The organism is Priestia sp. YIM B13551 (genome assembly GCF_042787905.1).
Taxonomy (GTDB): domain Bacteria; phylum Bacillota; class Bacilli; order Bacillales; family Bacillaceae_H; genus Priestia.
Genome location: NZ_JBHZOX010000001.1, coordinates 288,357 through 344,573 on the forward strand (window position 1 = coordinate 288,357; position 56,217 = coordinate 344,573).

65 protein-coding genes and 2 riboswitches (2 of these 67 running past the window's edge) are annotated in these 56,217 nt (G+C 38.0%); of the genes, 43 read left to right on the plus strand and 22 right to left on the minus strand.

Annotation, left to right across the window (positions count from 1 at the left end; genetic code table 11):
* Together ACFX4N_RS01485 and ACFX4N_RS01490 are read right to left on the minus strand one after the other, a co-directional pair.
* On the minus strand, positions 1-983 hold the 5' portion of the coding sequence (locus ACFX4N_RS01485; protein WP_029322105.1) for a SulP family inorganic anion transporter. 637 nt of this gene lie to the left of the window's left edge; 983 of the gene's 1,620 nt are visible here — the first part of the coding sequence; the start codon lies at positions 981-983; its stop codon lies beyond the left edge, outside the window.
* 16 nt (positions 984-999) lie between these two features.
* Positions 1,000-1,587 (minus strand): beta-class carbonic anhydrase, encoded by a 588-nt coding sequence (locus ACFX4N_RS01490; RefSeq protein WP_029322103.1) that lies wholly within the window; start codon positions 1,585-1,587, stop codon positions 1,000-1,002.
* 248 nt (positions 1,588-1,835) lie between these two features.
* Between ACFX4N_RS01490 and ACFX4N_RS01495 the strand changes: the two genes are divergently transcribed.
* The 4 genes from ACFX4N_RS01495 (at position 1,836) to ACFX4N_RS01510 (ending at position 4,692) form a co-directional block, all read left to right on the plus strand.
* On the plus strand, positions 1,836-2,498 hold the full coding sequence (locus ACFX4N_RS01495; RefSeq protein WP_029322101.1) for a hypothetical protein: 663 nt from the start codon (positions 1,836-1,838) through the stop codon (positions 2,496-2,498).
* A 69-nt stretch (positions 2,499-2,567) separates the two neighbouring features.
* Positions 2,568-3,098, plus strand: coding sequence for a MerR family transcriptional regulator (locus ACFX4N_RS01500; RefSeq protein WP_371410280.1), 531 nt, complete (start codon positions 2,568-2,570; stop codon positions 3,096-3,098).
* The gene (locus ACFX4N_RS01505; RefSeq protein WP_013057291.1) at positions 3,068-4,240 is read left to right on the plus strand and encodes an MFS transporter; all 1,173 of its coding nucleotides are present in this window, start codon (positions 3,068-3,070) and stop codon (positions 4,238-4,240) included. The genes ACFX4N_RS01500 and ACFX4N_RS01505 overlap by 31 nt, the downstream gene beginning before the upstream one ends.
* 152 nt (positions 4,241-4,392) lie before the next feature.
* Positions 4,393-4,692, plus strand: coding sequence for a TIGR04104 family putative zinc finger protein (locus ACFX4N_RS01510; protein WP_028413131.1), 300 nt, complete (start codon positions 4,393-4,395; stop codon positions 4,690-4,692).
* 33 nt (positions 4,693-4,725) lie between these two features.
* Here ACFX4N_RS01510 and ACFX4N_RS01515 read toward each other — a convergent pair whose 3' ends face one another.
* Complete coding sequence (locus ACFX4N_RS01515; RefSeq protein ID WP_029322080.1) at positions 4,726-5,925, minus strand: multidrug efflux MFS transporter; 1,200 nt, start codon at positions 5,923-5,925, stop codon at positions 4,726-4,728.
* A gap of 474 nt (positions 5,926-6,399) precedes the next feature.
* Between ACFX4N_RS01515 and ACFX4N_RS01520 the strand changes: the two genes are divergently transcribed.
* The 5 genes from ACFX4N_RS01520 to ACFX4N_RS01540 all read left to right on the plus strand — a co-directional run bounded on the left by ACFX4N_RS01520 (position 6,400) and on the right by ACFX4N_RS01540 (position 10,533).
* Positions 6,400-7,851, plus strand: a complete 1,452-nt coding sequence (locus ACFX4N_RS01520; RefSeq protein ID WP_377261250.1) for an alanine/glycine:cation symporter family protein — start codon at positions 6,400-6,402, stop codon at positions 7,849-7,851.
* Positions 7,852-8,035: 184 nt separating this feature from the next.
* Positions 8,036-8,398: a YidH family protein gene (locus ACFX4N_RS01525; RefSeq protein WP_013057288.1), complete on the plus strand. Its 363-nt coding sequence runs from the start codon at positions 8,036-8,038 to the stop codon at positions 8,396-8,398.
* Between the two features lie 282 nt (positions 8,399-8,680).
* Entirely contained in the window at positions 8,681-9,511 is an 831-nt protein-coding gene (locus ACFX4N_RS01530; RefSeq protein ID WP_013057287.1) for a YihY/virulence factor BrkB family protein, read from the plus strand.
* A gap of 138 nt (positions 9,512-9,649) precedes the next feature.
* Positions 9,650-9,979, plus strand: coding sequence for an Asp23/Gls24 family envelope stress response protein (locus tag ACFX4N_RS01535; protein ID WP_235567307.1), 330 nt, complete (start codon positions 9,650-9,652; stop codon positions 9,977-9,979).
* An 83-nt stretch (positions 9,980-10,062) separates the two neighbouring features.
* The gene (locus tag ACFX4N_RS01540) at positions 10,063-10,533 is read left to right on the plus strand and encodes a 2-thiouracil desulfurase family protein (protein ID WP_029322068.1); all 471 of its coding nucleotides are present in this window, start codon (positions 10,063-10,065) and stop codon (positions 10,531-10,533) included.
* 44 nt (positions 10,534-10,577) lie between these two features.
* On the opposite strand, the gene ACFX4N_RS01545 is transcribed toward ACFX4N_RS01540, so the two are convergent.
* Both ACFX4N_RS01545 and ACFX4N_RS01550 read right to left on the minus strand, forming a co-directional pair.
* Entirely contained in the window at positions 10,578-11,747 is a 1,170-nt protein-coding gene (locus ACFX4N_RS01545) for an MFS transporter (protein WP_057273274.1), read from the minus strand.
* Positions 11,748-11,851: 104 nt separating this feature from the next.
* Positions 11,852-12,610, minus strand: coding sequence for a TrmB family transcriptional regulator (locus ACFX4N_RS01550; RefSeq protein WP_013057281.1), 759 nt, complete (start codon positions 12,608-12,610; stop codon positions 11,852-11,854).
* A gap of 223 nt (positions 12,611-12,833) precedes the next feature.
* On the opposite strand from ACFX4N_RS01550, the gene ACFX4N_RS01555 reads away from it, so the two are divergent.
* Positions 12,834-13,061 (plus strand): hypothetical protein, encoded by a 228-nt coding sequence (locus ACFX4N_RS01555; protein ID WP_016764339.1) that lies wholly within the window; start codon positions 12,834-12,836, stop codon positions 13,059-13,061.
* A gap of 32 nt (positions 13,062-13,093) precedes the next feature.
* On the opposite strand, the gene pssA is transcribed toward ACFX4N_RS01555, so the two are convergent.
* A complete protein-coding gene (gene pssA / locus ACFX4N_RS01560; RefSeq protein ID WP_170959531.1) occupies positions 13,094-13,585 on the minus strand; it encodes a CDP-diacylglycerol--serine O-phosphatidyltransferase in 492 nt (163 codons plus the stop codon).
* A gap of 170 nt (positions 13,586-13,755) precedes the next feature.
* Between pssA and ACFX4N_RS01565 the strand changes: the two genes are divergently transcribed.
* The 3 genes from ACFX4N_RS01565 (at position 13,756) to ACFX4N_RS01575 (ending at position 15,260) form a co-directional block, all read left to right on the plus strand.
* Positions 13,756-14,163: a MarR family winged helix-turn-helix transcriptional regulator gene (locus ACFX4N_RS01565; RefSeq protein ID WP_013057279.1), complete on the plus strand. Its 408-nt coding sequence runs from the start codon at positions 13,756-13,758 to the stop codon at positions 14,161-14,163.
* Positions 14,156-14,497, plus strand: coding sequence for a DUF3147 family protein (locus ACFX4N_RS01570; protein ID WP_041816570.1), 342 nt, complete (start codon positions 14,156-14,158; stop codon positions 14,495-14,497). Before ACFX4N_RS01565 ends, ACFX4N_RS01570 begins: the two co-directional genes overlap by 8 nt.
* Before the next feature lie 67 nt (positions 14,498-14,564).
* Positions 14,565-15,260 carry a class I SAM-dependent methyltransferase gene (locus tag ACFX4N_RS01575; protein ID WP_377260718.1) on the plus strand — a complete coding sequence of 232 codons (696 nt, stop codon included), beginning with the start codon at positions 14,565-14,567 and terminating at the stop codon, positions 15,258-15,260.
* A gap of 25 nt (positions 15,261-15,285) precedes the next feature.
* Here the strand turns inward: ACFX4N_RS01575 and ACFX4N_RS01580 are convergent, their stop codons facing one another.
* The 5 genes from ACFX4N_RS01580 to ACFX4N_RS01600 form a co-directional block, all read right to left on the minus strand.
* Entirely contained in the window at positions 15,286-15,759 is a 474-nt protein-coding gene (locus ACFX4N_RS01580) for a DUF4188 domain-containing protein (protein WP_013057276.1), read from the minus strand.
* Positions 15,756-16,310 (minus strand): PadR family transcriptional regulator, encoded by a 555-nt coding sequence (locus ACFX4N_RS01585; protein ID WP_013057275.1) that lies wholly within the window; start codon positions 16,308-16,310, stop codon positions 15,756-15,758. Before ACFX4N_RS01585 ends, ACFX4N_RS01580 begins: the two co-directional genes overlap by 4 nt.
* 78 nt (positions 16,311-16,388) lie before the next feature.
* Positions 16,389-16,520: a hypothetical protein gene (locus tag ACFX4N_RS01590; RefSeq protein ID WP_013057274.1), complete on the minus strand. Its 132-nt coding sequence runs from the start codon at positions 16,518-16,520 to the stop codon at positions 16,389-16,391.
* A 92-nt stretch (positions 16,521-16,612) separates the two neighbouring features.
* The gene (locus tag ACFX4N_RS01595) at positions 16,613-17,518 is read right to left on the minus strand and encodes a dynamitin family protein (RefSeq protein WP_377260721.1); all 906 of its coding nucleotides are present in this window, start codon (positions 17,516-17,518) and stop codon (positions 16,613-16,615) included.
* Positions 17,519-17,665: 147 nt separating this feature from the next.
* Positions 17,666-18,139, minus strand: coding sequence for an Hsp20/alpha crystallin family protein (locus tag ACFX4N_RS01600; protein WP_013057272.1), 474 nt, complete (start codon positions 18,137-18,139; stop codon positions 17,666-17,668).
* A gap of 70 nt (positions 18,140-18,209) precedes the next feature.
* Between ACFX4N_RS01600 and ACFX4N_RS01605 the strand changes: the two genes are divergently transcribed.
* Positions 18,210-18,449, plus strand: coding sequence for a hypothetical protein (locus ACFX4N_RS01605; RefSeq protein WP_014459872.1), 240 nt, complete (start codon positions 18,210-18,212; stop codon positions 18,447-18,449).
* A gap of 131 nt (positions 18,450-18,580) precedes the next feature.
* Here ACFX4N_RS01605 and ACFX4N_RS01610 read toward each other — a convergent pair whose 3' ends face one another.
* Positions 18,581-18,814 carry a hypothetical protein gene (locus tag ACFX4N_RS01610; RefSeq protein ID WP_013057270.1) on the minus strand — a complete coding sequence of 78 codons (234 nt, stop codon included), beginning with the start codon at positions 18,812-18,814 and terminating at the stop codon, positions 18,581-18,583.
* A 12-nt stretch (positions 18,815-18,826) separates the two neighbouring features.
* On the minus strand, positions 18,827-19,057 hold the full coding sequence (locus ACFX4N_RS01615) for a hypothetical protein (protein ID WP_377260724.1): 231 nt from the start codon (positions 19,055-19,057) through the stop codon (positions 18,827-18,829).
* A 184-nt stretch (positions 19,058-19,241) separates the two neighbouring features.
* On the opposite strand from ACFX4N_RS01615, the gene ACFX4N_RS01620 reads away from it, so the two are divergent.
* The 9 genes from ACFX4N_RS01620 (at position 19,242) to ACFX4N_RS01660 (ending at position 29,373) form a co-directional block, all read left to right on the plus strand.
* Positions 19,242-20,246, plus strand: a complete 1,005-nt coding sequence (locus ACFX4N_RS01620) for an XdhC family protein (RefSeq protein ID WP_013057268.1) — start codon at positions 19,242-19,244, stop codon at positions 20,244-20,246.
* 2 nt (positions 20,247-20,248) lie between these two features.
* Positions 20,249-20,893 carry an NTP transferase domain-containing protein gene (locus ACFX4N_RS01625; protein ID WP_013057267.1) on the plus strand — a complete coding sequence of 215 codons (645 nt, stop codon included), beginning with the start codon at positions 20,249-20,251 and terminating at the stop codon, positions 20,891-20,893.
* Positions 20,894-20,911: 18 nt separating this feature from the next.
* Positions 20,912-23,242, plus strand: coding sequence for a xanthine dehydrogenase family protein molybdopterin-binding subunit (locus ACFX4N_RS01630; protein WP_377260727.1), 2,331 nt, complete (start codon positions 20,912-20,914; stop codon positions 23,240-23,242).
* A complete protein-coding gene (locus ACFX4N_RS01635) occupies positions 23,229-24,062 on the plus strand; it encodes an FAD binding domain-containing protein (RefSeq protein WP_301264367.1) in 834 nt (277 codons plus the stop codon). Before ACFX4N_RS01630 ends, ACFX4N_RS01635 begins: the two co-directional genes overlap by 14 nt.
* Position 24,063: 1 nt before the next feature.
* Positions 24,064-24,543 carry a (2Fe-2S)-binding protein gene (locus ACFX4N_RS01640; RefSeq protein WP_013057264.1) on the plus strand — a complete coding sequence of 160 codons (480 nt, stop codon included), beginning with the start codon at positions 24,064-24,066 and terminating at the stop codon, positions 24,541-24,543.
* A 71-nt stretch (positions 24,544-24,614) separates the two neighbouring features.
* Complete coding sequence (locus ACFX4N_RS01645; protein ID WP_029322049.1) at positions 24,615-25,067, plus strand: hypothetical protein; 453 nt, start codon at positions 24,615-24,617, stop codon at positions 25,065-25,067.
* 420 nt (positions 25,068-25,487) lie between these two features.
* Positions 25,488-27,122: an MrcB family domain-containing protein gene (locus tag ACFX4N_RS01650; RefSeq protein WP_053487313.1), complete on the plus strand. Its 1,635-nt coding sequence runs from the start codon at positions 25,488-25,490 to the stop codon at positions 27,120-27,122.
* The gene (locus tag ACFX4N_RS01655) at positions 27,076-28,788 is read left to right on the plus strand and encodes a DUF2357 domain-containing protein (protein ID WP_013057260.1); all 1,713 of its coding nucleotides are present in this window, start codon (positions 27,076-27,078) and stop codon (positions 28,786-28,788) included. The genes ACFX4N_RS01650 and ACFX4N_RS01655 overlap by 47 nt, the downstream gene beginning before the upstream one ends.
* A 186-nt stretch (positions 28,789-28,974) precedes the next feature.
* A complete protein-coding gene (locus tag ACFX4N_RS01660) occupies positions 28,975-29,373 on the plus strand; it encodes a hypothetical protein (RefSeq protein ID WP_013057259.1) in 399 nt (132 codons plus the stop codon).
* Between the two features lie 21 nt (positions 29,374-29,394).
* On the opposite strand, the gene ku is transcribed toward ACFX4N_RS01660, so the two are convergent.
* From ku to sspO, 4 genes are all read right to left on the minus strand, one after another.
* Positions 29,395-30,228 (minus strand): non-homologous end joining protein Ku, encoded by an 834-nt coding sequence (ku, locus tag ACFX4N_RS01665; RefSeq protein WP_013057258.1) that lies wholly within the window; start codon positions 30,226-30,228, stop codon positions 29,395-29,397.
* Between the two features lie 150 nt (positions 30,229-30,378).
* On the minus strand, positions 30,379-30,819 hold the full coding sequence (locus ACFX4N_RS01670) for an Hsp20/alpha crystallin family protein (RefSeq protein ID WP_013057257.1): 441 nt from the start codon (positions 30,817-30,819) through the stop codon (positions 30,379-30,381).
* Positions 30,820-30,971: 152 nt separating this feature from the next.
* Complete coding sequence (locus ACFX4N_RS01675) at positions 30,972-31,112, minus strand: small acid-soluble spore protein P (RefSeq protein WP_013057256.1); 141 nt, start codon at positions 31,110-31,112, stop codon at positions 30,972-30,974.
* 212 nt (positions 31,113-31,324) lie between these two features.
* Positions 31,325-31,474: a small acid-soluble spore protein O gene (sspO, locus tag ACFX4N_RS01680; RefSeq protein WP_013057255.1), complete on the minus strand. Its 150-nt coding sequence runs from the start codon at positions 31,472-31,474 to the stop codon at positions 31,325-31,327.
* 221 nt (positions 31,475-31,695) lie between these two features.
* On the opposite strand from sspO, the gene acnA reads away from it, so the two are divergent.
* The 4 genes from acnA (at position 31,696) to ACFX4N_RS01700 (ending at position 35,755) form a co-directional block, all read left to right on the plus strand.
* Positions 31,696-34,416, plus strand: coding sequence for an aconitate hydratase AcnA (acnA, locus tag ACFX4N_RS01685; RefSeq protein ID WP_029322039.1), 2,721 nt, complete (start codon positions 31,696-31,698; stop codon positions 34,414-34,416).
* 195 nt (positions 34,417-34,611) lie between these two features.
* On the plus strand, positions 34,612-35,211 hold the full coding sequence (locus ACFX4N_RS01690; RefSeq protein WP_013057253.1) for a TlpA disulfide reductase family protein: 600 nt from the start codon (positions 34,612-34,614) through the stop codon (positions 35,209-35,211).
* A 212-nt stretch (positions 35,212-35,423) separates the two neighbouring features.
* The gene (locus tag ACFX4N_RS01695) at positions 35,424-35,567 is read left to right on the plus strand and encodes an FbpB family small basic protein (protein WP_013057252.1); all 144 of its coding nucleotides are present in this window, start codon (positions 35,424-35,426) and stop codon (positions 35,565-35,567) included.
* Between the two features lie 44 nt (positions 35,568-35,611).
* Positions 35,612-35,755 carry an acid-soluble spore protein N gene (locus tag ACFX4N_RS01700; RefSeq protein WP_013057251.1) on the plus strand — a complete coding sequence of 48 codons (144 nt, stop codon included), beginning with the start codon at positions 35,612-35,614 and terminating at the stop codon, positions 35,753-35,755.
* Between the two features lie 31 nt (positions 35,756-35,786).
* Here the strand turns inward: ACFX4N_RS01700 and ACFX4N_RS01705 are convergent, their stop codons facing one another.
* Positions 35,787-36,398, minus strand: coding sequence for a hypothetical protein (locus ACFX4N_RS01705; RefSeq protein ID WP_013057250.1), 612 nt, complete (start codon positions 36,396-36,398; stop codon positions 35,787-35,789).
* Between the two features lie 172 nt (positions 36,399-36,570).
* On the opposite strand from ACFX4N_RS01705, the gene tlp reads away from it, so the two are divergent.
* The 3 genes from tlp to ACFX4N_RS01720 all read left to right on the plus strand — a co-directional run bounded on the left by tlp (position 36,571) and on the right by ACFX4N_RS01720 (position 38,866).
* Positions 36,571-36,813 (plus strand): small acid-soluble spore protein Tlp, encoded by a 243-nt coding sequence (tlp, locus tag ACFX4N_RS01710; protein ID WP_013057249.1) that lies wholly within the window; start codon positions 36,571-36,573, stop codon positions 36,811-36,813.
* A 112-nt stretch (positions 36,814-36,925) separates the two neighbouring features.
* Positions 36,926-38,353 (plus strand): phospholipase D family protein, encoded by a 1,428-nt coding sequence (locus tag ACFX4N_RS01715; protein ID WP_097812502.1) that lies wholly within the window; start codon positions 36,926-36,928, stop codon positions 38,351-38,353.
* A 78-nt stretch (positions 38,354-38,431) separates the two neighbouring features.
* Positions 38,432-38,866, plus strand: a complete 435-nt coding sequence (locus ACFX4N_RS01720; protein ID WP_013057246.1) for an acyl-CoA thioesterase — start codon at positions 38,432-38,434, stop codon at positions 38,864-38,866.
* A 28-nt stretch (positions 38,867-38,894) separates the two neighbouring features.
* Here ACFX4N_RS01720 and ACFX4N_RS01725 read toward each other — a convergent pair whose 3' ends face one another.
* Positions 38,895-39,185 (minus strand): HesB/YadR/YfhF family protein, encoded by a 291-nt coding sequence (locus ACFX4N_RS01725; RefSeq protein WP_013057245.1) that lies wholly within the window; start codon positions 39,183-39,185, stop codon positions 38,895-38,897.
* Positions 39,186-39,564: 379 nt separating this feature from the next.
* Positions 39,565-40,158 carry a glycerol-3-phosphate 1-O-acyltransferase PlsY gene (gene plsY / locus ACFX4N_RS01730; protein WP_013057243.1) on the minus strand — a complete coding sequence of 198 codons (594 nt, stop codon included), beginning with the start codon at positions 40,156-40,158 and terminating at the stop codon, positions 39,565-39,567.
* 205 nt (positions 40,159-40,363) lie between these two features.
* Between plsY and ACFX4N_RS01735 the strand changes: the two genes are divergently transcribed.
* The 4 genes from ACFX4N_RS01735 (at position 40,364) to ACFX4N_RS01750 (ending at position 46,541) form a co-directional block, all read left to right on the plus strand.
* Positions 40,364-40,777, plus strand: a complete 414-nt coding sequence (locus tag ACFX4N_RS01735; RefSeq protein ID WP_013057242.1) for a CoA-binding protein — start codon at positions 40,364-40,366, stop codon at positions 40,775-40,777.
* Between the two features lie 333 nt (positions 40,778-41,110).
* A complete protein-coding gene (gene parE, locus ACFX4N_RS01740; protein ID WP_013057241.1) occupies positions 41,111-43,087 on the plus strand; it encodes a DNA topoisomerase IV subunit B in 1,977 nt (658 codons plus the stop codon).
* Entirely contained in the window at positions 43,084-45,510 is a 2,427-nt protein-coding gene (gene parC / locus ACFX4N_RS01745) for a DNA topoisomerase IV subunit A (RefSeq protein ID WP_013057240.1), read from the plus strand. The genes parE and parC overlap by 4 nt, the downstream gene beginning before the upstream one ends.
* A 209-nt stretch (positions 45,511-45,719) precedes the next feature.
* Positions 45,720-46,541, plus strand: a complete 822-nt coding sequence (locus ACFX4N_RS01750) for an alpha/beta fold hydrolase (RefSeq protein ID WP_013057239.1) — start codon at positions 45,720-45,722, stop codon at positions 46,539-46,541.
* Here ACFX4N_RS01750 and ACFX4N_RS01755 read toward each other — a convergent pair.
* The gene (locus ACFX4N_RS01755) at positions 46,527-47,168 is read right to left on the minus strand and encodes a LysE family transporter (protein WP_029322025.1); all 642 of its coding nucleotides are present in this window, start codon (positions 47,166-47,168) and stop codon (positions 46,527-46,529) included. The two genes, ACFX4N_RS01750 and ACFX4N_RS01755, sit on opposite strands and share 15 nt — an antisense overlap.
* A 152-nt stretch (positions 47,169-47,320) precedes the next feature.
* Between ACFX4N_RS01755 and ACFX4N_RS01760 the strand changes: the two genes are divergently transcribed.
* From ACFX4N_RS01760 to ACFX4N_RS01780, 5 genes are all read left to right on the plus strand, one after another.
* Positions 47,321-48,088 (plus strand): YqcI/YcgG family protein, encoded by a 768-nt coding sequence (locus tag ACFX4N_RS01760; RefSeq protein WP_013057237.1) that lies wholly within the window; start codon positions 47,321-47,323, stop codon positions 48,086-48,088.
* Entirely contained in the window at positions 48,063-48,371 is a 309-nt protein-coding gene (locus tag ACFX4N_RS01765) for a cupin domain-containing protein (protein ID WP_013057236.1), read from the plus strand. Before ACFX4N_RS01760 ends, ACFX4N_RS01765 begins: the two co-directional genes overlap by 26 nt.
* 21 nt (positions 48,372-48,392) lie before the next feature.
* The gene (locus tag ACFX4N_RS01770; protein ID WP_013057235.1) at positions 48,393-48,980 is read left to right on the plus strand and encodes a cysteine hydrolase family protein; all 588 of its coding nucleotides are present in this window, start codon (positions 48,393-48,395) and stop codon (positions 48,978-48,980) included.
* A 90-nt stretch (positions 48,981-49,070) separates the two neighbouring features.
* Positions 49,071-49,562 (plus strand): GNAT family N-acetyltransferase, encoded by a 492-nt coding sequence (locus ACFX4N_RS01775; protein WP_029322018.1) that lies wholly within the window; start codon positions 49,071-49,073, stop codon positions 49,560-49,562.
* A 103-nt stretch (positions 49,563-49,665) separates the two neighbouring features.
* The gene (locus ACFX4N_RS01780) at positions 49,666-50,034 is read left to right on the plus strand and encodes a hypothetical protein (RefSeq protein WP_057273260.1); all 369 of its coding nucleotides are present in this window, start codon (positions 49,666-49,668) and stop codon (positions 50,032-50,034) included.
* Positions 50,035-50,069: 35 nt separating this feature from the next.
* Here the strand turns inward: ACFX4N_RS01780 and ACFX4N_RS01785 are convergent, their stop codons facing one another.
* Complete coding sequence (locus ACFX4N_RS01785; protein WP_013057233.1) at positions 50,070-51,509, minus strand: amino acid permease; 1,440 nt, start codon at positions 51,507-51,509, stop codon at positions 50,070-50,072.
* A gap of 102 nt (positions 51,510-51,611) precedes the next feature.
* Positions 51,612-51,796, minus strand: a riboswitch (Lysine riboswitch).
* A 174-nt stretch (positions 51,797-51,970) separates the two neighbouring features.
* A riboswitch (TPP riboswitch) is annotated at positions 51,971-52,071 on the plus strand.
* A 32-nt stretch (positions 52,072-52,103) separates the two neighbouring features.
* On the opposite strand from ACFX4N_RS01785, the gene thiT reads away from it, so the two are divergent.
* From thiT to eutC, 4 genes are all read left to right on the plus strand, one after another.
* Positions 52,104-52,709, plus strand: a complete 606-nt coding sequence (gene thiT / locus ACFX4N_RS01790) for an energy-coupled thiamine transporter ThiT (protein ID WP_057274123.1) — start codon at positions 52,104-52,106, stop codon at positions 52,707-52,709.
* Positions 52,710-52,865: 156 nt separating this feature from the next.
* On the plus strand, positions 52,866-54,284 hold the full coding sequence (locus tag ACFX4N_RS01795; RefSeq protein ID WP_192100393.1) for an ethanolamine ammonia-lyase reactivating factor EutA: 1,419 nt from the start codon (positions 52,866-52,868) through the stop codon (positions 54,282-54,284).
* Between the two features lie 26 nt (positions 54,285-54,310).
* Positions 54,311-55,681, plus strand: a complete 1,371-nt coding sequence (locus ACFX4N_RS01800; RefSeq protein WP_029322014.1) for an ethanolamine ammonia-lyase subunit EutB — start codon at positions 54,311-54,313, stop codon at positions 55,679-55,681.
* A 14-nt stretch (positions 55,682-55,695) separates the two neighbouring features.
* On the plus strand, positions 55,696-56,217 hold the 5' portion of the coding sequence (eutC, locus tag ACFX4N_RS01805; protein ID WP_057273258.1) for an ethanolamine ammonia-lyase subunit EutC. The gene runs 192 nt beyond the window's last position; the window shows 522 of its 714 coding nt (coding positions 1-522); the start codon lies at positions 55,696-55,698; its stop codon lies off the right edge, out of view.

Genomic DNA, 56,217 nt, shown 5'->3' on the forward strand with positions numbered 1-56,217 from the left:
AATAAAACAACTAAGCCGTGTATGACTCCTGATAATGGAGAAGCTGCGCCGTTTTTGATATTGGTAGCTGTTCTGGCAATGGCACCAGTTGCTGGAATTCCTCCAAATAGCGAGGTAGCGATATTAGCAATTCCTTGGCCCACAAGCTCTTTATTGCTATTATGCTTGGTTTTGGCCATATTATCAGCAACAACAGCCGATAGTAAAGATTCAATACCTCCAAGCATCGCAATTACGCAGGCAGCTGGAAATAGCATCACGATGTTATCCCATGTTAAATCTGGGAAGCTAAAAGATGGTAGTTTACTCGGAATGGCACCGTAAGTAGAGCCAATCGTTGCAACTTTTCCTGGGAACAGTGTAATGGCTACAAGTGTGGAGACAAGAAGACCTAGAAGGGCACCGGGAATTTTAGGTAAAAACTTTGGCGTTGTAATCACGATAGCTAAACAAATAGCGGCTATGATGACGCTGTAAATGTTAATCGTTGCAATTTTTCGTAGGATTTCAATCATATTTAAATGAAATTCCTCATGTTTTGCAATTCCTTTTAATCCTAAAAAATTAGCGATCTGACCTGAGAAAATAATAATCGCAATTCCTGCTGTAAATCCAATCGTCACAGGGCGCGGAATAAACTTTATAAATTTCCCTAGCTTAAATATTCCGAGAAGCGTAATCATAATTCCAGCCATAAAGCCGGCAATAATGAGGTTCTCATAACCATATTGCATGACAACTCCAAGCAGCACCGGAACAAATGCACCTGTTGGACCTGCAATTTGAAATTTCGATCCGCCTAATATTGAAACCATAATCCCTGCGATAATGGTTGTATAAATCCCGTATTCAGGTCTTACACCAGAAGCGATGGCAAAGGCCATTGCTAAAGGAATAGCAACGACCCCAACAACCAAACCGGCGATAATGTCTTTTTGTAAATGCCGTGCTGAATAGCCTTGAAATCGGTTATCTTTTAGCATTCGATAAAATCCTCCTTCATGAGCTTACGGTTTCAGTTCGGTCTTGGGAATAGCCGTTTACAACAACGTCAAGCTTTCCTGTTGAAGGATGAATAACCATTCCAGAAACAAGCACGTCTTTTGGTAATAAAGGGTGATTTCGAATCATATCCACACTGTTTTCGACACTATCTTCTACACACTCAAACCCAGTCAGCCATGATTCTAAATCAATACCAGCATATTTTAGATTACGAATCTGTTCCATGCTAATCCCTCTTTGTTCAGCAGAGGCTAAAATAGCTTCAGCTTTCATGCCCGTCATTCCACATTCATGATGACCGATGACACATACTTCATCAGCTTGCAAAGCGTAGACGGCAACTAATATACTTCTCATGACGCTGCCAAAGGGATGGGAGATAACAGCTCCGGCATTTTTCACTATTTTTGCATCTCCATTTTTTAGCCCCATGGCTTTAGGAAGTAATTCTAACAAACGTGTATCCATACAAGTTAAGATCACTATTTTTTTGTTAGGAAATTTGGATGTTTGAAAAGCCTCAAATTGATTATTTGTTACAAATTTTTCATTAAACTTTAAAACTTCAGATAGACAAGTCATTGTTTTCCTCCTGCGTTATTTATTTTTAACTTATTTTTTAGTCTAAAGATAAGAGTTAAAAACGAACTAAATAAAATATTAAAATTTTCTTAAAATATTCAGAAAAAACTTATAAATAAATCAAATTTATATGCGTGAAATTATGTAAGCGTATTCTTTATTTGTTTTCACGAAAAATAGGAATTATATGTTAAAATGGTACAAAGTTGGAATTGTCTAAAAGAATGGTAGAGAGGAGGAAGGCAAAAGTGAAGGCTCTTATAGCAATAGGCATTATTTTCTGTTGTTTAGTAGGGTGCAGTTCTAATGCTCAAGTCACCAACGACAAAGAAATGGGGGAGAATATTCAGCAATCATTTGAAAAAAAAGGTGTGAGCTCAGTGGATGTATCGAAGTTAAGTGATTTTAAATGGGAAAAAGGATATTTATTAACAAACAAAAGCAAGAAAGCCGACGTAGAAAAACTTGTAAACGCACCGGTTAGTGAAGAGGTGATGAAAAAAATATCTGCTGCTAATCAAATGCTTGTGTTTGTACACGAAGGAGAAGTTGTCCGCTATGTAGAACTACCCCAAGATTTCATAGCGCATGATAAAAACCAACTTGAATTTTCATCTGCTCATTCTGAACTAAAATTTAATAAAAAAAGGGAGGGCAAGCCTATAAAAGCAGGAGAAAAAACGTTAAGTTCAGAAGATGCTTTAACTGTAGAATCAATTATGAAACAAATTCAATGGAAAAAAGCTGATTACAGCGTCGCTCTTGATCCAGATGTACAGCTTACTTATGAAGGCGTCGTATACAATGTACGATTCACCGCCGAGAGTGCGGAACTTACTTCTAAAAGAAGAGGAGTATACGGCAAAGTAACAGGAGAAACAGCACAGCAGCTATATGACATATTGATGTAACCTATTGATTTATCAATAGGTTTTTTTGTGCACATATTTTTTAAATTTACATAAAATGTCTTTATATTATTGACATTAACGTTAACGTTAATCTATAATAGTAATATAGAATTAACGTTAACGTTAATGTTAAAGGGAGGTGAAGGGGAAAGCATGTATCTAATCGATGACGTGACGAAAATGACCGGTTTGACCAAGCGTGCTCTTCGGTATTATGAAGAGATTGGACTCATTTTGCCCCCGCAGCGCACAAAAGGAAATGCACGGATTTATTCCGAAGAAGAGGTAAAAGAACTAAGAAAAGTAGCAGAAGCAAAAGAAGTTCTCGGTTTTTCTTTACAGGAGCTGCAGCAGTTTATGTCGCTCAAAAGAATGATTGAAGAAAGAAGTGAGCAGCAAGGATTATCAGCGAAAGAGATAACTAAAATAGAAAATTTACTGGAAAATCAAATCAAGATGATTGAATTTAAAGTGGTTAAAATGCAGGCATTTAAAACAGAATTAGAAGAAATGCGAGAATCTGCTATGAAAATACATGAAAAAACAAAAACAAAAGGAGAGATGAAAGAGTGGAAGGACAGCATTCAAATAACCGATTAGGTCAAATTATTACGGTAGTAGCTACTTTTTTAGCATTTATGGGAATCGGGGTAGTAGATCCGATTTTACCGGAGATTGCTAAGCAAATTGGAGCTTCTCATTGGCAAGTAGAAATGTTATTTACTTCCTATTTGTTAATGATGGCTATTATGATGATTCCAGCAGGCATCTTAGCATCACGTGTAGGAGACAAGCGTTTGATGGTAACAGGACTTATCATTGTGACGATTTTTGCAGCCTTATGCGGGTTTTCTAACAATATTCCTCAGCTTTCCATTTTCCGAGCAGGATGGGGACTTGGTAATTCGTTTTTCTTTGCAACAGCTATGACGCTGCTTATTGCATTATCAGGTGAAGTAAAAAAAGCAGTAGGATTATATGAAGCTGCGATTGGTTTGGGAATGGCCGGAGGACCGCTTGTAGGAGGCGTGTTAGGAAATGCTTCTTGGAGATTGCCGTTTTTCGGTACAAGTGCTTTAATTTTTATCGCCTTTATTTTAGTATTAACGATTGTTAAACAGCCTACAAGCACTAAGCCTCGTAAAGCAGCGGGTTTTAAAGACATGGTTAAACTTTATAAATTAAAACCATTTACTCAAGGCGCTGTATCAGGCATGCTTTATTACTACGGATTTTTTACAGTGTTAGCTTATACGCCGCTTATTCTATCGATCGGAGCTCTTCAAATTGGCTTTGTTTTCTTTGGATGGGGATTATGTTTAGCTTATGGCTCAGCGGTTTTAGCACATCAGTTAGAAAAAAGATATCAGCCAAAACAAGTGTTACATGTTAGCTTAATTGTTTTTTCACTTATTTTAATTTGTTTATTTGCTTTTGATGCAACATGGTTGCGCATTGTTTTAATCATGGCAGCGGGTCTTGTATCAGGACTTAATAATGCATTATTTACGAGTCATGTAATGGAAGTATCTCCTTATGAACGAGGACTTACATCTGGAGGATATAATTTCTTAAGATGGTTAGGTGCAGCGTTTGCTCCTTTATTATCAGGAGTTATCGGCAATGCCGTAGCGCCTCAAGCTCCTTTTCTCGTAGCAGCGATTCTTGGGTTGCTAGCTTTTGTTATTATGGTTATAAAAGTAAAAACAACTTCTCAAACGAATGAAGCTGTATCTAAATAAACGTTGAAATAAAAGGCTTTTTCTTGTAAAAAGCCTTTTATTTTGTTTTATGTTATAATAGTAAAAACGTTTTTAATTATAAAAATGAAACTTTATACCAACTTGTACGTATACTTTATATGTACATAAATCTTTTTAGGAGCGTGATGCCCATGGCCACCTGTCAAAATTGTAATCATAAATGGAACTGGAGGACAACCTTTAAACAACTGTTAACATTTAGAAACGTTTTAGAATGCCCACACTGTGACAAGCAACAGTATATCTCTGCAAAATCCCAAAAGCGATTATCAATCTACTCATTTGCACCCCTTATTATTTGGCTTATTCTCTCACTATTTGACTTTTCCTTTCCATCCATTGTTGTCGCGGAGCTTATTTTCTTCATAGCAGCGGTTATTATGATGCCACTTTCTTATGAAGTAAGCAGCGAAGAAGAACCCTTGTGGTAATAAAAAAACCTTCCGTTAAAACGGAAGGTTTTTTTATGCGGCTTTACCGTCTAGCTGTTGTCCGTGATGGCGCTGATAATACACCCACCCAGCATTCAATAGTAGAAGAACACTGGTTGTTAAGAATACGTAAGGAATTCCTTTAGCTCCGGCAATTTGTCCGCCAATGACTGGACCGGCCAAATTCCCAAAGTATTGCGCTGTTTGATTATAGCCAAACATTTTACCTGTAATAGAGTCCGGCACAATTTTCTTCAAATAAGAATTAATAGAAGGTAATAATCCTCCCATTGCGAAACCGAGTAAAAAACGAAGTAAGAATAGCTGCCAAGTACTATGCACAAAGGCCTGCAAGCCGCAAATAATCGCTACGATAAGCAAGCATATTTGAAGCACATTTTGAGGACCCACGCGATCGCTGACTTTGCCAAGTTTTGATGCAGCTAAAATATTTGAAATTCCTGTTGCCGCCACGACAAAGCCTGAAATAAGGGCAAGGTGATCGGTATGAGTAGACAGTTGTTTTACATACAGTGTAACGATTGGCTGAATAGCCATAACCGCAAGCTGCAGCAAAAAAGTTGTAACAAATACACCAATCACGGCCTTTGAATTTTTAAGAGACAGTAACCCAATATTAGATTCTTTCGTCGTTTTCGCCGTCTCTTTTTTGTCTTCTTGAATTAAATTTACAATTAAAAAAGACAAAAACATAAATGCACCCGTCACGAAAAAGACGTGGCGTAGCCCGATTGTATCTCCTAAGTATCCGCCTACTAGCGGTCCTAATAAAGATCCTGATACAGCCCCTGTAGACAACGTACCTAATGCTTTACCGCTGTGCTCTTTAGGTGTTTGAGTCGCTACTAACGTAATGGCTGCAGAGATGAAGCCGGAAACGGCCCCCATTAAAAAGCGCAGTCCGACAAGCTGATAGACATTTTGCACAAAACCAATAGAAGTCATAACAATTGCCATACCCAAGCTTGCGCGAAGGAGCATAAGCTTTCGCCCATATTTATCGGCCAAACTCCCCCATAAAGGAGAAACGATAGCCGCCATTAAAAAGGTAGATCCAAATGCAATACCAGCCCATCTGCTGATGGAGCTTGTATCGTGAACTCCCAGCTTTTCAATATAAAGCGGTAAAAACGGAATAACTAAACTCATCCCGGCTGTGGTGCAAAAAGAACCGAACCAGCAAATGTACAAGTTTCGTTTCCATAATTCCATTCTATTTCCTTCTTTCGTTGTGCCGCATGGCGTGAAAACAACAAAAGAGCGAAACCATACGGCCTGCTCTTTTAGCATACATGCAGCATCTTTTTATCAGTTTAAATTATACCATATATCAGAAATATTTAAAAATAAAATGATTCACTTAGTGAACTATTAACGTGAAATGAAAACAGAAAGATGTGCTGTGTGTACGCTCGGCTTAGAACATAAAGTGACCCTTGGTTCACTTATTACCTTATGCTGTGACAGTGGGGATTATGTAAAGAACTTACGCATCACTGAAAAATGCGTCAGATAATCTGTCCAAAATATACGTTATATCCGCAAATGTTGTCTATTTATCAAATAATGTGTAAAACAACCTGGATAAAAGAGTGAATTTTCTGTTTTTTTAACTCTATATTAAAACTATGTTCTCATTATTCATAATGTGCAAAGTGTTTTAAGGGGGAATTCATATTGGAACAAATGATTAGTACAATAAGTGAAATGATTTGGAGTACGCCGATGCTTTATCTATGTATAGGAGTGGGGCTTTTATTTACTATTCTCACTAGATTTGTACAAGTTCGATATTTGAAAGATATGGTTACTTTATTGTTTAATGGAAAAAGTTCTGAATCGGGCGTTTCGTCTTTCCAAGCGTTAACACTTGCTTTATCAGGGCGCGTAGGAGTTGGAAATATTGCGGGAGTTGCAACAGCAATTGCATTCGGTGGTCCAAGAGCAGTTTTTTGGATGTGGTTTATTGCTTTTATAGGTTCAGCTAGTGCATTTATTGAATCAACACTTGCTCAAATTTATAAAGTAAAAGACAAAGGAGAATACCGAGGTGGGCCTGCTTATTATATTGAAAAAGGCATGGGGAAGAAGTGGTATGCACTGATTTTCGCTTTTGCCGTACTGCTAGCTATGAGTGTACTTGGACCAGGAGTGCAAGCAAATTCAATTACAGCAGGGTTAAATAATGCATTTTCAATTCCGCCTTTAACGTCTGGAATTGTACTTGTTGTTATTTTAGGATTAATTATTTTTGGAGGCGTTAAGCGTATTGCTGCCGTGGTACAATATGTTGTTCCGTTTATGGCCATTGGATATGTTCTTGTTTCGTTAGTGATTATCGGATTGAACATTCAAGCTTTACCAGGAGTTCTTGCTTTAATCTTTAAAAGTGCATTTGCACTTGATTCTACGTTCGGCGGAATTATTGGCATGGCTATAGCGTGGGGAGTCAAGCGAGGTGTATATTCAAATGAAGCGGGTCAAGGTACCGGAGCTCACCCCGCGGGAGCAGCGGAAGTCTCACATCCTGCCAAGCAAGGTCTGGTACAAGCTTTTTCAGTTTATATTGATACGCTGCTTGTATGCTCTGCTACAGCCTTTATGATTTTAATTACAGGTTCTTACAGCACCCAAGCGCCAGATGGTTCGTTCATTGTGGATCATTTAAAAGGAGTTGAAGCCGGGCCTCAATATACGCAGCAAGCAGTTGAGACGGTGCTTCCTGGATTCGGATCAGGGTTTATAGCTGTTTCTCTCGTGTTTTTCGCCTTTACTACGATTATGTCACAGTATTATATTGCGGAAACGAACTTAGCTTACGTAATGAAAGGCAAACAAAATAAAATAGTATCCATGTTCCTAAAGGCAGCTCTTTTAGCCACTACTTTATACGGATCTATCCGAACGGCTGAAGCTGCATGGGCATTAGCAGACATCGGAGTTGGAATAATGGTTTGGCTCAATTTAATTGCAATTTTGATTTTAGCTAAGCCTGCTTTAATAACTTTAAAAGATTATCGCCAGCAGAGAAAACTAGGGATAGACCCTATCTTTTCTCCAAGGAAATTAGGAATTCAAAACGCTGATTATTGGGACGAGGAATATCAGCATGATCAAGATAAGGAAAATGTTTCATAAATCAAAAAAGCCAGCTGGGGTTATCCCGTTGGCTTTTTTGATTTATGAAGAAGCTCTTTTGACCGCTTGAAGATGGTAATGATTCGTTCTTTTCCGGTATAATGTGGCGTGAAGCGTCCTCAATTTATTTTCGTTTGAGCATTTATTTATAATAGAAGACATATAAAAGGACGGTGGTATGTAAATGACTAAAAAAGAAAATGAATCCATTTATATTCAGCAGCATTTAGCAAATGAACGAACGTATTTAGCGTGGATTCGAACGTCTATTGCCACACTCGGCATTGGCTTTGTTGCAGGCGGCCTACATTTCAATTCTGGAAAAAAATTAAGTGAAGCAGCCGATACCCTTATTATTGCTGTTATTATCTTTTCTTTAGCTGCAAGTGCAGGTTTGCTTCTCTTCTCAACCTATCATTATTTTTCAACCCGCAAAAAAATTAACAGCCAAACGTATCAATCTTCTCACGCTTTGGTTATTTTTGTTTTAATGATTATGCTGATGCTGATCGGCGCTCTTATGTTTTACTTTTTTAACATAGCGTAAAAAAGTTTAAGATATAAGAAAGAAGGGAAAGCAGTCCCAGAGAATTTACGGTTTTATGAAAGAAAAAGAAGATCTATTGATATGGTGGTAATGGAAGATGTAATTATAATAATATCTTCTTTATGAACCGACTGTATAATTTTACAGGTTAAATTCTTTGTTAACCGCGGATAATGGAAAAGGAAAGCTTTATAAGCCGAAACTTATCCAATACATGTTGAACATAAAAATTGAATATGAATTTCACTACAGAGTGAAGCGAAAGTAAAGGAGAACGCTGTTATGATTCAAACATCTAAGACCGTTGCCGCTCGTTTTTTTACGGAGCGTTTCTTTGATCAGGCTGCTCAAACAGCCTACTATTTTTTGTTATCTTTTGTACCGTTTATTATCTTTCTTTTTTCTCTGCTGAGTTTCTTTCCAATTGATACAAACAATTTGCTGATATTTATTGAACCATTTACGCCTAAAAGCGCCTACGACGTAATTGAAAGGTCAATTGAAACAGTTAACAATAGCGGGAAAAAAGTTTTATCTTTTAGTTTATTGGCGACTTTTTGGCTCGCATCTATGGCTATACAATCTTTGGTTCGCTCGTTAAATGATGCGTATCATATTCAAAGAAAACAAACGTTTTTGCGCGGTTTAATCAATGATTTAATTTTAACTTTTGGTTTTATGGTTGTGGTAGCCATTTCATTATTTGTACCAATTATTGAAGAGGTCATTCGACATTTGGTACTAACAAAAGTCCATGTTCCTGACATATGGTTTCAAAGCTGGACGACAATTAGATGGGGAATTGGGACATTATTTTTATTAGGCTTTTTTATTCTTTTTTACAAACTGATGCCAAGCGCAAGAGTAACGTGGAAAGATGTACTTCCAGGAGCTGTTTTCTCCACGCTAGGATGGCAAGTTGTATCTACCGGATTTGGATACTATGTCCAGTTTGGAAGCTACTCGCAAATCTATGGTCAGCTTGGAAGTATTATTATTTTAATGGTCTGGTTTTATTTAACGGCCGCTATTTTATTAATTGGCGGTTTAATAAACGGTAATAAGTTCATCAAAGCTCACAAGACAACGTATAGAGACGCGGAAAATGACTAGGGAAACCTAGTCGTTTTTTTATATTCAGTTTTACAGTTAGAAAGTTTATCAAAAAAATATTGCGGGTAACTATTGAATATCTCGTTGCCTTCCCTTTACCCACAACAAAAAAGCAGTAGGAGTTCACGTTGAGATGAGGTGGAAAAAGGGATTTTATCAATGAGCGGCGGATTTATGAGCGGGTTAACAGATCGCTTCCGCAGCACTGAAGATATCACAAAAGGGATTAACGCTGAAGTAGGAGAAAAGCAAGTTGCCCTTGATTTAAAAGTAATTGTCGAATACGGAAAAAATGTTCCAGCCATTTTCTCTGAAACTGTTAATAACGTAAAAAAATCAGTTCACGAGATGACGGGATTAGAGGTAGTAGAAGTAAATATGCATGTAGAGGACGTAATGACTCGCTCTGAATTTGAAGCGAAAACGGATCGAGACAAAGAGCAGGAGTCAAAGCGTGATCTTGAATAAAATATAAAAGGTAAACACTTCCATTCATCATATATTCTTTGTATGATGAATGAGAAGTGTTTTTTTATGGGAGGGAGAATTCTGTGATTTTGGTTAGTTCCTGCTTAGCAGGTCAAGGGTGCAAATATAATGGAAGCAGTGCCTTAGTTAAGGAAATTGAAGCGCTCGTTGAAAATAAAGAAGCGGTGATGATGTGTCCGGAACTGTTAGGTGGATTTCACACACCTAGAGAACCGGCAGAAATTATAAAAGGAACGGGAATAGACGTAATAAACGGAAATGCGCGAGTTATTGAACGATCGGGAAAAGACGTCACAGACATATACATAGACGGGGCCTATAAGGCACTGAGCATCGCAAAAGAAATAAAAGCTACTGTTATTGTACTAAAAGAAAACAGCCCTTCATGTGGAAGTGAACATATATATAACGGAGCATTTTCAAATGTTAAAATAGCCGGTGAAGGGGTAACCACTGCGTTGCTAAGAAAGCATGGTTTTATCGTTATGTCCGAATCTCAATTTGCAGCTGAAATGCATGGAGACCAATCATAATCAAAAAAAGCGTACACCATGTGTGTACGCTTTTTTATAAAATTTTATTTACTGTGAAGCGTATCTGCTGTGCTTTCTGTTCGTGTTACCGCATAAAGAGAGCAGAAAAGACCAAGCAAAACAAAAATAGACCCGACCCAGCCGTTATAAATAACAGAGTATTGATTAACGACAATTCCTCCAACATAGGAGCCGATCGCAATTCCTACGTGTGAAATCGCTGCATTAGTGCTGATTAAAATGTCCGACGTTTCGCGTGCACTATGAATAATTAAATTGCTTTGAGCTGGTGAGACCGCCCAGCTGAGCGCACTCCAAATGATCATAAGAAGCAAGAACACAACAAATGGTAAATGAACGCCAAAAGGCATAGCAATCATGCTAACAAGAAAGAGAGCAATCATGGTGATAACAGAAGAAGAAGGGTTCCATCTATCAGAAACAGCTCCTCCAAGTCCTCCTCCTGCCACGGCAGCAAGACCGAAAATACCATAAATAATGGTCACCATCGTTGTATTTAATCCTAGCGTTTCTTGTAAAAATGGTGTGAAGTACGCATAAAGCGTTAAATGACCCGCAAGTACAAACAATGTTGCTAGGTGAATAGCGAGCATTTTTTTATTCCGTAAAGCTTTTACCTGAGTTTTTAACGGTACAATTGGAGCAGGAGCTAGACGCTCCATTGTAAACCAAACGGTAATCATAATAATGGCAGTCAAAATTGCAATCATAACAAATACTTGACGCCAGCCAAGCGCATTTCCAATCAAAATACCAAGAGGAATACCTAAAACAAGTGAGCCGCTGATTCCCATAAATACGATGCCAATTGCTCTGCCTTGGTATTCAGGTTTTACCATTCTAGAAGCCATTGTGGTAGATAATACAATGATAAAAGAACCGCTCGCAGCAGCAAGAATACGTCCAATTAGTAGCATATAATAGCCCGAACTGTAGGCTGAAAATACATTGCTCAATAAGAAAATAAATAATGTCCACATATAAACTTTTTTACGCTCTATCTTAGCCGTCACATTTAGTAAAATCGGCGCAGACAAGGCATAAACAAACGAATAAATAGAGATTAAATAACCTGCTTTTGCTAATGATACATGAAATGCATCGGCAATTAAGTCTAAGATGCCTCCTAGAATTAATTCGACCGTTCCAACAACAAAGGAAGCAATCGCAAGTATGTAAACTTTTTTATTCATCAAAAAACCCCCTCTTTGAAAAGTTACAACTAGAATAGTAACCTTTTTTAAAAGAGATTTCAATAGGTAATATTAAAAAGGTTACTAATGAATTAGTAACCTTTTTAATATCGCAGTCGAGTAAGCAGCTCCATGATCTCAGGATCTTGAAGAAGCTGCTCTTGATATTTCTTTGTAATATGGGTAAGTGCGACGTCATGATAAAAGAAATCAGCAAAAACTTTTACAAGCGGCTGCGACATGGTTTTTATTGCTTTCCATGTCTCATGTTCAATGCCGGCAAATAAAAGGTAAGCGTCGTCAACAATAATCAACTGCGACGGCTCAAGGTTTTTATGATCATCTATTGGATTTAATGTATGTAAATGTTTGAGGGCAGTCTGCAAGTTTCCTATAGTTAAGACCTCGACGTTTACGCCTTGTTTCTCTTTTTCTTCTAGCAATGAGCGGTAATGTGCTAACTCATCATTCCACGCGGATAAAATAATAGAAGATTCCGCTTCATGAATCAACTGTTCAATGTGAGCAGAAATAGAGGATTTATCTTTTAAACTCCAAACATGATCATCTGTAAACGTTTTTTTAATTTTATATGTTTTTAATTCATTAATGTCATTTTCAAAATCAGCAGTAAGTTTTTGAATGACGGTTTGAAGGGCTACCGCTGAGTAAAGTTTCTTTTTCCCGGACAATGTATTTACTACAATACCTTTATCAATTAAACGATTAAGCACTTCATAAATTTTTGCTTTTGGAACATGCGAATACGTAACAATTGAACTAGCATCCAACGGGCCATCATTCGCAAGCAGCGCTTCATATACTTGACTTTCATACTGAGAAAAACCAAATTTTTGCAGCATAATTTTCTATTCATCATCCTTTCTTTTTTTAAGTATATCACGGTTCGTAAAAGTATTACTAATTGTATCAGATGAAATAATCTTATTAAACTATGTTCTAAATAATTATTAAAAATAAGATAAGCTATTAAAGGATCTTTATTACAGTAGAAATATTTTTAACCATATACTTTCTATACTAAAACATTCAACATTGGGTAAAGAAAAGAAAGAGGTGAAAAAAATGAAGAAAAATGAAAAACTACTGTTGAAAAAAATGAACATAAAACAGCAAAGAGAAGTGGCTGCTCAGCTTGAAGACGTACTGGATTCCTTACTGTCCCTTGAAGAAAAATTATGCTCAGCACCTGATAATAGCGAGTGGCTTTCTTTACAAGCTCAGCTTGAAAAAAGAGAACATGAGCTGAAATTCAAGCATAAAATGCTGTGCGAAGAATGGACAGCACTATAAAAGACAGGCATTTTGTCTGTCTTTTATTGCATCTAAATTTTCATCACTCGAATAGGGCTAACCATCAAAATAGCTAAAATAATCATAAGGTAAGGGTTTACGTAATAAAACATGCCAAGCAGTGCGATAATTAGAGCTGGAAAAGGAATAGGAAGCCCTATAAAATAACCTATGGTTGGATTTGCACTAAATTTAGCTAATCTTAATGCGCCCATGCTTGGATAAATCATAAAAGCGAGTACGGTTAGCCAAGAGTGGGGAGAAAGAGTATGAAATAGCATTGCAGGCGCTACGCCAAAGCTTATAATATCAGCCAAAGAATCTAGCTCTACACCAAACTCACTGTTAACTTTCAGCTTTCTCGCAATTTTGCCGTCAAATAAATCGAAAAAAGCGGCTAGAAAAATAAAAAGAGCAGCTAAGCGTTCGTAGCTATTCATATTAAAAGCTATGGAAAATACGCCGCTTAGCAAATTTCCAATCGTAAAGAGATTCGGAACCCATTTTAACAGTCGAAGAATCAATGTCATACAACCGCCTTTCACAGTGTGTACGATTAGTGTAACTGTTAAATCATATTATTATGTGAGATGTCAGATAAAAAGAAGGTAGTATTGAAACCTGGCTGTCGTTCCTGTAATATATATCGTATAATACGATAATAACTAAAAATACGATATAAAGGAGCAAGATCATGAAAGTAGAGGAGTTAAACAGCTATTGGACGTCTATTTATTATCATTTGCACTATACGCATCAAGAGAAAATTACACACCAAACAATACGTCTTTTACAGCATATAGATAAATCATCTTCGGTTGGAATAAAAGAAATTGCGGATTATTTACACGTTTCACATAATACGGCATCTGAACACGTAAAGAGAAATATTGATAAAGGGTATGTATATAAAAATAGAGATATACATGATGAAAGAAAAGTAATTCTGCATTTAACAGAAGCAGGAAAAGACCTATTAAAACGGAATTCAAGCTTGGATGAAGAAAAAGTATCAGCTATTTTACGCGAAATGACAGCATCTGAAAAACAGCTGATTCAACAGGCTTTTCAGTTATTGAGTGAGCGTGCAAAACATGTATAGTATCATCAAAATTTTAATGTCGGCTCTTATTATTGCAGGGGTAACAGAAATGGCCAAAAGAGTTCCGACATACGGTGGAATTGTGGCTGCCCTTCCAATTGTGAGCTTACTAAGTATTATATGGTTATCAGTGCAAGGAGAAAAAAAGGAAGTGGTCAGTCAGTTTACACTAGGCGTTCTTTATGGACTGCCAGGCACTATTTTACTACTTGCTGTCGTCTATATTTGCTTAAAAAACTCTCTTCATTTGTTTATGAGTTTATCGATAGGAGTTATGTGTTGGGGCCTGTTTTTAGGCCTTCAAAAGATAGTGGTTAAACTAATTAATACATAAACTATTGGAATTTAATCCAATTTTCTGTAAAATGAAAGTCTAAGTAAAAGATAGGAGCTGAGTAGAGTTGAGTTTAGCAGAGAAAAAGTTAGGAATTGACCGAGTTGTTTTTATCGGCAGAACGTTTGAAGAGTATAGAGCTATGTTTAATTTGAATGAAAAGTATTTAAAAGGAAAAAAAGTGTTAGATTGTGCTAGCGGGGCCTGTTCTTTTACTGCTCATGCCTTGCAGCAAGGTACGGAGGCTACTAGCTGTGATATTGCCTATAAATTTACGGCAGAAGAGCTTGAAAAGAAAGGAAGCCTGGATTTAATTCATACGATGAATCAAATGCAGCACGTACAGGAACAGTATGTGTGGAAGTATTTTTCGTCTATTGATGATTTAACTGAACATCGAAAAAGAGCATTAAAAGATTGTATTGCTCATATGAAAAGGAACCCCGAAGCCTATCAGTACGGAGCACTTCCTAATTTGCCGTTTCAAAAGAACGAGTTTGATTTAACTCTTTGTGCAAACTTTTTATTTATGTACAGTGACCGGTTAGATTATACGTTTCATTTAGAAGCTTTAAAAGAACTGATACGTGTTACAAAAGAGGAAGTACGTTTGTTTCCTTTAACGAATTTAAGCGGCAAGATTTCTACCTATTTGCGGCAGCTGTTAGAAGAGATTGCGCCTCTAGTAAAAGGAACAGAAATAGCAGACGTCCCGTATGAATTTCAAAAAGGTGCCAATCAAATGCTGAAGATATATGTATAACAAATATAACGAAAGCCGCTTTTAGTTAAAGCGGCTTTTTAACATTCAAACGTTTTTTGGCAGTTTGAGTATGCTTCGTTATGGTTTCAGATCCAAGCGCTTTAGCTAAACCGAACGAAGGCATATTCACATATACTGATTCATAATTTCCTGCAGAAATGACATACGTTTCATGATAAATGCCCACTGCATTCGTTTTTGAAGCCTTTTTATAAAAAGAATTCCAAGCTTTTAAGTGCTGAGGACCTTTGGCATAGGAGGTCAATTGATCAACTGACTCCCAATATTGAATCAGCGTGATGGTTCTTAAATTAAAAGTTCCTTGCAAAGATAAAAATCCAAGGTTTTTGTTTGCATACAATTCGCGAATCATAGGAGGCATTGCTTTAAATACAGGGAACCATTTGTGTACGGCTGTCCATTTATTAATACGCATTCCTATAACAAAGACGACCAAATCCTTACCGGGCTTAGCCATCATACGATTGGAATGAATCATAAATTATGCGCCTCCTCATCATATAATTTATTAATCGTATCTTTGCACCATTCTATCGAAGCACACGTTGTTCGTTTACCGTAGTCTAGGGTAATAAGCCAATACGTTCTGTCGGGAGAAGGGCTGTTAGAAATGCTGTCTTCAATTCCGCAATACATGTGATAACGTTCAGTTAGTTTCTGCTGAGCGTTTTTTAACTGGGAAATTGTGAGCTGCTTTTCTTGCTGACTACTAAAAAAGAGTTTTAACAAAATTTCATTTCTTTCTGAAGGGAGCTGTTTAATAGGTTCACGCAGCCAATCTTGCAGAACTTCTTTTCCTTTAGTTGTTATTACATACTCTTTTTTATCTGGTTTATCAGTTTGAGCAACGGAATTGACCGTTGCTAGTTCATCATTCAAAAGCTTTTGTAAAGTGGGGTAAATTTGGCCATAACTGATTTTCCAAAAATGATTTAAACTTCGATCCATTAACTGCTTAATTTCATAACCAGTTCTGCATTCCGTGGTAAGCAGTCCTAAAATTGCATATGTTGTTTGATTTTCCTTCATTTATTTTCCTCACCTATATCTTTTTGATATATATATATTACCATAAACAGGATAATATTCAATAAAAAAACGCGAGAGTTATGCACTCTCGCGTCTAAAAAAAGGTTTGTATTGCTGAACCATCATTTGCGAAGCAGCAATAAATAAAAAGATAAAGCCTCCACACATTAGCAACATGACAGCACCTATTCTCCATAAAAGCTTTGGCATCAGCATATCTCCTTTTTTGAAGTTATTACCTATAGTGTAAAGAATAGCTTGCAAAAATTCTAGTCATAACTAGATATAATTTTATGACTTTTTTAGATTGACTCTTCCTTTGGATCATCTTCATCAAAAATAGGAACTTCCGTATATGTTTCTTCTTTTTCGAAAGCGGAAGAAGAATTTTCTTTTTCCTCTTGTGCAGGTTGTGCAGGCTTCGTTTTTCCAGAAGAAATATCTGATTTAGCGTTTTTTAACTCTTCCATGTCTTTTTGGATTTGGTCCGTGAAATCCTTTGGTATAGCTCCGCTTCCGTATGTAGCTCCGATGTTTAAAGTACCGCCGAGTTCTTTAATGCCAACTTGGCCAATATTATTGTTTTGTTCGTATTTATCAAGAAAAAATTTATCAATATGAATAGGCGGGGGAGCATTTTCTAAGAGTGCGGCTCTTTGGTGAATCGCTTTTACTTCTTCTTGAAGGGCAGACGTTCGTTTTAACATGTCCACCTGTACTTCAGTTAAAAGCGACATGCTGCGCTCTAATGCTGAAACTCTTTCATCTAGTTCGGTCATTCTTTCGAGATAAGGAGCCATTTTTTTCTCTACAGATTGTTCTATCAAGCTAGTTAAATCCGGATAAGGTACAGTTTCTATCTTTTTATCGCGAGGGGGTTGCGTGGAGATCACTTGTTCCAATTGCGCTACTTTTTCCTTTAAAAATTGAAGCTCGTTAGCAATCTCTTTCTTATCTTTTGCATATGCTTGTTCAGCATTTTTATGAGTGCTTCTTTGTGAAGGTGAAGAATCATTGGAGTGCGAGGGCTGAGTCTCCAGCTTTTTTTTGAGCATTATGAGAGAACCAATTTGCGGTTCGAGTTTTAAAAAACGGTTCATGTGAACTTCAAGCGTGTTAATGCGCTTGATTTGATGTTTGAAGTCCGCTAGCTCAGTATGAAGCTGTTGGTTAGTCTGTTTGGGGTTGAAAAATCCTTTCATAGACATTTCGCTTCTCCTCATCTTGGGCTTATTTCCGATGTAATAACAGTTAGATAAATATATATTGGTCCAGTTTGGAAATTCACGTTAAATTCTTTGCGTTTATAAATGCTTATGTGAACTATTGAATTTCATTCATAAAACTACTAAGCCTTATTCAATGTGAATACGTTCTTCTTGGAAAAACTGCCTGTGATAAGAAAGAATAAGCAGTCCATTTTCAAATTTCGCACGCAGATGATGCGCATCCGTAGGCTCTGGCAATTCAATAATTCGGTTAAAGTCTCCAGAAGGTCGTTCTTGTACAACCGGCTGTCCTGTGATGAGAGGGTGCGGTGAGCCTTTTAACAAAAGCCGGCTGCCTGAAACAGACACCTGCAAATTTTCTTTTAGATAGCCGGGCAAGTCAGCGATAATAATGATTTCATGTGGGGTAACGTAAATGTCAACAGGTGGAAAATTACTTTTAGAAGCCTGAGGTGCCTGATATGAATCAGGAGCATTCATATCCATATTTTCTTTCATAAATTCGTTAAAAGCAGTTTGATCAAAAACACCGTTCCAAAAGTCATTTGTTTGATATTTTTTAGCAAATTCCATCCACTGCATAAGTTTATCAAAGTCCATATGGTTTCCTCCTTACCACACATCATAAAAAGATGGAATTTGAATATAGTTTGAAAGGGGGGTGGTTTAAATGGCAGGTGCATCTATAAATATTAATATTTTAATGCTAAAGATAAATTCCTTTGAAAATGCGTCTGCAGTAAATATCGGACAGAATTTACTAGCAGACTGGAATAATTCAGATAAAAAAACACAGGGATTTGGGCAAAATTTTGGTGATGATAGCGGCTTTATAGGAACGAGAAGCTGTGTCGATGATCGAGATCAAATTGACAGCCCATCATCTTTTCAAAAAGTGCCCATTTTATAGAAAAAGCCTAATAAATATAGCCAGTTCAGATGCAGGTTATATTTATTAGGCTTCCGATTGAATGCTAATAGACGAATAGATGAAGATATGCTGCTAGTTGTGCGCAGTAGAGGTAGAGGAAATGAAAAAAATTAAATTACGCTATTTTTAACTGAGTTTGAATCATTTACATCTGAGTCTATAATCCATGAGAACGGAGTTACGTTCGGAGAAAAATCTCCGTTTGATTCTCCCAGACCTTGATTACGTTTATAAGATACGAACACATCAAGCTGCTGATTAGGTCCTATGCTTAAAACGGATGAATTATCCAAAACGTTCACTTTGAAGGCTTGTAAGTTAATGACCATGGGCGAAAAAATCATATGGTTTCCTCCTTATTTATCATTTTTTGTTGCAAATGCATCTACATAATCATTATCTACAGTTTTTTGAGCAGATCCTGCTGTAAAACATTGATCAGCGTGCTGCTGTCCGAAGGCCTGATTTTTCTTTGCTGTGACATATCTTGTAACTTTTGACGTATTTCCAATAGAAATACTGCTTGCTTGATCAGCACTGTGAACGTTCAATTTTCCTAGGTTGATTTTTGTTGAGTCGAATAGCATATTATTCTCCTTTCAAACGACAGTTCTTCTAAGTCTTTAAAAGCTTATTGTAGCTTCTTTGAAAATATGAATAATACATGGATTCATTCAGAGAGTAGAAGTGGTCTACTGTAGCGTATTGTAGTTCTGTGTAAAACGTGAAAAGATTTTAAAACCTCGACAGGAAAAGGAGGGAATAATAAAAATGCACGATATTTTACATGCTGTAAACACATCAACAGTAAAAAGTGTGTTGGCAACGATTGTTCATGTAGAAGGATCCTCATATTTAAAAGAAGGAACGTCCATGCTGTTTCAAGAAAATGGGGAGAACATTGGGATGTTAAGCGCTGGTTGTGTAGAAGCAGATATTGCTGAGCGCGTAAAAGAGTTGTTCGACACTGAGCACGTATTAACCGTTACGTACAATTTGAAAGAAGAAGGTGATGCAGGATGGGGACAAGGAGCAGGCTGCAATGGAATCCTGTATATTCTCCTAGAACCTGTAACTGCGAGGATGAAGAAAAATCTTTTGCGAGTAAAACGTCATTTAGATAACCGAAATCCTGTTTTACATATTAAAAAATTAGAAAAAAACTTTACTCAAACAACCTCTTTTTATGTAGAAAAGACGGGCGAAACATTTGGTGCAAATAGCGACGCATCATCTTTTGCAACAGATGATTGGAATGGGAGAAAGAGCGGTATTCAACTTTCAAATTGCTCCCTGCTCACATATGCTCATCTATATAAACCAAAGCCTCGTCTAGTTATCTGGGGAGCAGGTGCCGATGCAAAATATTTAGTATCACTTGCTGCCAATACGGGGTTTTCTGTTACCTTATGCGACTGGAGACCGGCTTTATGTAATAAGGAACATTTTCCGCTAGCAGAGGAAATACATATTGGATTTCCAGAGGAAGTAGACAAACACTTGTCCGTTCAGCGCGATGATTTTGTTGTGATTATGACCCATAATTTTTATCGTGATCAAGAAATTCTGTCGCTATTAAAATCAAAAACTGTGAAGTATATAGGAGTTTTAGGACCTAAAAAGCGAACGCTTCGATTATTGAATACCGATATTCCCTCCCATATTCATTCGCCCGTGGGACTTTCCATAGGAGCGGTAGGGCCGCAGGAAATTGCGGTTAGTATTGTAGCTGAGTTAATTGGAACCCTTCGAATGTGTGATGGGAAAAAGGGGTGAAAATGCCCGTTTTAAATGTTGTAGCTGTTTATCTTGCCGCAGGATCTAGTAAAAGGATGGGCAGCAATAAGCTGCTTCTGCCTTTAGGGAATGAATGTTTAGGTAGTAAAGCTTTACAAGCCGCCGTTTGTTCAAAAGTGAATCATACAATAGTAGTGACAAAGAAAGGCGATAACCTTGAGTGGATTGAACCTATTCTTTTTTCAGAAGCATATCAGCAGAAGTGGAGTCATATTTCTTGTAGTAGCGCCTTAAAAGGTCAGTCAGCGTCTTTAAAGTGCGGATTACAAAAAGCAAAAGAACTAAGTGCTGATGCTGTTATTGTACTCCTAGCAGATCAGCCTCTTATAAGTATCGTGCTGATTAATACATTTGTTTCTCTGTTTGAGAACCATTCCTCCGTTCCCTTTATTTCTTCTTTTTATCAAGGAATCGCCGGAGCGCCGGTTTTATTTTCAAAACAAATGTTTCCAAGTTTGGATAAGCTGCAAGGAGACCAAGGAGCAAGAAAAATAATAAGACAAAACGGAACTGAAAATGGAATATTTTATGAATGTAGCGACGCTTCCCTTTTTATGGATGTTGATACAAAACAAGCGTATGAACGTATTAAAAAGATATATAAAGAGAAATGTAGACGGATTTGATTGACGGAGGTGAAAAGAGTGGAGATTATTGGGAAAAACGTGATTCGAAAAGATGCGTTAGAAAAAGTGACGGGAACAGCTCGGTACACAAATGATTACAGTTTTAAAGGTTCCCTTCACGCCAAAATAGTAGTCAGTCCTTACGCTCATGCAAGAATTCAAGCGATAGACATTCAAGCAGCGATTGCTATTCCCGGTGTTCACGTAGTTGTGACGGGAGAGCATCTGCCGTTAACAGGGGAAGGAGTTCGTGACCGGCGACCGCTTGCATTTGAAAAAGTGCGGTATCACGGAGAAGCCGTAGTCCTTGTAGTAGCAGAAAACCCTGCACTCGCCGAGCGTGCGGCGAGCTCTGTTCATATTCAATATGAGCCGTTATCTGTCGTTCATTCTCCTAGCGCCGCTATTGAGCCAAATTCTCCTTTAGTACATGAAAATATGCACACCTACAAGCACGATGAAACGGTTTATCCAGAGCCCGGTACCAACGTAGCTAACAGAGTTAAAATACGAAAAGGCAATATGGAAGAAGGCTGGAGTAAAAGTGAGCTAGTAGTGGAAGAAACGTTTTCTTTGTCTCCTTCAGATCACGCGGCGATGGAAACAAGAAGCGCCGCTGCTGAAATTCTTCCGAATGGAGTAGTTAAAATTATCACTTCTTCTCAAGCTCCTTTTATGGTGAAAAAATTAATCAGTGAGTACTTTGAAATTGAAGCGGGAAAAGTGATCGTTGAAACACCGCTAGTAGGAGGAGGGTATGGAGGAAAAGCTGCTGTCCAGCTGGAGCTGCTTGCTTATCTAGCTTCAAAAGCTGTTGGTGGAAGGCTGGTTAAAATATTGAACACAAGAGAAGAAGATATGCTCACTTCGCCTGTTCACATCGGTCTAGACGCTAAAATTAAGCTAGGTTGTTCTAAAGAGGGACTCTTGCAGGCTGCTGACATTCTATATTTGTTTGACAGCGGTGCTTATGCAGATAAAGGAACGGATTTAAGTAAGGCTGCAGCAGCTGACTGTACGGGGCCTTATCGTCTTGAACATATCTTCTGTGATTCATTATGTGTATATACAAATCACCCTTACGCTTCCCCTTTTCGAGGATTCAGCCACTCTGAACTATTATTTGCATTTGAGCGTACGATGGACATCCTTGCTAAAAAAGCAGGTATAGATCCTTTGGAATTTAGAGAAAAAAACGCTATTTTACCAGGTGATACTACGCCTACACAAGTCCGTTTGACTTCTAGCAGCGTTGGTAACTTACCAGAGTGTATTCGGCGCTTAAAGCAGCTAATGAAATGGGAGGAAGGGCAGAGAACAGTTCATGAAAACGGCCTTATTACCGCCAAAGGGATTAGCTGCGTCTGGAAAACCTCGACTATTGAAACAGACGCGAGTTCAGGTGTTATTCTAACATTCAATCCGGATGGAAGCGTAAATTTAATGTCTGGCGTTATTGAATTAGGCACGGGAACAAAAACTGTGCTCGCGCAAATCTTGGCTGAAAAACTGCAGATGCGCATGGAACGTATTCATGTGCGAATGGAAGTAGATACTCAAACGACTCCTGAACATTGGAAAACGGTGGCTAGCCGAGGAACTTTTATGGCAGGAAGAGCGGTTTTAGAAGCGGCTGAAGATGTGATTAACCAATTAAAAAAGATAGCTTCTCATATATTCCGAGCTTCTGAAGAAGATATCGAAATAAAACATGAAAAAGTTTTTTTACGGGATGAGCCTCAAACCTCTTTGGACTTTAAAGAAATTGTGTATGGCTACAAATATCCGAACGGAAATGCAATTGGAGGGCAAATCATAGGGAGGGGTAACTATATTTTAAGAGGAATGACCTACTTAGATAAAGAAACAGGAGCCGGGCGTCCGGGGCCTGAATGGACCGTAGCAGCTGAAGGAGTTGAAGTGGAATATAATCCTAGAACGCATCGATATCGTATTGTAAAAGCTATTTCTGTTATTGATATAGGAACCGTGTTAAATGAGAAAATGGCAAGAGGTCAAGTCATGGGTGCGATGAGTATGGGACTATCGTTTGCGGGTAGAGAAACATTTTGGTTTGATTCAAACGGACGTATTTTAAACCCTCAGCTTCGGAAATATCGTCCCCTTCGCTACGGAGAGCATCCGGAGTACGTAGTAGACTTTGTTCATACACCTCAAATAGATGCAGCGTACGGCGCTCGGGGAGTCGGAGAACACGGGCTGCTTGGTATGCCAGCTTCTTTAGGAAACAGCTTAACGGTGGCAGCAGAAACAGAATTAAATCAACTTCCTCTTATCCCAGAATTGATTTGGAGAATGAAAGAAGGGAATGCAAATGATTTCGTTTGACTTTGAATATTATAAACCTGCAAGCGTTTCAGAAGCGATTGCCTTGTTTCAAGAGTTAGAGAATCAAGGCAAACAGCCGCGTTATTATGCTGGAGGCACTGAAATTCTGACATTGGGCAGATTGGGTTTGTTTGTTACCCATGCTGTTATTGATATAAAAAATATACCAGAGTTTCAAAAAGCAGAAGCTGATGAAGACTGGATGATTTTTGGTGCAGGTGTAACGTTGACTGAACTGGAAGAGAAAAACTTATTTCCTTTATTAAGTAAGTCTGCTAGCGAAGTGGCTGATCACACGGCTCGAAATAAAATAACGCTGGGAGGAAATATTTGTGGGCATATCTTTTATCGAGAAGCCGTGTTGCCGCTGCTTTTAACGGATAGTCAACTCGCAGTGGCAGATCTAAGTGGAATAAAGCTCCATTCGATTCACGATCTTTTTCACCGGCGTTTGCAGCTGAAAAAGGGAGAACTTCTTGTTCAGATGTTTGTTGAAACGAAGTATGCTGCCCTGCCATACGTGAGTATAAAAGAACGTCAGCAGTGGGATACAGGCTATCCGTTAGTTACAATAGCGGCGTTAAAAACAGAAAAAAACATTCGAGTAGCTTTCAGCGGGGTATGTTCATTTCCTTTTCGCTCAGCTGAAATAGAAGAAGTGCTAAATCATGAAGAAACGCCATTAGAAGCTCGAATTCAAACTGCTCTTGATTATATACCGGCTCCAATTTTAAATGATGGAGAAGGATCGGATCGATATCGCAAATTTGTGATTAAAAATTTATTGTTTGATATTTTCAAAGAGCTGGGAGGAACGTAATGTGCTAAGAGATGAACGGTATAGAATAACAGTTAAGCTAAAGGTTAATGGGGAAGAAAAAATGGTTGATATCCGAACAGCAGATACGCTGCTTTACGTATTAAGAGAAAAGCTGGGCCTTACCGGAGCAAAACCAGGCTGTTTAAATGGAGACTGCGGAGCTTGTACAGTAGGGATAAATCAGCGGCCAATGAAATCCTGCCTCATGTTAGCGGCAGAAGCAGAAGAGAAAGAAATAATGACTATAGAAGGACTGAAGAGTTCACCTATGCAAAAAGCTTTTATTGAACACTTTGCTTTTCAGTGCGGTTATTGTACATCGGGTTTTATTATGAATGCTCATTTGCTTTCCAAACGCCATCCTTCAGGAAGTGACGATATTATAAAGGAGTGGTTAGCTTCTAATATATGCAGATGTACAGGATATAAAGAAATTGAAGACGCAGTAAAATCTGTTTTACACTTTTCGGAGCGCGAGTGAGAAAAGAAAAAGTAGAATTAGAATAACACTTACACGTGTTTAGAATAGTATGTGCTAAGGGTGTGGAGAATGTGGAATGGAAAAGCGGCTTTGACAAAGAAAGGGAACTTATCTTTGCCATTCAACGAGATCTGGATGTAGTAACGGCCATATTATTATTAACTGGCCAAATAACAATTATAGGAGTATTTGTGACACCCGGAGCTTTTCGTGTTTCAGTAGGCGGACCTATTACAGGAACCAGTCGCATCGAAGGAAAAGACGGAAATGTGGGAATTAATATTATTATTGATATGATTGATGTGTTTCTTGCGGCTTTGCTGCTTAATAACCAGATTAATGTGTCGGGCGCCTTTATTTCTTCTGGAAGATTTACCATTAACGTAAGTGGGCCTATTTTTGGCGTTCCCAAAACAGAACCTGCATTAAGTGAACTGAATCAATCCTCTCAATTTTTTCATCGTACGGTATCAAAACATTTTTATGTAAATCCTGACTTAGTTGAAAAATTTACAAAGGACTGATTAAAATGTCATTAACAGATATACCTACAGTAAGACCTTCAGAGACGAGTATTTTTCTTATCGCCCTGCCGCTTATTATTTTTATCTTTTTCTTTACTCAACCAAAAGCATCAGACGTTAAATAATCATGTAGCATAATGGGGGTTTTATCCCTGGGCACACAAGCTGCTTATTTTTCTGTTCGTATCATTGCCTCTTCATTTATTAAGCCCCTAACGCTTTTCTTTTCTGTCATGTTTCATTAAAATGAACATAAACATATATGTAGAGAAAAGAATAATGTAGTGTTTCCTAACGTTATAAAATAGCTTACTATACGAAGAAAGCGTCTATAATAAAAGAAATGAACCTTTTGCGTGGTCAGCTGACGATGCTTTTTATTTTTACAAACTGCAGTGAAGGCAGAAAGGAGAGAATTCGATGAGTTTGCGCGAGCGGCTGCTGTATGTAGCGGAACATTATAAACAAATGGGTGGAGACGTACTTGTAAAACATGAAATAGAAAATATGCTTACACGCAGGCTTCCGATTTCTCTTTATCGATTGGAGCATATAAATCGAGAAGAAATGCGTATATCGGGACAGCACGCTGAAACATTTCCTTACGTGACCCTTGCGAATAAGAATATAGAGAGTGACGTGATGGTCGCGTATTTATTCAGTGAAGACGGTCAGCGCATTTACTTAGTCATGATGAGAGGAGACTCAGAAGAAGGAACTGATTTGAAAGACATTCGATTTTTTACTCCTGAACATGCCCGCGTATTGAAAGATAATCATATTATCATTGGTACAAGCATGGAAGCGAAAAGCTTTGAGGATAGAGTAGCTCTTTACCTTCCTTACAATATAGCAGACTTACCTAGCAATGATCAGCTGCAAGATGACTTGCATTTACTGCTAAGTATGCATGAACAGTATATAAAAACATACGGAATGAGCAAAGAGATGCTGGGAGACAAAGACGCCATCGTCCATATTCATGAGTTTATTAGGAAATCTGGATTTACATATGAACGACATGATATAGCCAACGCCTACTTTGCTTTAAAGACCAAACCGTTTATTGTTTTATCAGGAATGAGCGGGACAGGAAAAACAAAGCTTGCTCAGCTCTTAGCAGATAGTATCGGTGCCACGATTGAAAATGGAAGACAAGTGCTCATTCCGGTTCGACCCGATTGGCACGATAGTTCAGATTTATTAGGATATATTGATTTAAGAGGAGATTTTCGCAGAGGATCGTTTCTGTCGATTATGCAGCAAGCCATTCAGCATCCAGCTTACACATATGTTGCTATATTGGATGAAATGAACTTAGCTCGAGTTGAACATTATTTTAGCGATATTTTAAGCGTGATGGAAAGCAGGAGCTGGTCAAAAGGGAAAATCAAAACGGCTCCATTATTTCCTGGACATAAGATGTTCCGAGATATTTATTTGCCATCTAATCTTCTCATTATCGGTACAATTAATATGGATGAAACAACTCATGGGTTTAGTCAAAAGTTGTTAGATCGTACCAACACCATTGAGTTAAATAAGATTCAACTAGATTCTTTTGATTTTTTAGATGATAGAGATCCGGCTCAGCACGGCATTCAAAATGTACAAATTCAAAGTCAATATGTTCACTTAAAAGATGCGTATGTTGAACATGCTGAGCTCATTCACGAAGTAACAAATGAACTGCTAACCGTCAACGAGATGCTTATAGAAGTCGATCTACAAATAGGTTACCGCGTACGCGACGAAATATGCTTTTATTTGATTTACGCGGTAAAAAGCGGGATGTTTACATTTGATCAGGCGTTTGATTTTCAGATTTTGCAAAAAGTTTTGCCTCGTATTTCAGGAAGCGATGGGTACACATTTGATTTATTAAAAAACCTTTATTATTACTGTACAAATACACTGTTAGATGATGAATTTGAGACAGCTGTCGTAAATGCAGATGGAATGAGATTTCCTAAAAGTGCACGCAAAATAATGGAGATGATGAGACGTTTTGAAGTATACGGATACACGTCATTTTGGATTAATACCGTACGTTGAAATTGAAACTGACACGTGTACGGTGGTTATAAAAGGGAAAAATAAGAAAAAAATAAAATCTGCAGAAGAAGTGATGTTTTTTTCTTGTACAGGAAAAGGAATTACACATGTAAAAGTATTAAATCAAACAAAAGGCATGATGACTTCAAAACCGCCGCTTGAGCCTTTATTTTTTGAAAATGAAACCTATCAAATTACAGTTGTTTCTAAAAATGAAACAAGCCTGTTTGTTAACCACGATTCAAAAGCAGTTGAACAAAGTTTTCAAAGCGTAGGATTTCCCTACATTTTGACGGGAAATATAAGCTTTCAAAATGAAGTAGGGTATTCTACGTTTCATGTTTACAGCGAAAGAGAAAAAGAGCTGTCCTTTACTCTTGAAATTTTCCCCTCAAAGATGAGCTACAAGACAGATTATGTACACATGGTTGATGAAGTGAACGGATACATTCATGATTTGGCATACGATATGCTTCGTAAAACATATATTGAAGCAAAATCTGTTTGGTCTAAGCAAGCAACATGGACGGAATTTTATCATGTTCTCTCTCACTATATGAAACCCTTTCTTCATTCTGTGCGTCAGATTGAAAATCAGCCGTTTCAATCGGTAAAAGTTGAACATGAGCTCATGAGAGGCGATCAAATAAAAAAACAAGATAGCCGTGCTATATCATTTGTCCGAACCCACCCTACCTATCTTGCACCTTCAAGCAGGGGGATTAAAATTAATCGAAATATAAAAGTAGTACCCACAAAAGCGATTGGCACCAGGCATGTGTCTACCTATGATAATCTGGAAAATCAAAGTGTAAAATGGATGATGACGCAGCTGTATCATAAGCTAACTGCACTAATTGACAAATTGATAGAAGATAGATATGTAAAAAAAGAAGCCATATCGGCTTTAGAAACTAATCATACCGAATTAAAAAGACTGTTAAATAATGCGTTTTGGCAACGGGTGAAGACCCTACAAGCTTCAACTCTTCCTTCTACCCTACGGACGGCACCCCGCTACCGGGAAGCAAGCAGATACTTTATGTTCTTAACGCGAGGATTGGCTCTTAACGGAGAGTTTTACCACCTTTCATTAAAAGATATCGCAACTCTCTACGAATACTGGACGTATGTTAGTCTTTTAAAGAAGTTGCAAACTTACGGCAAGCGGATAGAACAAAACATCATGACAACGACAGAACAAGGGTTGAACGTCAGGATGCAGCCGTCTTATCATCGTTTTCAAGTGGGGAAAGCAGAAGCCACGCTATGGTATCAGAAAGCATACCATCATACTCATACCGTTATTCAAAAGCCGGACTTGCTGCTTGAAGTAAAGCAAGGGGAGAAAAAAAGTGTATATCTTTTTGACGCTAAGTATCGTATCAAACCAAATCACGATACGCCCTCTCCTAGAGAAGAAGATATTAATACCATGCATCGTTACCGAGACGCTATTGTAGAGGAAAATGGAATAAAACCGGTACAAACAGCGATTGTGCTTTTTCCAGGGAAAGCAGAGGGCTATAAGCAGCATCATTTTTATAAAAGTATTGAACGTGTTGGAGTTGGTGCGCTGCCTTTTTTGCCGGGAGAAGAAGGGCTAGTAGAAGAATTTATTGAAACTATTTGTACGGTAGAACCACATTTTTTCAGCGCTGAGTAGGTGAATAGGTAGAAAGTGAACAAGTCTTTTTTTATGCGTTGACATAGTGTTAAGTTTTTTATGTTTTGATGACATTTCGAGATTTTAGTTGTATTTTCCTGTTGAATTTTCTAGAATAGTAGAGAATAAAACCGTATCGAAAAGAAGTCGTATCATGTGCAGAGAACGTATCAGGAGGACAACGAAGTGAAAAAGATTCTACTATTCACGTTAGTAGCGCTATTGGCAACTTTTTTTATTGACAGGGTATACAGCGAACGCAACCAAGCGCAACTTCAGCAAACTGTAATCAATGAAATTAAAAAAACAAATCAAAGTAAAGAAGAAGCTTCCATCCTTGATTTTAATGAATTATGTGATTTTAGATGGGATAAAGTATATGTTTTTGGACCGGAAACGACTCGCAGTGAGGTAAATGAAAAGCTGGGCTTCACGTGGTCTGAAGCAAAAGCAAAAGGTATTGGAAAAGATAAAAAAGATAACTTTATTGTCTTTGTAGAAAATAATCAAGTAACGCAATATTTAAAAATACCGGCATCATATGGAACTATTGTTCCTAAGACTTCTGTTGCAAATGAAAGCTAACGAATTTCTTCGTTAGCTTTTTTATGCTTTCTTTTTTAAGGATGAAGTTTTTTTCTCTGCTGTTGATTTTGTCGGGTGTAAAGTAGAAGGATCTATGCTCACTTTTAACATTTCCATTAAATGTCGAATATCTCGTTCTTCGCTTCCGCTGCCTTTTGTAACTTCGCCTTGATTTATTTTTTGTTGAATGACGTTTTGTAAGGCGTCTCGGTAGTTGTTTTTGTAAATAGATGGATTAAAAGAAGTAGATAGCTTATCGATTAATTCCACCGTCACTTGTGTATCACTTTCATTAATGGAAGAAGTACTGGATAAGTTAGGCACATCTGTGACTGAACGAAGCTCTTCTTCAAAATGCATCGTGTGAAGAACAAGAGATCCGCCCACGGAACGAATAATTGCCATTTGCTGTTTGGAATATAAAAATACATTCGCAATACCGACTTTATTCGTTATTTCAAGTGCATTTAATAAAGTATAATAAGCTTTTAGGCTTGTTTCCCCAGGAGAAATATAGTAGGGCTTATCAAAAAACAGGGGATCAATGTCATCTAACGAAACAAAGTGTAACAATTCAACGGCTTTGTTTGCTGCAAAGGGCTCTTTGACACTGTCAATTTCCTGTTGTGAAAGTACAACAAACTGACCGGTCGCGGTTTCGTATCCTTTAACCAGTTCATCGGATTCTACTTCTCGTCCACACGTTTGGCAATGTTTTTCTTGATGAATAGGTGTATGGCAAACGGAGTGTAGCGTGCGCAGCTTTACATCTTTTTCTTCAATTGCTCCGTGCAGTTTAATAGGGATATCAATTAATCCAAAGCTGATTTTACCTTTCCAAGCAGTATGAAGCATAAACGTTCTCCTTTTACTCTTTTTTAGTAGTGTGCCGTAAAATAAATTAGATATCCCATTGTTTTGAAAAGAAGAATATTCTAAAAAAATTATGTGCTAAATAAACAATTAAATAGTTCCAATAAAGCTGCAGAGACAACATCTGCAGCTTTATTGGAACTCAATAGGGACTATTTGCTGGTTAGATTCATTTGTCTCATGTTTAGAAATCGTAATTTCAAGGATTTCGTTACTAAATGTAGCGGTAATTTTTTTATTCATCAATGGAAATGGAAAGTCGATTGTACGTTCAACGCTTTCTTCCATTTGTTCTCTTGCAAGCGTTCCTTGCTTTTCATCATGAAATTCTCTAATGCAGTATTTTTTGGCTGTCAGCTGTAAGTGGTCAGCTTGTATCTGAACGATAATATCCTTAGGGTGATACCCTAATAATTCAGCTTCGACAATAAATGATTGTTCTGTTTCAAATAAATCTATACGAACGGAATCATAATCTAAATAACTCATAAAGGGATTTGAAAGCATGACTTCTAACAACTCTTGAAAGCCTTTTACAAACATTTGGTCTGCTGGCAGACGCTTGTTTTTCATTTCTGCGTTCCTCCATTATTTAAACTGTTTCACTTTACTATCATATGCGCGTTTATGTACTTAGTGAACTCCTGCGCAAAGAATAAGCTTGAAGTACTAGCTGTCTTTTCTACGCATAAAAAAGCAAGCTCTGTAGAGAGCTTGCCGCTGTTTTACATATCATGTCCGCTATTGTGTTTTTGGCGAGAATGCTTACGGTTTTTTACTTTATGAGATCCGCTTAGCGGTTCTGGCTGTCCAGAATTGCTTTTTGGCGCATTTCTTCTGATGTCTTTGCTGCTGTTTTTGTTCATAGTTAAAGCCTCCCTTTCACTTATTAGGGTAGGATAGTGACAGGGAATTTATCCAATGAAAAATTCCCCTTTCTAAAAATAGGTTTAACAAAAACAGGAAATGGGAACAGGAAAAAAGCGTCATATATAATGACGCCTTCTCGTTAGATTTCATGGAGTTAAACGATTTTGCTTTTCTAACTAGTGATTAGTATATCCAATAAGAGATTGTTTTATTGATTTTTTTTGCGTTTTTTATTATTTTGTTTCTGTTGTTCCGTTAATGGTTCATTTGAAAACTCTTCATTATAACCCGATCCTTTTCCTTGAGCGCTAGCCGCGTTAGCTCCAGGAATGACGTGGTTTGACTTGCGTTTAGCCATGTTGAATCACCTCCGTTTCTAGCATGCGTAAAAATCAATGAAATATGAATTATTAGAAAAATAAAAGGAAGATGGAAAAAGGTTATAAGTGAAACTTATGTTAATTAATAACATTCTTTTTATTTACTTATGTATAATATTATATTAAGATAGATGGTGAAGGGAATAGAGGATGGGGTAAGTAAATCCTTTATACATAGAATTTTAAGGGGGTAAAAGCAATGACTAAAAAAGACGTTTTTAACGCTCGTTCGTCATTCGATCTTAATGGCAGCACATATAATTATTACCGCTTACAAGCTTTAGAGGAAGCAGGTTTAGGTAACGTATCTAAGCTGCCGTATTCAATTAAAGTATTATTAGAATCTGTTCTTCGTCAGGTAGATGGCCGTGTTATTACAAAAGAACACGTCGAAAACCTTGCAAAATGGGGAACAAAAGATATTAAAGATATCGATGTTCCTTTCAAACCATCTCGTGTTATTCTTCAAGATTTCACTGGAGTTCCAGCGGTTGTAGACTTAGCGTCACTTCGTAAAGCAATGGCTGATTTAGGAGGCGATCCTGACAAAATCAATCCAGAAATTCCAGTAGACCTCGTTGTCGACCACTCCGTACAAGTTGATAAAGCAGGTACAGCTGACTCATTACGAATTAATATGGACCTTGAGTTTCAACGTAATACAGAGCGCTATAATTTCTTAAGCTGGGCTCAAAAATCATTTAATAACTACCGTGCAGTTCCGCCAGCTACTGGTATCGTGCACCAAGTAAATTTAGAATATTTAGCAAACGTTGTTCATGCTGTTGAAGAAGATGGTGAATTTGTAGCTTTCCCTGATTCTCTAGTAGGTACTGACTCTCATACAACGATGATTAATGGTATCGGTGTCTTAGGATGGGGTGTTGGCGGTATTGAAGCGGAAGCAGGTATGCTTGGTCAACCTTCTTATTTCCCAGTTCCTGAAGTAATCGGTGTTAAACTTGTTGGTGAATTACCAAACGGCACTACAGCTACAGACTTAGCTTTAAAAGTTACGCAAGTGCTTCGTCAAAAAGGAGTAGTCGGAAAATTCGTGGAATTCTTCGGTCCTGGCGTAGCAGAACTTCCATTAGCTGACCGTGCAACAATCGCTAATATGGCTCCTGAATACGGTGCAACATGTGGATTCTTCCCAGTTGACGCAGAAGCATTAGCATACATGCGTTTAACTGGAAGAGATGAAAAAGACATTCAGGTTGTCGAACAATATACAAAAGCAAATGGTTTATTCTTCACACCAGAAAATGAAGATCCAATTTTCACTGACGTTGTTGAGATTAACCTTGCTGAGATTGAAGCAAATCTTTCTGGTCCAAAGCGTCCGCAAGATTTAATTCCACTTTCTCAAATGCAAACAGAATTCAAGAAGGCTTTAACAGCTCCTGTTAGCAACCAAAGCTTCGGACTTGATGCTAAAGACGTGGATAAAGAAATTACGTTTAAGCTTGCAGACGGTTCAGAAACAACAATGAAAACAGGTGCCATTGCCATTGCGGCTATCACAAGCTGTACGAACACATCAAATCCTTACGTATTAGTAGCAGCTGGTTTAGTTGCGAAAAAAGCGGTAGAAAAAGGATTGGATGTTCCAGCTTACGTGAAAACTTCTTTAGCACCAGGTTCAAAAGTAGTAACGGCTTACCTTCAAAATTCAGGGCTGCTTCCATACTTAGATAAAATCGGCTTTAACATCGTAGGTTATGGCTGTACCACTTGTATCGGTAACTCTGGTCCATTAGAAGCAGAAATTGAAGCAGCGATTGCAGACAGCGACTTGCTTGTAACGTCTGTTCTTTCAGGAAACCGTAACTTTGAAGGACGTATTCATCCATTAGTAAAAGGTAACTACCTTGCTTCTCCGCCGCTTGTTGTAGCATATGCACTGGCTGGAACGGTAGATGTAGATTTACAAAAAGATCCAATCGGTATTGATACAGACGGCAATGAAGTATTCTTTAGCGACATCTGGCCTTCTCAAGATGAAATTAAAGAAGTTGTTAGCCGTACCGTAACGCCTGAATTATTCCGTAACGAGTATGAGCGTGTATTCGATGATAACGAGCGCTGGAATGAAATTAAAACAAGCGAAGATGCGCTTTATACGTGGGAGAATGATTCAACGTACATTCAAAACCCACCTTTCTTTGAAGGCTTATCAGAAGAACCAGGTGAAGTAGAGGCGTTAAATGATCTTCGCGTAGTAGCGAAATTTGGTGACTCAGTGACAACGGATCACATTTCACCAGCGGGTTCAATTGCAAAAACATCACCTGCAGGTCTTTACCTTCAAGAAAACGGTGTAGAGCCAAAAGACTTTAACTCATATGGTTCTCGTCGTGGTAACCATGAAGTGATGATGCGCGGTACGTTTGCAAACATCCGCATTAAAAACCAAGTAGCTCCTGGTACAGAAGGCGGCTGGACAACGTACTGGCCAACAAATGAAGTAATGAGCATTTATGATGCTTGTATGAAATACAAAGAGCAAGATACAGGTCTTGTTGTACTTGCAGGCAAAGATTACGGCATGGGAAGTTCTCGTGACTGGGCAGCAAAAGGCACAAATCTTTTAGGTATTAAAACAGTAATCGCTGAAAGCTTTGAGCGTATTCACCGTTCAAACCTAGTATTAATGGGTGTTTTACCTCTTCAATTTAAAGATGGTGAAAGCGCGGATACATTAGGTTTAACTGGAAAAGAAACAATTGCAGTAGCAGTTGATGAAACGGTAAAACCACGTGATTTTATAAAAGTAACAGCAACTGATGAAGCTGGAAACAAAAAAGAATTTGAAGTACTGGTTCGTTTCGATAGTGAAGTTGAAATTGATTACTATCGCCACGGTGGTATCCTTCAAATGGTGCTTCGTGATAAATTACAGTCTAAAACACATGCGTAAGTTATAAAGAAAAAGAGCGGTTCTCGTGAACCGCTCTTTTTTTATGCAAACGCACCGTTTTCGACAAAAAGTGAGAGGGAAATATGCTATATTATAAAAGAAAATGCCCTATAAAAGGATTATTTTAGTAGATATTGCACATATCTATTAGTACATAGATTATCACTTTTTAGAAGAAATAAAGGAGCCGATCATATGGTTAAAAAAATAATTGCGGTCTTGCTTCTAGTAGGATTTCTTAGCTACGCACTTTGGCAAGGGCTTTCTCCAAATGAAGCATCCGATAATTCTAACTTAAGCGAATACAAGGATTTAAATATCAAAAAAGGTGATAGTGCTCGTCAGGCTTCGGGTCAAGCTTATGGGTTGGAACCAAAAGATACAGCGCCTCCGTTTACACTGTCAGATACGAGCGGGAAATCCGTTCAATTATCGGACTTTAAAGGAAAAAAAGTCATTTTAAACTTTTGGGCAACATGGTGTCCGCCGTGTCAAAAAGAAATGCCCGATATGCAAGCATTTTATGAGAAATATGGAAACGATGTACAGCTGCTTGCGGTTAATTTAACTTCGTCAGAAGGCAGTAAACAGGCAGTATCTAAGTTTCTTAAAGAAAAACAGTTTACGTTTCGTGTATTATTGGACGACCAAGATAGTGTAGGGAGTAAAAAATATCGAGTCTCCACCATTCCGACATCTTACTTTATAGATGAAGAAGGGAAAATTGTTCAACGAGTGAATGGTCCAATGACGCTTAAACAAATGGAAAACTTTGCTCAACAAGCAGCGAATTAACTTCGCTGCTTGTTTTATTAAAAATGAAACTTATTTCCTTTACCATCGTATACATAGATAAGTCAGTAAACATGTCAAACTTTCTTACAACTTTTCAAAAAGTATGTTTACTTATCTGACAAATTGGTTACAATATAGATAGTTGTATGATATCAGTTTCTTTAGATTTTTCAGATTTTTCATAAAAATTACATAAAGTAGGTGTTGTGATCATGAGAAAATTACGCAAACGTTCATTTGAAGAGTTAGTGCAAGAAAATAAAACGCAGCTGTTAAAAGATCAGTCAGAAATTGAACGCATTGAAATGGAAATTGAAAAGCGGTTAGAAGATCGTATGCTTGAAAGAGCTGAATAACTTTAAAGTAAGTTGGTTAGAGTAACGGTGAGGAGGGGATAAGCATGGGAAATCCTAAAAAACAAAGCAAACCTTTTGTTCCGAATCACATCGGCACTCAACCGAGAGAAGCTGGTGGAAATAACGGAAAACAAATGCAAGATACATCCGGCAAGCATCCTCAAGTTATTCAAACCAAAGGTGAATGAATAAAAAGTCGCTGAATTCAGCGACTTTTTATTATTTGAATTCTACCGTGAATAAATAAACGTAAGGATTGCTCGAAATAAGCTCTTTAACAACTTCTCCATCGTCGGTTGAAAGCGGAGCAACTCGTATGCCACTGCCAGCGTCACCAAATAAAGCAGCAACTGGATATGTTTTATTCATTTTTACCGTTTGTTTTTTCTCTAATCCAGTAAAGGAATAGCCGTTCATTTTTTTTGGCTTTTCCGCTTCTATTCCTAGGTTTGTATCGTTGCTGCCTACATTAAACATAACTTTATGAGCATCATCATCGATTTTATATGTAATAGCAAACATGTCAAATTCTTTTGAAACGGTCAACCCTCCTGAAAATAAAGGTTGTTTGGCTTTCCCCTTTTCATAATAAGTGGCTTTTACATAAGCTTCTTTTGCGTGATTAGGAGCTTTAACATCGTATGCAATAATATTGCTTTTGTAGTCTAAATTTGTCACGGCTAACATTTTTTCTTCATGTTTTGAGTAATGATGAGGCTTCATAGAGGCACTTGCTGTCAATTTTGATGCCAATGAAGTTTGCGACATAAAAAATACGGCAAGCACTGCAATAAAGATGACGCTTAGTACTGCTATCATTCGTTTGGTCATAGAGATCCCCCCTTTGTATGTATATATTACCATATTATGTATGTTTTATATATACATTTTAAATTAATTATAATTATATTATGTAAACTAAAATCATTTTTTTCCACTTATAGAGATGAACAAATCCGGCATACTACAATTGTAACAAAGTTATTTTGAGGAGGAAGATACAATGGCATGGAATAAACCGAATCCAGACGATCGCAGTGATAACGTTGAAAAATTACAAACAATGGTGCAAAATACAATGAAAAACATTGAAGAAGCAGAAGAAGCTGCTGCATGCAGCACTGAAGAAGAACGTCAGCGCATTCAGCAAAAAAATCACAATCGCGAAGTAAGTATCGAAGCAATGCGCAGCGAAATAAAAGATGAGTCAGAAGCTCGTCAAAATGGTTACGAAGGTACGATTTAATAAATAAAACAGCGACAATAAGCAGCTAAAAATAAACGGTTTTAGCTGCTTTCTTTCTATATTTTTTTAGTAAGGTCAATAATAATACAAACTAGCGAAGAGGTTTATGTAGGTGAAAAAGCACGTGAAAAAGAAAGTAGTAAGGATTTTGGTCAGTTTACTTGTCGTCTTGATTATTGTGGGCTCTTATCAAACGCATAAGCCCTTGCCTAAAGGAGTTTCATACGAAAGTAAGCCCCACAAAGTAGAAGATGTATTTCTTTTATCAGACCTAACGTATCAAGACCAGCAGACATCTGTTTCTGAACAACATATTTTTCAAGCAGTTACGAATGCGATTGATGACGCAAAAGCTTTTATTATTATGGATATGTTTCTATTTAACGGCTACTATAACCAAGGCGAAACGTTTCCTCACCTTAGTGATACGCTTGCAAGTAAGCTGATTGAAAAGAAACGAAAACATCCTAATATCGCAATCGTCTTTATTACAGATGAAATCAATACAACCTACGGCTCACATGATTCAAAGTGGTTAGATTCACTGCGGCTAAACGGAATCAAAGTGGTGCAAACCAATTTATCTAAGCTCAGAGACTCCATTCCACTGTATTCTTCAGTGTGGAGAACTTTTGTTCAGTGGTTTGGTGAAAAAGGAAACGGATGGATAACAAATCCGTTTGGTACCAATGCGCCTAAAGCGACGGTCCGTGCTTATTTAAAGTTGTTAAATGTAAAAGCTAATCACAGAAAAGTAGTAGCAACAGATCAAAGCGTTATTATCTCTTCTGCCAATCCTCATGATGCAAGTTTTTATAATTCTAACATGGCCTTTGAAGTAAAAGGGAATATCATTGGAGATGTGGTGAAAAGTGAACAAGCGGTGTCAGATTTTTCTTATGGAGGAAAGTTACCTCGGTATAAGAAAAAAGAAAAAGAAAAGGGAGACCTCTATGTTCAGCTGTTAACAGAAGGTAAAATCTATAAGCACGTATTACATGATTTACATCATGCTAAAAAAGGCGACGATGTATGGCTTGGCATGTTTTATCTTGGAGATCGCGACGTAATAAAGGCGCTTTTGAAAGCTTCCAAACAAGGAGCAAACGTACGATTAATTTTAGATCCTAATGAGAATGCGTTTGGAAGAAAAAAGTTTGGACTGCCTAACCGTCCAGTAGCAGCAGAACTTGTAAAAAAATCCAAAGGAGATATTAAAATTCGCTGGTATCATACAGGGAAAGAACAGTATCATTCTAAAACTTTATTTATTCGAAACAAAAAAAATGCAACTATTATTGCAGGAGCAGCAAATTTCACAAAACGAAATTTGGCTGACTTGAACTTAGAAACGGATATTAAAGTATCAGGACCTTTTAACAAAAAGGTTATGACCGAACTAAACGCTTATTTTGACCGCTTATGGACAAATAAAGACTACACATATACACTTCCTTATAAAAGGTATGAAAATAAAATGACGCGGCTGGAAATGCTGATATATCGCATTCAAGATGCGCTTAGTCTTACAACATATTGAGTAATAACCAAACTAGTAGGAGTATATTCTCCTTATATGGTAAGATAAAACAGGAACAGTGCAAGAGGAGGTAGAATCATGCTAGTATCGAAGAAAGAAATCGAAGTGCGCTATGCGGAAACCGATCAGATGGGCGTTGTGTATCATGCTAACTATTTAGTATGGATGGAAATAGGTCGAACGCAGTTTATTAGTGATTTAGGTTTTAGCTATGCACAAATGGAAAGAGACGGTGTGCTGTCGCCAGTTATTGATATACAGGCTTCATATAAAAAGCCGCTTCATTATGGCGAGACAGCTGTAGTACATACTTGGGTTGAGAACTATGACGGTCTACGCGTTGTGTACGGCTACGAAATTTTTAATTCAAATGAAGAACTTGCGTTAACAGGAACATCGTCACACGTATGTGTGAAAAAAGAAAACTTTAAGCCTATTTCTATTCGCCGTAATTATCCGGAATGGCATAAAGCCTATGAAGATGCCAAAAAGCAGGGTCAATCGCAAGAATAAAAAGCATCGATAAATCGATGCTTTTTTCTTACGCTTCGTAATGAAAGTCAGGTTCTTTTGTTTCTTCATTATAATTTACGGTCAAATCATGACCATCAAAGTACCAAAGGTCTTCATCTTCTACGAAGAATGTTAAACCGTCAACTTTTGTTTCAACGCCAACGTTTTTAGGAGAATCTGTGTTTACACCTAAAGAAAAACCTTTTTGAACGTTGCTGCATCCGCCGTAGCGAACAAAAAAGCGAATTGTTTCGTTTCCTTCTAGCATCATTTCATCTTTGTACCACGTAGCTGCTGCTTCTGTTACTGTTAATTTCATTAATTATGCTCCTTCCAATACTGCGGATACATTTATTATAGTAGAAAGGTAGATAAATTACCAATATATACGAATCCAGCTAGGAAGGAATGAGATAAAATAAAATAAAACGATTTAATATAGAGGTGAAGGCTTCATTTCTATATTAAATCGTTTCATTCTTTCATTTGAAATCATATTGTTTTCCAATGGTTTCCCAGCAGTGAACGCAGTAGCGGCTTCCTTCTAGCTGTGAATCCATTTTCTTATTTCGTTTGCAAATAGGGCATTTTTTCTTCACATCATTCACCTCCTTATTTTAGTATCAGTATAACTAATAAACAAGAAATGTATTCGCTTACAAAACGGTTATAAAAAAAGAAATAAGAGGAAGCTCCTCTTATTTCTTTTTACCTGACAAAAATGTGACTTTCGGTTCTGTTTTATTAAGAATTCGGGTAATGTTTGCGCGGTGTCTGTAAATGACAAAGGCTACAATTAAACCAATAATCATAATAAGCATGTAGTCTTGCTTAAATAGCGTGTAGATAAAGGTTAATACCCCGGTAACCATTGATGACAATGATACATACTTCGTTATGTATAAGCAGATAAAAAAACATAATAGTACGAAAGCAAATAAAAGAGGTTCATAACATAAAATCACTCCGGCGGACGTGGCAACAGCTTTCCCGCCTTTGAATTTCGCGAAAACAGGAAAAATATGACCAATGACAGCAAATAAACCAATAAAGAGAATGTTTTGATTCGTATCAAATAAAAGCGGTAAAGAAGCTGCTAGGGTTCCTTTTAGAATGTCTCCAAGCGTAACGATAATTCCGGCTTTTACGCCCAATGTACGAAATGAGTTGGTGCCGCCTAAATTGCCGCTTCCATGCTCTCGTATATCGATGCCGTATCCTAGTTTTCCAACAACTAGTCCAAAAGGAATAGAGCCCAAGATATAGGCAAGAATAGGTAATAAATAATTCATGTTTGAAAGCTCCTTTATTTCTATATCGTTTCTATTTTACCATGAGATACTTAAAAAAACATAGCTAGTTTTGGGTGAGAGACAATTATTTCAAAAAAAGAAGACGTTTACAAAAATAGAGAAAACGGGTACTATATGCAGGAAATCAACTGTAAATCGCGAATGTTGTTCAGTACATATTATATAGCTAAGAGAGGTAATAGACATGTCCATTAAAATTCCTTCCCGTCAAGAGCTTGGTAAAATATTAAAAAAAAGCAAGCGCATTGCTGTAGTAGGTTTATCAGATAACCCTCATCGAACGTCTTATATGGTTTCAGAAGCCATGCAGCAGCAAGGTTACGAGATTATTCCGGTGAACCCGACAATCAACTCAGCGCTCGGCGTAAAAGCCGTATCTTCATTAAAAGAAATTGAAGGGCATATTGATATCGTTAATGTATTTCGTCGCTCTGAGCATTTGCTTGAAGTTGCAGAAGAGTTTTTAGAAGTAGATGCAGACGTATTTTGGGCACAATCTGGTTTAATTAATGAAGAAGCATATGACCTGCTCGCTAAAAAAGGGTATACTGTAGTTATGGATCGTTGTATAAAAGTTGAGCATGCTTTAACAAAGTAAGATCTATAAGCAGAACAACCAACCCATGCACACTGCTTGCATGGGTTTCACCATGCGTTGAAATAGTAAGAGCGTTTCCGCTACAATAGACGTTAGACAGCTAGCTTTATAATGCTTATAATCCATGAATACACAAGATATTGCTTTTATAATACGGAAATTTGTGCTAAAATCTTGTAAGTACGCAAAAATAGAAACATACGTTCTGTTGATGCGAACACTATAAAATTAAAAGATAGGATACATGATCATTTATTCTTAGACACGAAGCGCAAACGTTTGTGTTTCATACATAATGTAGTAATGTTCGTTGTGATGAAAGGGGTAGTATGAATGGCTCGGAAACAACAATTTAATTATAATGAAGATGCAATTCAAGTACTAGAAGGATTAGATGCCGTTCGTAAACGTCCTGGTATGTATATTGGAAGTACGGATACACGAGGTCTGCATCATTTAGTATATGAAATCGTCGACAACTCTGTTGATGAAGCTCTAGCAGGCTACGGAGAAGAAATTATTGTAACCATTCACAAAGATAATTCAATTTCTGTACAAGATAAAGGTCGAGGTATGCCAACGGGCATGCATAAATTAGGAAAACCAACGCCTGAAGTTATTTTAACCATCTTGCATGCAGGAGGTAAATTCGGACAGGGTGGATATAAAACAAGCGGAGGCTTACACGGAGTAGGTGCATCTGTTGTAAATGCGCTGTCTGAATGGTTGACTGTAACCATTCATAGAGATGGATTTATTTATGAACAGCGTTTTGAAAATGGAGGAAAGCCGGTTACGACGCTAGAAAAAATAGGAAAAACGAAAAAAACGGGAACAACGATTCATTTCAAACCGGATGCCACGATCTTTTCAACAACTGTGTATAATTATGACACGCTTTGTGAACGGCTCCGCGAATCGGCTTTTCTGTTAAAAGGATTCAAAATAGAGTTAATCGATAAAAGACATGATCGTCACGATATCTTTCATTATGAAACAGGTATTCAAGCCTTTGTTTCATATTTAAATGAAGAAAAAGATTCACTTCATCCAGTCGTCTTTTTTGAAGGGATTCATCATAATATTGAAGTTGAATTTGCCTTTCAATTTAATGATGGTTATTCTGAAACCATTTTATCATTTGTTAATAATGTTCGTACCAAAGATGGTGGAACGCATGAGTCCGGTGCAAAAAGCGCTATGACGCGTGCATTTAATGAATACGCCCGTAAAGTAAGCCTGCTAAAAGAAAAAGACAAAAACTTAGAAGGAACGGATATACGAGAAGGCTTAGGAGCCATCGTTTCCGTTAGAATACCTGAAGAGTTGCTTCAGTTTGAAGGTCAAACAAAAGGAAAGTTAGGTACAAGTGAAGCTCGTTCGTCCGTAGATGCAGTTATTTCTGAAAAACTTGCCTATTTCTTAGAAGAAAACCCAGACGTAAGCTCTCTTCTTGTAAAAAAAGCAATCAAAGCTGCTCAAGCGCGTGAAGCAGCACGAAAGGCGAGAGAAGACGCAAGAAACGGGAAGAAACGAAAGCGTCAAGAAACCGTTCTAAGCGGGAAGTTAACGCCTGCGCAATCAAGAAATCCTCAGCGAAATGAACTGTACTTAGTCGAAGGGGATTCCGCCGGAGGTTCAGCAAAACAAGGAAGGGACCGCCGCTTTCAAGCTGTGCTGCCACTGCGAGGGAAGGTTATCAATACCGAAAAAGCCAAGCTTCAAGATATTTTTAAAAACGAAGAAATTAGTACGATCATCCACGCGATAGGCGGAGGAGTAGGAGCAGATTTCACCATTGATGATATTAACTACGATAAAATAGTCATCATGACCGATGCGGATACGGATGGCGCTCATATTCAAGTGCTTCTCCTAACGTTTTTCTACCGCTATATGAAACCGCTTGTGGAAGCAGGAAAAGTATTTATTGCTCTTCCACCGCTCTATAAAGTAAGCAAAGGGTCAGGTAAAAAAGAAGTGGTTGAATATTCATGGAGTGACGAAGAATTGCAAGGTGCTATCGATAAGGTAGGAAGAGGGTATATGATTCAACGCTATAAAGGTCTCGGTGAAATGAACGCAGATCAGCTTTGGGAAACAACAATGAACCCAGAGACGCGTACGCTGATTCGTGTCCGTATTGATGATGCTGCTCGCGCTGATCGTCGTGTGACCACTTTGATGGGCGATAAAGTAGAACCACGCAGAAAATGGATTGAAAGCAACGTAGCGTTTGGGTTAGAAGAAGATCCAAATATTTTAGATAATGAAAATGTATTAACGGTCGCAGAGGAGGACGTACAATGACACAAACAGAACGCTTTTTAGATTTACCTCTTGAGGATGTACTAGGCGACCGTTTTGGTCGATACAGTAAATATATTATTCAAGAGCGTGCACTGCCGGATGCAAGAGACGGGTTAAAACCCGTTCAGCGCCGTATTTTATATGCAATGCACGTAGATGGGAATACAGCAGAAAAAGGCTTTCGCAAGTCAGCCAAAACTGTAGGGAACGTAATTGGTAACTATCACCCTCATGGTGATTCATCTGTATATGATGCCATGGTTCGAATGAGTCAAGAATGGAAAGTTAGAAATGTATTGATCGAAATGCATGGAAACAACGGAAGTATTGATGGAGATCCCCCAGCAGCAATGCGTTATACAGAAGCTCGCCTTTCATCGATTGCTGCAGAACTTCTACGAGATATTGACAAACAAACGGTTGAGTTTGTGTCTAACTTCGATGATACAAGCAGCGAACCAACTGTGTTACCGGCTATGTTTCCTAACTTGCTAGTAAATGGATCCACGGGTATTTCAGCTGGTTATGCTACAGAACTTCCGCCTCATCATTTAGGTGAAGTAATTGACGCAACGATCATGCGAATTGATAAACCAACGTGTACAATTGAAGAGTTGATGACGGCTATTCAAGGTCCTGATTTTCCTACGGGAGGAATCATTCAAGGGGTAGACGGGATTAAGAAAGCCTACGAGACAGGTAAAGGGAAAATTATTATTCGCGGAAAAACGGAAGTGGAGTCCATTCGCGGCGGAAAACAGCAAATTGTCATTACAGAAATTCCGTTTGAAGTAAACAAAGCTAACCTTGTTAAGAAAATGGATGAGCTTCGTTTAGATAAAAAAGTGGAAGGCATTGCTGAAGTTCGCGATGAAACGGATCGTACCGGTCTGCGCATCGTAGTAGAATTAAAAAAAGATGCAAATGCTCAAGGAGTACTTCACTATCTTTATAAAAATACGGATCTGCAAGTACCTTATAATTTTAACATGGTTGCTATTGCTAAAAAGCGACCAAAGCTTATGAGCTTGGCTAACATTCTTGATGCTTATATTGATCATCAAAGAGAAGTGGTAACAAATCGTTCTAAATACGAACTGCAAAAAGCACGTGAACGTGAACATATTGTAGCGGGATTGATTAAGGCACTGTCGATTTTAGATGAAGTTATTGCGACGATTAGAGCTTCTAAAGATAAGCGCGACGCTAAAAATAATTTAATTGCCAAATATGAATTTACAGAACCTCAAGCAGAGGCGATTGTATCGCTTCAATTATACCGTTTGACAAACACGGACATCACAGCTCTACAAGCGGAAGCTGAAGAGCTAGGTGCTAAAATTAATGAGTTAGAAGAAATCTTACATAGCGAGAAAAAACTTTTTAATGTAATCAAAAAAGAATTACGCCGTGTAAAAAAGCAATACAGTACAGAACGCCGCTCAAAAATTGAAGCGGAAATCGAAGAAATTAAGATTAATCTAGAAGTGATGGTTCCATCTGAAGAAGTGATGGTGACAGTCACAAAAGACGGATACGTAAAACGAACAAGTCTTCGTTCTTACGCCGCGTCTAACGGGCAAGACTTCGGTATGAAAGATACGGACCGAATTTTAGCGAAGTATGAAATTAATACAACCGAAACCCTTCTCATCTTCACAAACAAAGGGAATTATTTATATATGCCAGTGCACGAACTTCCGGATATCAGGTGGAAAGACATGGGGCAGCATATCATGAACATTGTTCCAATTGATAAAGAAGAGCAAATTGTACGGGCGATACCGGTGAAAGAATTTAAAGAAAATCAGTATCTGCTTTTCTTTACGAAAAATGGTATGGTCAAAAAATCAGAATTACTTCAATATAAAGCACAGCGCTACTCCAAAGCTCTTGTCGCCGTTAATTTAAAAGGCGATGATGAAGTAGTCGATGTATATCAAACCGATGGTAAAAAACAAGTGTTTATTGCCACTCGCTCTGGCTACGGACTGCGTTTCCGGGAAGAAGAAATCAATATTGTAGGAACTCGCGCTTCCGGTGTGAAAGGAATTAACTTAAAAGACGATGATTATGTTGTAAGCGGCGTTATCTTCGATGAAGATGAAGCTCTATCAACTGAATTATTTATCGCCACGCAGCGAGGAGCTGTGAAAAAGACAAAAATTACTGAGTTTGAAGAATCAGCACGAGCAAAACGAGGGCTAGTGATGGTCCGAGAACTAAAATCTAATCCGCATCAAATTGCAAAAGTAAAAGCAATCTCTAAAGAACACTACATGATAGTGGAATCATCTAAAGGTCAAATCGAGCAGGTTGATCCGTCTACAATGCGAGCTAGCGACCGATACAGCAACGGTTCATTCGTATTGGACCAAAGCGAAGCTGGCAATTTAGTTGATGTGTGGCTGGAAGAAAAATAACAAAAAAGTAGTAAAGTTTTTAACGCTTTACTACTTTTTTTGTTTAATATTTTTAAATTAAACTATGTTCTAAATGAAAAATATAAAAATTTCCCTACTCCTTAACCCAAATAAACATCATATACCTCCTACACAAGCCTCTAAGAAACTTTTGAATGTTCCAATTGTCCTAAACATATATATAAAAGAACATCTAGGAGGTGTTATAGATGAACTATTTTATTCACGTAACTCCTAAGACTAAACTCTTTGTACGGGATATTGGAAAAGGGGAACCCGTTCTTTTCCTCCACGGGTGGCCTGTTAACGCTAAAATGTACGAATACCAATTTACAACGTTGCCGGCCCGCGGTATTCGATGTATCGCTCCTGATCTTCGCGGATTCGGAAAATCAGATGCGCCTTTCACCGGCTATTCTTACAATCAATTAGCGGATGATATTCGAATGTTAGTAGAAAGACTGGAGCTTAAAAATTATACGCTCGTAGGCTTTTCTATGGGGGGAGCCATTGCCATTCGATATATGAGCAGACATTTAGGATATGGCGTGAAGAAGTTAATTTTATTAGGAGCAGCGGCTCCTAGCTTTATTCAAAAAACTGATTTTCCATATGGACTTCCTTCTGAAGAAGTAAATACAATTATTCAAAATACGTATAGAGATCGTCCTAACATGCTTGAAGAGTTTGGCAAAAAGTTTTTTAATCAGCCTATTAGCTCAGCTTTTAGAGGGTGGTTTCAAGATTTAGGTTTAGAGGCATCCGGTCATGGAACGATTAAAACTGCGGTGTCTTTACGAGACGAAGACTTGCGAGAGGATTTGAGTCAAATTTTCGCTGAGACATATATATTACACGGAAAAAAAGATCAAATTTGTCCATTTGATCTTGCAAAAGTTATGAATCGTCATATTTCATTTTCTACACTTCTTCCATTTGAAAATAGTGGACACGGTCTTTTTTATGATGAACGTGAGAAAGTAAATGACACTCTTATTGAACTCATCGCTAAAAGCTCAGCCTATAAGTAAGGATATACATTTAAAACCGAATTGGCAGCCAAATAAAAAAAGTAAAAAACCGGCACCTAACGTAATGAAGCGAAGAAGCTTAGGCGTGATAAATTTTCTTGTAAAATGAATGCTGCTGGCAATATTTAAATTCCAAAGAAGGATGCCAAAGATAATAAAGAAACTGTGAAAAAAGACAGATAGCCACGTTTGACTTTGGAGGCTTTCGCTTAAGCTTGACCCAAATACACCAAACCAAAACACAATATTTAAAGGGTTCATAAGAGCAATGAAGAAACCTGTAAAAAACGACTTATCTCTTTTAATAGAGGGTTTGTTTACATCTATTGAAAAGGAACGAGAAACAGCTTGTTTCATACTTTGAAAGCCAACAAATGTGAGCATGACAAAACCAGTTGCATACAAGGAAACAGTAACAGCCTGCATCTGAACAAAGGGCGTTAACCCTATTAAAATGAGGAGCATAAATAAAATATCGGCCGTCATGCCTCCTAAACCAACTAGCCAAGAAGCCCAAAATCCTCTTGTCAGCCCTTTTTTAATCATCTCTATATTAATTGGACCTACCGGTGCTGCGAGACTAATACCTAGAATTATTTGTTTTATAGCAATCAAAAACCACTCCACAAACACAGCCTCCTTTCTAACTTGTCCAATAGTAGCTTATATATATATAGATTAGAGTTTTATAATTTAGAAGCGGCATTTAGTTAAAAATGCTCATAAACTTTCTTTTCTTTAATACACATGTAACGTTGAGTTCCATAAGGAGGGTTTTAATGGCATCAAAAATGCTTTTTCGAGCCAATGAGATTTTAGAGTCAACGCATGTCCCGTTTTGGGGAAAAGATGCTTTTCAATATTTCCAAAGCGATATATTATCAGAAGAAAATCCATTTCCTTGTATATTAGGGGTAGAAGGCTTTAAAAAAGATTTACTGCGTTTTTCATTTGTGACTACTCCTTATAACTACCAAGATATTAGGAATGCAGCGTCGGCACTTAGAGAATACATAGATACGTTCAAGACCATAGGTCGCTATACATCTTTTGTGTTATTCTTTAAGCCTGAACATAAAGAACGATCAATGGAAGAGTACGAAACGATGTTTTGGGATACGCTGACGTTTCTTCATCAAATTGATCAAAAGAAATGGCCGCAAGACATTCCAAAAGATCCAAAAGATCCATTATGGGAATTTTGCTTTCACGGAGAACCTATTTTTGTCGTATGTAATACGCCTGCTCATTCTTTGCGTAAAAGCCGTAAGAGCAGAGGATTTATGATTACATTTCAGCCTCGGTGGGTCTTTGAAGGTATGACAGGAGATTCAAAAATAGGGCGGCACGTACAAAAGGTGGTCCGCGATCGGTTAAAAACATATGATGACGTATCAGCTCACCCTGAGTTAGGATGGTATGGACAGCAGGGAAACCGAGAGTGGAAGCAATATTTTTTACATGATGATAACAACTATACTACCGGACAGTGTCCGTTTAAATTAAAAAGGAGTGAGCAGCATGGACGTGAAAAAAGCCTCTATTAAAAAAGGAGTTGGCGGAAAGTTTGAAGAAGTAATTAAAGAACTGCTTCCGGCGTATACTGGATACGTTGAAGTACAGCACGATATTGCTTTTCAAACGCACCCATCTCATACGCATCCAACTGATGAAATTCTTCATATACTTGAAGGATCTATTTATTTTACAGTTGAACGTGATACGGTTCTATGTCAGGCAGGAGATCGGATACATTTACCGAAACAAACGGTTCATTCTTCAAAAGCCGGTCCTGATGGGTGCACATACGTTATTTCCATTTTAAAATAAAGACGAAAGAAGATGATGCTTATGCTACGTTCCCGGCCAGTGCTGCTGCTTATCGATGTACAAGAAGGATTTTATTCACCCGAGTGGGGGGAAAGAAACAATTTAGATGCAGAAAAACATATGCTGACGCTGCTGCAAGCATGGAGGCGCCAAGATTATCCTGTCATTCACGTACAGCATGCATCAGGAAATCCAAATTCTCCTTTACACCCAAGTTCGAAGGGGTTTCAGTTCAAAGAAGGATTTGGTCCACAAGAAGATGAATACTTAATTCGCAAACACGTGAACAGCTGCTTCATTGGAACAGAGCTAGACAGTTATTTAAAAGCAAATGGCTATGATACGCTTATCTTAATAGGACTAACTACTAATCACTGCGTCTCTACGACTGCTCGCATGGCTGGAAATCTAGGGTACAGGACGTACGTTGTAAACGATGCAACAGCTTGCTTTGATTGTATGTCCTACGATGGAAAAACAAGGCTTCCTGCAGAAGATGTACATACATTCGCATTGTCTTCTTTGCATGAGGAGTTTGCAACGGTCGTTTCTACAAAAGAGACACTTCAAGTTCTTCAAACCTTTCAATATGCTCAAAATCATAACTGATGTGCATGCGCACATCGGTTTTTTATGTAGATTATGTTTATTAAAAGAAGTAAAATAAAGATAATTCTATACTATAAGGAGTTTGTACATATGATCATTCGTTATGCTAAAGAAGAAGATTTACCTATGCTTGTTGAAATTTATAACCAGTCTGTTCAAACAAGTGCTGCTACTTTTGATTTAACGCCTGTAACAGTAGAGCAAAGAAGGAGCTGGTTTGATAATCACATTAGCAATGAACTTTTTCCGCTTATTGTAGCGGAAAAAGATGGGGTAGTAGCGGGCTATGCTTCGCTTTCTTCTTATCGAGATAAAGAGGCGTACATTCAAACGGTAGAGCTATCGATTTATATTGATAAAAACCAGCAGGGACATGGCATTGGAAAACAGCTTATGAAGCGGATTTTGGAATTAGCTAAAGAGCTCAACCATCACGTTGTCATTTCAGGGATTACAAAAGGGAATGATATCAGTGTCAAAATGCATGAGCAATTTAATTTTACATTTTGCGGAGAATTTAAAGAAGTAGGCTGGAAATTTGATCAGTGGCAAGATGTGCTTTTTTATCAGCTTATTTTATAAGATGTATGACACCTTTACACATTGTAACGTTTTAGTTTCGTGTGTAAAGGTTATTAAAATAATAAGTCGTTTTATTATGTTAATACGAAAGGTGTTAGCTATCATGAATACACATTTTCAATATCAGCATCTAAGAGCTATTCCGAAAAGATGGTCCAAAAAAGAGCTGCATATCCAGCTGAATAGAATCAAGCACAATTCTGAACTATCTACTATAGCAGCAGATCTGCTTTTTCATCTGTTAGAATGTACCCATTCGGGCCTTCAAACTAAACAAGAAATCATAGACTACATCCAAAGCATTCCTACTCATCAACTTCCATCTTTTGTAACCCATTTAAGCAGGTTAATTCAGCATATTTATTATATAGAAGCTGCTGATTACTGTAATCGTCCCCTCAAAGGTTATATGCTTGTTATGAAAAACCAGCCCGCCTATATATCTCTTCATTTTGCTGATCAGATCACATAAAAAAGCTCTCTATTCAAAAGAATAGAGAGCTTTTTTTATTCGTATTTTTTCACTGTTACTTGACATTCTTTTAACGGGATAAGTTTCGACTTTTTCGTCCATTTGTATCCTAACCAAACAATTAAGAATAAAGGAAGTCCGATATAGGAAACAAGTACACCGTACCAGTCAATCGAGTCACCCATAAACGCCGAATAGTTTTGGCCTAAAATAACAACGGCACATAAAATAAAGGCAAAGATAGGGCCAAATGGGAAAAGTTTTGCATGATATGGAAGTTCACTCAAATCATGACCTTGGGCAACAAATGCTCTTCTAAAACGATAGTGGCTGATTGCAATTCCTAACCAAGCAATAAAACCAGACATACCAGAAGCGTTAAGTAACCACGTGTATACCGCACCGTCTCCAAAAAATGAAGCACCAAATGCAAGTGTACCGACAAGTGCCGTTGCGATTAAAGCATTAACCGGAACGCCTCGTTTATTTACTTTTGCTAAGAACCTCGGTGCTTTTCCATCTTTCGCTAAGTTCCACAGCATACGCGTAGAAGCATACATACCTGAGTTACCAGCAGATAAAACGGCTGTTAAAATAACGGCATTGATAGCTGATGCTGCAAACGCCAGACCTGCTCGTTCGAATATTAGAGTAAACGGACTGACCCGCACATCATCACTTGCTAATGAATCCGCTGTGTATGGAATAAGCATCCCAATAACAAAAATAGCTAAAATATAAAATAACAAGATGCGCCAGAAGACTTGTTTAACTGCGCGAGGAACCGTTTTTTCCGGATCTTCACTTTCTCCAGCTGCGACTCCAAGCAACTCTGTTCCTTGGAATGAAAAACCAGCAGCCATAAAAATACCTAAGACAGTAAAGAATCCACCGTGAATGGGTCCATCACCAAGCGTGAAGTTTTTAAAACCTGGTGCTTCATTGTTAAAGATACCAAAAATCATCATAATACCAATAACTAAAAAGATGATAACCGTTACTACTTTAATTAATGAAAACCAAAATTCAGATTCGCCAAATCCTTTTACAGAAAGGTAGTTAAGCCCAAACATAATTAATAAAAACAGGGCACTCCATAAAATAGAAGAAGAGTTTGGGAACCAAAATTTCATAATAAGGGCTCCAGCAGATAATTCAGCTGCAATCGTAATAGCCCAGTTATACCAATAGTTCCAGCCCAGAGCGAAACCAAAGGATGGATCTACAAACCGAGACGCATACGTACTAAACGAACCAGCTTCAGGCATATAAGCTGCGAGCTCCGCCAGGCTGGTCATCAAAAAGTAAACCATGACACCAATAATAGCGTAAGCTAAAAGCGCTCCCCCAGGTCCTGCTGTGTGAATTGCTCCACCACTTGCTAGGAATAAGCCGGTTCCGATGGCTCCTCCTAATGAAATCATCGTTAAGTGGCGAGATTTCAACCCACGTTTTAATTCTTGCTGCTCTTGCATAGATAAATACTCCTTTCGAATGTACGGAAAGAGACGGGATAACATAAAAAAAGCCCGCAGTATATGTGCGCGCTTTTAAATCTGAAAACCGCGTCAACCTTCCGTGAAGATAGCTCTTCACATCACTTGCATGATGTGACAGTTCTGTTCCTGTTCGGAGACAGCCCCAGCTTAAATCAACCGAGAAGTGATCTAAACTTCGGCAATTTTTCCTTTCAAGCAACATCCTCAATGTTCTCTGCATTTCCGTTGCTTTACTATTAAAAACTGCGACCTCTACCTCATCGATTAGGATGAGGGTTTTTTATATTCATTTGACATAAAAGAAGTATATCAAATACTAAAACGATTGTCATTATAAAAAATAGATTCAGAAAATAGAAACATCTTTGAAATCTCTCGAATCTATTTTGTTACATATGGTATAATAAATGTTGTCATAATACTACATAAATATCCGAACGTACCACAGGGGGAGCCGCCGTGCTGAGAGTGAACAAATTGTTCAGACCCTTCGAACCTGTTAGTTAACGCTAGCGTAGGAATGTGGGAATAGTAGCATATATTTGCTTACTCCTGTGTAAACCGTTTGATATGAATGATTCAAAAACAGGAGTGAGAAACGTGAATAAAGCATTACCCTTACAGGCTAAAATTGAAATAGCTATTTTTGCAGCATTAGCACTTCTACTTGATCTTTTGCCTTCCATTAAGATTGCAACGGCTGTGAGTATTTCGTTCTCCATGGTGCCCATTTTTATTATGTGCTTTCGCTGGGGAGTAAAAGGCGGGGCTCTATCTGGTCTATTATGGGGGCTGTTGCAGTTGGCAACAGGAACGGCTTATATTTTAACAGCGCTGCAAACGTTTATTGAATATATTGTGGCTTTTGCTTTTATAGGTTTTGGAGGTGTTTTTTCGCAATCTATTAAAACAAATTTAGCTAACAATAACAGATCAAAAGCTTTTGTTTTGATTGTTTTATCCCTTGTTATCGGCAGCTTCGCACGGTATTTCTGGCACTTTATTGCGGGTATTATTTTCTGGGGATCATACGCGCCAAAGGGCATGTCCGCTCTGTGGTATTCTTTCTCAATGAACGGGATTTCTATGATTGGGTCGTTGCTATCGTGTCTAATCATCCTTTCACTATTAATTCCATCCGCATCAAGAATGATTGTAACTAAATCACACTCATAATAAAAAAGACTAAATCTACCAAGATTTAGTCTTTTTTATTATTTGTCACCTTTGTTTACACAAAAGTGTGTCAGGTTTGATAACATAGTTGGTGAAATATTCAAAAAACTGTTTTATGATAATCACCATATTCAAACGAGATAAGGGATTGATAGCATGCTACAGAAATGGATCACGAGCATAGGTTTAGATATTGGAACAAGCACAACAAAACTGATTGTAAGCAAGCTGCTAGTAGCAAATCAACAAAATCAGTTTACGCTGCCAGGCTGTCAAATTATTGATCGTCGCGTAACGTATGCAAGTTCTATCTATACCACCCCTATGCTAAACGATGTTGAAATCGATGTTCAAAGATTAACGGTACTACTAGAACAAGAGTATAAGAATGCAGGAATCTCCTTAGATCAAGTGGAGGCGGGCGCTGTGATCATTACAGGAGAAACGGCTAGAAAGCAAAATGCAGAAAGTATCGTTCACTATCTAGCCGAACATGCTGGGGATTTTGTTGTTGCAACAGCCGGCGCTGACTTGGAAGGAATATTAGCAGCAAAAGGATCAGGAGCAATCGAACGTTCTGCTGAAACAAATGCAGTAATTGCCAATATTGATGTAGGAGGAGGCACTGCTAACATCGCTTTATGTCAAAATGGAAAAGTGATAGAAACGTTTACACTGCATGTAGGCGGGAGATTAATTCGACTAAATGAAGACGGTCTTGTTACCTACGTTTCGTCTCATTTAACTGAATTTTTGAAAAATAATTCTTTAACACTGCGAGAAGGTGAAAAAGCAACATTTGAAAAGCTCTCGTCTATCTGTCAATTACTAGCTGAAGAAACCATGAATTATGTAAAAGCGCTGAATCAAAATTCCTCGCTGCTCGTTTCTCCTCATACAAGATCTTCTATACCTCCTGAAACGATCATGGTTTCAGGAGGAGTAGGAGCAATGATGGAGAAGCAAAAGCCAAAAACAGTGAAGGAAGTGGTCATACACGGAGACGTTGGTCCACTTCTAGCATATCATTTTCAATCCATCCAAGTATCTCAAGCCGCTGAGACAACGCGCGCTACTGTCATTGGAGCTGGTATGCAAAATACAGAAGTTAGCGGATCAACCATATACATTAAGTCTAAAAAACTGCCGCTGAAAAACATTCCGATTATAGAAATACCCGTACAGCCAGAGGAGGAGTGGAATCCGCAGCTGTTTCAAGAAAGAGCTCGAGCGTCATGTATGCAGGCTTCAACTATTTTCAGTGCAGAAGATCCTCCCGTTGCTATTGCTTTATCTCATTTTCCTTACTGCAGCTATAAGATGCTGCAAGAATTAGCAAAAGTAATAAGCGCTGAATTTATTGCTTGTTTTAAGAGAGCTAAGTGCCTCGTTGTTTTATGCGAGCAAGATATTGCAAAAGCCTTAGGACAAGCACTAGCTAAACAGAGAAAAGAGTTAGAAATTATTTGTTTAGATCAAATTGATTTTACACACGGAGATTACATCGATCTAGGGTTACCAGTAGCTGGAGAAGCGATCTCCGTTTCCGTTAAAACGCTCGCTTTTTCATCCTAATCCACTAAATATACAAGGAGGAAACGATGTTTAAAACTACACGATTGTTAGGAGAAACATTTTCATTTTATAGCTTAAAAGAAATCATGGCCAAAGCAAACGAAGAGCGTTCTGGAGATCAGCTCGCGGGAGTTAGCGCTGAGTCAATGAAAGAACGAATGGCAGCAAAGCAAGTCCTAGCTGATATCACACTTGCTGATATTCGAAACTACCCGCTGCTCAGCGCAGATGAAGACAACGTCTCGGCGTTAATCGAAAGTCAAATTGATTCATCGGTTTACGACATTATAAAAAATTGGACAGTAGGGGAGTTAAGAGAATACATCTTATCTGATGAGCATACCGGAGAAGACCTTCTTGCGCTTAGCAAAGGATTAAGCAGCGAAATGATTGCGGCAGCTACTAAAATTATGTCCAATTTAGATTTAATTCAAGGAGCAGCCAAAATAGAAGTGCAAACTACTTGTCAAACGACTATCGGCCAAAAAGGCGTATTGGCTTCAAGAGCCCAGCCTAATCATCCTTCAGATAACTTAAAAGGAATGAGAGCATCTCTCTACGAAGCGTTAAGCTATGGAATTGGGGATGCGGTTATTGGAATTAACCCCGTTATTGACACAACGGATAATATCTACGCGCTTTTAAATGAAACAAAAAATATAATCAATGAATGGTCCATCCCTACTCAAAACTGTGTGTTATCACATGTAACAAGTCAGATGAGAGCAATCGAAAAAGGAGCATCTGCTGACTTGATTTTTCAAAGTTTAGCAGGAACAGAAGCCGGTAATGACTCATTTGGGATTTCACTGTCTATGCTCAATGAAGCAACAGCGTTAATTCATGAAAAAGGTACAGCAAAAGGTCCGAACCGCTGGTATTTTGAAACAGGACAAGGTTCTGAACTGTCAGCAGAAGCTCACTATAATATTGATCAAGTAACGCTCGAAGCTAGATGCTACGGCTTAGCTCGTCACTACAAGCCTTTCTTAGTTAACACGGTTGTTGGATTTATTGGACCTGAATATTTATATAACAGCAAACAAGTCCTACGAGCTGGGCTAGAAGATCACTTTATGGGCAAAATGCACGGCTTGCCTATGGGAGTAGACGTATGTTACACCAATCACATGGATGCTGATCAAAATGACATGGATAATTTAAGTATGCTTCTAGGAACAGCTGGAGTGAACTTTGTCATAGGAGTGCCCATGGCTGATGACTGCATGCTAAACTACCAGTCTCTTAGTTATCATGACATCGCAACGGTACGTAATGTGTTAGACCGTACCCCAACGCCGTTATTTCAAAAGTGGCTTGAAGATCAGCGTATTATGGAAAACGGACGCTTTACATCTAGAGCCGGAGACCCAACTATTTTTATGAATTTGATTTAAGGAAGGTGCTTACTATGATACCAAAGTCAAATCGCGATCCGCTTGAAACACTTAAACAATTTACCCCTGCCCGCATAGGTGTCGGCCGTACAGGAACAAGGCCGCTAACAAAAGACGTTTTATCTTTTCGCACGGATCATGCTGCAGCCGTGGATTCTGTATATGGAGCAGTTTCAGAAGATATTTTAGCTGAGTTTAACCTTTTCACTGTGAATACACGCGTGAAGTCAAAAGAACATTATTTAAAACGGCCGGATCAAGGAAGGTTATTAGCAGATAACGCTAAGAAAGAAATTTTTAAAAACTACGTGCAGCAGCCTGATGTACAAGTAGTAGTCTCAGATGGACTGAGTGCCAAGGCAATCGAAGAAAACATAAGCGACGTGTATCCAGCTTTAATTGACTCCCTGCAGTCATATGGGCTTTGTATCGGGACTTCATTTTTTGTAAAAGGGGGACGAGTTGCATGCATGGATGAAATTGGCGAGATCATAAAGCCAAAAGCACTTGTGCTATTGATTGGAGAGCGACCTGGA

Bases quoted from the DNA above. Each gene is read 5' to 3' on its own strand.
- ACFX4N_RS01585 (WP_013057275.1), bottom strand. From the start codon at position 16,310: ATGAAGGAAAATCAAACAACATATGCAATTTTAGGACTGCTTACCACG.
- acnA (WP_029322039.1), top strand. From the start codon at position 31,696: ATGACTAAAAAAGACGTTTTTAACGCTCGTTCGTCATTCGATCTTAAT.
- ACFX4N_RS01635 (WP_301264367.1), top strand. From the start codon at position 23,229: ATGATTTCGTTTGACTTTGAATATTATAAACCTGCAAGCGTTTCAGAA.
- ACFX4N_RS01780 (WP_057273260.1), top strand. From the start codon at position 49,666: ATGAATACACATTTTCAATATCAGCATCTAAGAGCTATTCCGAAAAGA.
- ACFX4N_RS01760 (WP_013057237.1), top strand. From the start codon at position 47,321: ATGGCATCAAAAATGCTTTTTCGAGCCAATGAGATTTTAGAGTCAACG.
- ACFX4N_RS01735 (WP_013057242.1), top strand. From the start codon at position 40,364: ATGTCCATTAAAATTCCTTCCCGTCAAGAGCTTGGTAAAATATTAAAA.
- ACFX4N_RS01765 (WP_013057236.1), top strand. From the start codon at position 48,063: ATGGACGTGAAAAAAGCCTCTATTAAAAAAGGAGTTGGCGGAAAGTTT.
- ACFX4N_RS01725 (WP_013057245.1), bottom strand. From the start codon at position 39,185: ATGAAATTAACAGTAACAGAAGCAGCAGCTACGTGGTACAAAGATGAA.
- ACFX4N_RS01545 (WP_057273274.1), bottom strand. From the start codon at position 11,747: ATGAATAAAAAAGTTTACATACTTGCGATTGCTTCCTTTGTTGTTGGA.
- plsY (WP_013057243.1), bottom strand. From the start codon at position 40,158: ATGAATTATTTATTACCTATTCTTGCCTATATCTTGGGCTCTATTCCT.
- ACFX4N_RS01580 (WP_013057276.1), bottom strand. From the start codon at position 15,759: ATGATTCATTCCAATCGTATGATGGCTAAGCCCGGTAAGGATTTGGTC.
- ACFX4N_RS01525 (WP_013057288.1), top strand. From the start codon at position 8,036: ATGACTAAAAAAGAAAATGAATCCATTTATATTCAGCAGCATTTAGCA.
- ACFX4N_RS01490 (WP_029322103.1), bottom strand. From the start codon at position 1,587: ATGACTTGTCTATCTGAAGTTTTAAAGTTTAATGAAAAATTTGTAACA.
- ACFX4N_RS01555 (WP_016764339.1), top strand. From the start codon at position 12,834: ATGAAGAAAAATGAAAAACTACTGTTGAAAAAAATGAACATAAAACAG.
- ACFX4N_RS01700 (WP_013057251.1), top strand. From the start codon at position 35,612: ATGGGAAATCCTAAAAAACAAAGCAAACCTTTTGTTCCGAATCACATC.
- ACFX4N_RS01800 (WP_029322014.1), top strand. From the start codon at position 54,311: ATGTTTAAAACTACACGATTGTTAGGAGAAACATTTTCATTTTATAGC.
- parC (WP_013057240.1), top strand. From the start codon at position 43,084: ATGACACAAACAGAACGCTTTTTAGATTTACCTCTTGAGGATGTACTA.
- thiT (WP_057274123.1), top strand. From the start codon at position 52,104: ATGAATGATTCAAAAACAGGAGTGAGAAACGTGAATAAAGCATTACCC.
- ACFX4N_RS01650 (WP_053487313.1), top strand. From the start codon at position 25,488: ATGAGTTTGCGCGAGCGGCTGCTGTATGTAGCGGAACATTATAAACAA.
- ACFX4N_RS01795 (WP_192100393.1), top strand. From the start codon at position 52,866: ATGCTACAGAAATGGATCACGAGCATAGGTTTAGATATTGGAACAAGC.
- ACFX4N_RS01610 (WP_013057270.1), bottom strand. From the start codon at position 18,814: ATGATTTTTTCGCCCATGGTCATTAACTTACAAGCCTTCAAAGTGAAC.
- ACFX4N_RS01695 (WP_013057252.1), top strand. From the start codon at position 35,424: ATGAGAAAATTACGCAAACGTTCATTTGAAGAGTTAGTGCAAGAAAAT.
- ACFX4N_RS01530 (WP_013057287.1), top strand. From the start codon at position 8,681: ATGATTCAAACATCTAAGACCGTTGCCGCTCGTTTTTTTACGGAGCGT.
- ACFX4N_RS01595 (WP_377260721.1), bottom strand. From the start codon at position 17,518: ATGTCTATGAAAGGATTTTTCAACCCCAAACAGACTAACCAACAGCTT.
- ACFX4N_RS01615 (WP_377260724.1), bottom strand. From the start codon at position 19,057: ATGCTATTCGACTCAACAAAAATCAACCTAGGAAAATTGAACGTTCAC.
- parE (WP_013057241.1), top strand. From the start codon at position 41,111: ATGGCTCGGAAACAACAATTTAATTATAATGAAGATGCAATTCAAGTA.
- ACFX4N_RS01625 (WP_013057267.1), top strand. From the start codon at position 20,249: ATGCCCGTTTTAAATGTTGTAGCTGTTTATCTTGCCGCAGGATCTAGT.
- ACFX4N_RS01705 (WP_013057250.1), bottom strand. From the start codon at position 36,398: ATGACCAAACGAATGATAGCAGTACTAAGCGTCATCTTTATTGCAGTG.
- ACFX4N_RS01770 (WP_013057235.1), top strand. From the start codon at position 48,393: ATGCTACGTTCCCGGCCAGTGCTGCTGCTTATCGATGTACAAGAAGGA.
- ACFX4N_RS01570 (WP_041816570.1), top strand. From the start codon at position 14,156: ATGTATAGTATCATCAAAATTTTAATGTCGGCTCTTATTATTGCAGGG.
- ACFX4N_RS01550 (WP_013057281.1), bottom strand. From the start codon at position 12,610: ATGCTGCAAAAATTTGGTTTTTCTCAGTATGAAAGTCAAGTATATGAA.
- ACFX4N_RS01565 (WP_013057279.1), top strand. From the start codon at position 13,756: ATGAAAGTAGAGGAGTTAAACAGCTATTGGACGTCTATTTATTATCAT.
- ACFX4N_RS01690 (WP_013057253.1), top strand. From the start codon at position 34,612: ATGGTTAAAAAAATAATTGCGGTCTTGCTTCTAGTAGGATTTCTTAGC.
- ACFX4N_RS01590 (WP_013057274.1), bottom strand. From the start codon at position 16,520: ATGCCAAAGCTTTTATGGAGAATAGGTGCTGTCATGTTGCTAATGTGT.
- ku (WP_013057258.1), bottom strand. From the start codon at position 30,228: ATGCTTCATACTGCTTGGAAAGGTAAAATCAGCTTTGGATTAATTGAT.
- ACFX4N_RS01515 (WP_029322080.1), bottom strand. From the start codon at position 5,925: ATGGAATTATGGAAACGAAACTTGTACATTTGCTGGTTCGGTTCTTTT.
- tlp (WP_013057249.1), top strand. From the start codon at position 36,571: ATGGCATGGAATAAACCGAATCCAGACGATCGCAGTGATAACGTTGAA.
- ACFX4N_RS01750 (WP_013057239.1), top strand. From the start codon at position 45,720: ATGAACTATTTTATTCACGTAACTCCTAAGACTAAACTCTTTGTACGG.
- ACFX4N_RS01775 (WP_029322018.1), top strand. From the start codon at position 49,071: ATGATCATTCGTTATGCTAAAGAAGAAGATTTACCTATGCTTGTTGAA.
- ACFX4N_RS01510 (WP_028413131.1), top strand. From the start codon at position 4,393: ATGGCCACCTGTCAAAATTGTAATCATAAATGGAACTGGAGGACAACC.
- ACFX4N_RS01600 (WP_013057272.1), bottom strand. From the start codon at position 18,139: ATGGACTTTGATAAACTTATGCAGTGGATGGAATTTGCTAAAAAATAT.
- sspO (WP_013057255.1), bottom strand. From the start codon at position 31,474: ATGGCTAAACGCAAGTCAAACCACGTCATTCCTGGAGCTAACGCGGCT.
- ACFX4N_RS01785 (WP_013057233.1), bottom strand. From the start codon at position 51,509: ATGCAAGAGCAGCAAGAATTAAAACGTGGGTTGAAATCTCGCCACTTA.
- ACFX4N_RS01675 (WP_013057256.1), bottom strand. From the start codon at position 31,112: ATGAACAAAAACAGCAGCAAAGACATCAGAAGAAATGCGCCAAAAAGC.
- ACFX4N_RS01620 (WP_013057268.1), top strand. From the start codon at position 19,242: ATGCACGATATTTTACATGCTGTAAACACATCAACAGTAAAAAGTGTG.
- ACFX4N_RS01670 (WP_013057257.1), bottom strand. From the start codon at position 30,819: ATGAAAAACAAGCGTCTGCCAGCAGACCAAATGTTTGTAAAAGGCTTT.
- ACFX4N_RS01520 (WP_377261250.1), top strand. From the start codon at position 6,400: ATGATTAGTACAATAAGTGAAATGATTTGGAGTACGCCGATGCTTTAT.
- ACFX4N_RS01605 (WP_014459872.1), top strand. From the start codon at position 18,210: ATGGCAGGTGCATCTATAAATATTAATATTTTAATGCTAAAGATAAAT.
- ACFX4N_RS01720 (WP_013057246.1), top strand. From the start codon at position 38,432: ATGCTAGTATCGAAGAAAGAAATCGAAGTGCGCTATGCGGAAACCGAT.